Annotated in this window: 55 protein-coding genes and 4 tRNA genes (2 of these 59 cut by a window edge); 40 read left to right on the forward strand and 19 right to left on the reverse strand. The window is 49.6% G+C overall.

Going from position 1 to position 57,671, the window contains the following annotated elements:
• The 7 genes from P771_RS0102915 to P771_RS0102945 all read left to right on the forward strand — a co-directional run.
• Positions 1-270 carry the final stretch of an OmpA/MotB family protein gene (locus P771_RS0102915; RefSeq protein WP_028573952.1) on the forward strand. Its footprint begins 390 nt before the window's first position, so 270 of the gene's 660 nt are visible here — the last part of the coding sequence; its start codon lies off the left edge, out of view; the stop codon is at positions 268-270.
• Between the two features lie 22 nt (positions 271-292).
• Positions 293-1,096: a motility protein A gene (locus tag P771_RS0102920; protein ID WP_028573953.1), complete on the forward strand. Its 804-nt coding sequence runs from the start codon at positions 293-295 to the stop codon at positions 1,094-1,096.
• 87 nt (positions 1,097-1,183) lie between these two features.
• Positions 1,184-1,260 (forward strand) — tRNA-Arg (locus tag P771_RS0102925).
• A 40-nt stretch (positions 1,261-1,300) separates the two neighbouring features.
• Positions 1,301-2,131 carry a formyltetrahydrofolate deformylase gene (purU, locus tag P771_RS0102930; RefSeq protein WP_150112115.1) on the forward strand — a complete coding sequence of 277 codons (831 nt, stop codon included), beginning with the start codon at positions 1,301-1,303 and terminating at the stop codon, positions 2,129-2,131.
• Positions 2,132-2,310: 179 nt separating this feature from the next.
• Positions 2,311-3,180, forward strand: coding sequence for a methylenetetrahydrofolate reductase [NAD(P)H] (gene metF, locus P771_RS0102935; RefSeq protein WP_028573955.1), 870 nt, complete (start codon positions 2,311-2,313; stop codon positions 3,178-3,180).
• A gap of 38 nt (positions 3,181-3,218) precedes the next feature.
• Complete coding sequence (locus P771_RS0102940; protein WP_028573956.1) at positions 3,219-4,241, forward strand: aspartate-semialdehyde dehydrogenase; 1,023 nt, start codon at positions 3,219-3,221, stop codon at positions 4,239-4,241.
• Between the two features lie 109 nt (positions 4,242-4,350).
• On the forward strand, positions 4,351-5,292 hold the full coding sequence (locus P771_RS0102945; protein ID WP_028573957.1) for an aminotransferase class IV: 942 nt from the start codon (positions 4,351-4,353) through the stop codon (positions 5,290-5,292).
• Between the two features lie 75 nt (positions 5,293-5,367).
• Here P771_RS0102945 and P771_RS0102950 read toward each other — a convergent pair whose 3' ends face one another.
• Together P771_RS0102950 and P771_RS0102955 are read right to left on the reverse strand one after the other, a co-directional pair.
• On the reverse strand, positions 5,368-6,423 hold the full coding sequence (locus tag P771_RS0102950) for a glycosyltransferase family 4 protein (RefSeq protein ID WP_028573958.1): 1,056 nt from the start codon (positions 6,421-6,423) through the stop codon (positions 5,368-5,370).
• Positions 6,424-6,502: 79 nt separating this feature from the next.
• Positions 6,503-6,597: transfer RNA gene (locus P771_RS0102955), tRNA-Ser, on the reverse strand.
• 267 nt (positions 6,598-6,864) lie between these two features.
• On the opposite strand from P771_RS0102955, the gene alaC reads away from it, so the two are divergent.
• The 4 genes from alaC to P771_RS0102975 all read left to right on the forward strand — a co-directional run bounded on the left by alaC (position 6,865) and on the right by P771_RS0102975 (position 10,998).
• Positions 6,865-8,037: an alanine transaminase gene (gene alaC, locus P771_RS0102960; protein WP_028573959.1), complete on the forward strand. Its 1,173-nt coding sequence runs from the start codon at positions 6,865-6,867 to the stop codon at positions 8,035-8,037.
• Positions 8,037-9,329: a homoserine dehydrogenase gene (locus tag P771_RS0102965; protein ID WP_028573960.1), complete on the forward strand. Its 1,293-nt coding sequence runs from the start codon at positions 8,037-8,039 to the stop codon at positions 9,327-9,329. The genes alaC and P771_RS0102965 overlap by 1 nt, the downstream gene beginning before the upstream one ends.
• Positions 9,330-10,511, forward strand: a complete 1,182-nt coding sequence (locus P771_RS0102970) for a cofactor-independent phosphoglycerate mutase (protein ID WP_028573961.1) — start codon at positions 9,330-9,332, stop codon at positions 10,509-10,511.
• Positions 10,512-10,575: 64 nt separating this feature from the next.
• Positions 10,576-10,998: an acyl-CoA thioesterase gene (locus P771_RS0102975; RefSeq protein WP_028573962.1), complete on the forward strand. Its 423-nt coding sequence runs from the start codon at positions 10,576-10,578 to the stop codon at positions 10,996-10,998.
• 21 nt (positions 10,999-11,019) lie between these two features.
• Here P771_RS0102975 and cbiE read toward each other — a convergent pair whose 3' ends face one another.
• On the reverse strand, positions 11,020-11,664 hold the full coding sequence (cbiE, locus tag P771_RS0102980; RefSeq protein ID WP_028573963.1) for a precorrin-6y C5,15-methyltransferase (decarboxylating) subunit CbiE: 645 nt from the start codon (positions 11,662-11,664) through the stop codon (positions 11,020-11,022).
• 243 nt (positions 11,665-11,907) lie between these two features.
• Between cbiE and P771_RS0102985 the strand changes: the two genes are divergently transcribed.
• Positions 11,908-12,468, forward strand: a complete 561-nt coding sequence (locus tag P771_RS0102985) for a GAF domain-containing protein (RefSeq protein ID WP_028573964.1) — start codon at positions 11,908-11,910, stop codon at positions 12,466-12,468.
• Positions 12,469-12,494: 26 nt separating this feature from the next.
• Entirely contained in the window at positions 12,495-13,517 is a 1,023-nt protein-coding gene (gene gap, locus P771_RS0102990; protein ID WP_028573965.1) for a type I glyceraldehyde-3-phosphate dehydrogenase, read from the forward strand.
• Between the two features lie 219 nt (positions 13,518-13,736).
• Here gap and P771_RS0102995 read toward each other — a convergent pair.
• Positions 13,737-13,814 (reverse strand) — tRNA-Arg (locus P771_RS0102995).
• Between the two features lie 398 nt (positions 13,815-14,212).
• On the opposite strand from P771_RS0102995, the gene pilM reads away from it, so the two are divergent.
• From pilM to P771_RS0103065, 12 genes are all read left to right on the forward strand, one after another.
• Positions 14,213-16,069, forward strand: coding sequence for a pilus assembly protein PilM (gene pilM / locus P771_RS0103005; protein WP_150112116.1), 1,857 nt, complete (start codon positions 14,213-14,215; stop codon positions 16,067-16,069).
• Position 16,070: 1 nt separating this feature from the next.
• Positions 16,071-16,610 (forward strand): hypothetical protein, encoded by a 540-nt coding sequence (locus P771_RS0103010; protein ID WP_028573967.1) that lies wholly within the window; start codon positions 16,071-16,073, stop codon positions 16,608-16,610.
• 70 nt (positions 16,611-16,680) lie between these two features.
• The gene (locus tag P771_RS18125) at positions 16,681-17,142 is read left to right on the forward strand and encodes a hypothetical protein (protein WP_028573968.1); all 462 of its coding nucleotides are present in this window, start codon (positions 16,681-16,683) and stop codon (positions 17,140-17,142) included.
• Complete coding sequence (gene pilQ / locus P771_RS0103020; RefSeq protein WP_051617070.1) at positions 17,129-18,643, forward strand: type IV pilus secretin PilQ; 1,515 nt, start codon at positions 17,129-17,131, stop codon at positions 18,641-18,643. Before P771_RS18125 ends, pilQ begins: the two co-directional genes overlap by 14 nt.
• A 108-nt stretch (positions 18,644-18,751) precedes the next feature.
• Positions 18,752-20,323: an AAA family ATPase gene (locus P771_RS18130; RefSeq protein WP_051617071.1), complete on the forward strand. Its 1,572-nt coding sequence runs from the start codon at positions 18,752-18,754 to the stop codon at positions 20,321-20,323.
• An 81-nt stretch (positions 20,324-20,404) separates the two neighbouring features.
• Entirely contained in the window at positions 20,405-22,111 is a 1,707-nt protein-coding gene (locus P771_RS0103035) for a GspE/PulE family protein (protein WP_028573970.1), read from the forward strand.
• 25 nt (positions 22,112-22,136) lie between these two features.
• Positions 22,137-23,351, forward strand: a complete 1,215-nt coding sequence (locus tag P771_RS0103040; protein WP_028573971.1) for a type II secretion system F family protein — start codon at positions 22,137-22,139, stop codon at positions 23,349-23,351.
• A gap of 153 nt (positions 23,352-23,504) precedes the next feature.
• Entirely contained in the window at positions 23,505-23,903 is a 399-nt protein-coding gene (locus P771_RS19155; protein WP_051617072.1) for a prepilin-type N-terminal cleavage/methylation domain-containing protein, read from the forward strand.
• 246 nt (positions 23,904-24,149) lie between these two features.
• On the forward strand, positions 24,150-24,602 hold the full coding sequence (locus tag P771_RS19095; RefSeq protein WP_244147282.1) for a prepilin-type N-terminal cleavage/methylation domain-containing protein: 453 nt from the start codon (positions 24,150-24,152) through the stop codon (positions 24,600-24,602).
• A gap of 78 nt (positions 24,603-24,680) precedes the next feature.
• A complete protein-coding gene (locus tag P771_RS0103055; RefSeq protein ID WP_028573972.1) occupies positions 24,681-25,133 on the forward strand; it encodes a prepilin-type N-terminal cleavage/methylation domain-containing protein in 453 nt (150 codons plus the stop codon).
• Between the two features lie 15 nt (positions 25,134-25,148).
• A complete protein-coding gene (locus tag P771_RS0103060) occupies positions 25,149-25,607 on the forward strand; it encodes a hypothetical protein (protein ID WP_028573973.1) in 459 nt (152 codons plus the stop codon).
• Positions 25,597-26,949, forward strand: a complete 1,353-nt coding sequence (locus P771_RS0103065) for a prepilin-type N-terminal cleavage/methylation domain-containing protein (RefSeq protein ID WP_028573974.1) — start codon at positions 25,597-25,599, stop codon at positions 26,947-26,949. Before P771_RS0103060 ends, P771_RS0103065 begins: the two co-directional genes overlap by 11 nt.
• A gap of 36 nt (positions 26,950-26,985) precedes the next feature.
• On the opposite strand, the gene P771_RS0103070 is transcribed toward P771_RS0103065, so the two are convergent.
• Positions 26,986-28,296, reverse strand: a complete 1,311-nt coding sequence (locus P771_RS0103070) for a LuxR family transcriptional regulator (protein WP_028573975.1) — start codon at positions 28,294-28,296, stop codon at positions 26,986-26,988.
• Positions 28,297-28,467: 171 nt separating this feature from the next.
• Here P771_RS0103070 and P771_RS0103080 point away from each other — a divergent pair, with 171 nt between their 5' ends.
• Both P771_RS0103080 and P771_RS0103085 read left to right on the forward strand, forming a co-directional pair.
• The gene (locus P771_RS0103080) at positions 28,468-29,205 is read left to right on the forward strand and encodes a hypothetical protein (protein ID WP_150112117.1); all 738 of its coding nucleotides are present in this window, start codon (positions 28,468-28,470) and stop codon (positions 29,203-29,205) included.
• Positions 29,206-29,237: 32 nt separating this feature from the next.
• Positions 29,238-30,491, forward strand: coding sequence for a peptidoglycan-binding domain-containing protein (locus tag P771_RS0103085; RefSeq protein WP_028573977.1), 1,254 nt, complete (start codon positions 29,238-29,240; stop codon positions 30,489-30,491).
• 60 nt (positions 30,492-30,551) lie between these two features.
• Here P771_RS0103085 and P771_RS0103090 read toward each other — a convergent pair whose 3' ends face one another.
• A complete protein-coding gene (locus P771_RS0103090) occupies positions 30,552-32,183 on the reverse strand; it encodes a TolB family protein (protein WP_161635936.1) in 1,632 nt (543 codons plus the stop codon).
• A 77-nt stretch (positions 32,184-32,260) separates the two neighbouring features.
• Positions 32,261-32,348 (reverse strand) — tRNA-Leu (locus P771_RS0103095).
• Positions 32,349-32,453: 105 nt separating this feature from the next.
• Between P771_RS0103095 and P771_RS16285 the strand changes: the two genes are divergently transcribed.
• The 3 genes from P771_RS16285 to thiL are packed head-to-tail and all read left to right on the forward strand — an operon-like array spanning position 32,454 to position 36,865.
• Positions 32,454-33,752 carry an alkaline phosphatase family protein gene (locus tag P771_RS16285; protein WP_035243826.1) on the forward strand — a complete coding sequence of 433 codons (1,299 nt, stop codon included), beginning with the start codon at positions 32,454-32,456 and terminating at the stop codon, positions 33,750-33,752.
• Positions 33,753-33,780: 28 nt separating this feature from the next.
• Entirely contained in the window at positions 33,781-35,889 is a 2,109-nt protein-coding gene (locus P771_RS0103105; protein WP_035243828.1) for an ATP-dependent helicase, read from the forward strand.
• Between the two features lie 25 nt (positions 35,890-35,914).
• Positions 35,915-36,865, forward strand: a complete 951-nt coding sequence (gene thiL / locus P771_RS0103110) for a thiamine-phosphate kinase (protein ID WP_035243830.1) — start codon at positions 35,915-35,917, stop codon at positions 36,863-36,865.
• A 108-nt stretch (positions 36,866-36,973) separates the two neighbouring features.
• Here thiL and P771_RS0103120 read toward each other — a convergent pair whose 3' ends face one another.
• Positions 36,974-37,567 (reverse strand): heterodisulfide reductase-related iron-sulfur binding cluster, encoded by a 594-nt coding sequence (locus P771_RS0103120; protein WP_028573981.1) that lies wholly within the window; start codon positions 37,565-37,567, stop codon positions 36,974-36,976.
• Positions 37,568-37,597: 30 nt separating this feature from the next.
• Positions 37,598-38,305, reverse strand: a complete 708-nt coding sequence (locus P771_RS0103125; protein WP_028573982.1) for a 4Fe-4S dicluster domain-containing protein — start codon at positions 38,303-38,305, stop codon at positions 37,598-37,600.
• Positions 38,306-38,887: 582 nt separating this feature from the next.
• On the opposite strand from P771_RS0103125, the gene P771_RS0103140 reads away from it, so the two are divergent.
• From P771_RS0103140 to P771_RS0103190, 10 genes are all read left to right on the forward strand, one after another.
• Positions 38,888-40,255 carry a cobyrinic acid a,c-diamide synthase CobB gene (locus P771_RS0103140; protein ID WP_051617074.1) on the forward strand — a complete coding sequence of 456 codons (1,368 nt, stop codon included), beginning with the start codon at positions 38,888-38,890 and terminating at the stop codon, positions 40,253-40,255.
• Between the two features lie 78 nt (positions 40,256-40,333).
• Positions 40,334-41,296 carry a precorrin-8X methylmutase gene (locus P771_RS18145; RefSeq protein ID WP_161635937.1) on the forward strand — a complete coding sequence of 321 codons (963 nt, stop codon included), beginning with the start codon at positions 40,334-40,336 and terminating at the stop codon, positions 41,294-41,296.
• Between the two features lie 65 nt (positions 41,297-41,361).
• Positions 41,362-42,111, forward strand: coding sequence for a precorrin-2 C(20)-methyltransferase (gene cobI / locus P771_RS0103150; protein WP_028573986.1), 750 nt, complete (start codon positions 41,362-41,364; stop codon positions 42,109-42,111).
• A gap of 217 nt (positions 42,112-42,328) precedes the next feature.
• Complete coding sequence (gene cbiD, locus P771_RS16290; RefSeq protein ID WP_035243832.1) at positions 42,329-43,366, forward strand: cobalt-precorrin-5B (C(1))-methyltransferase CbiD; 1,038 nt, start codon at positions 42,329-42,331, stop codon at positions 43,364-43,366.
• The gene (locus tag P771_RS0103165) at positions 43,353-44,138 is read left to right on the forward strand and encodes a cobalamin biosynthesis protein (protein ID WP_051617126.1); all 786 of its coding nucleotides are present in this window, start codon (positions 43,353-43,355) and stop codon (positions 44,136-44,138) included. The genes cbiD and P771_RS0103165 overlap by 14 nt, the downstream gene beginning before the upstream one ends.
• Complete coding sequence (cobJ, locus tag P771_RS0103170) at positions 44,093-44,860, forward strand: precorrin-3B C(17)-methyltransferase (RefSeq protein ID WP_035243833.1); 768 nt, start codon at positions 44,093-44,095, stop codon at positions 44,858-44,860. Before P771_RS0103165 ends, cobJ begins: the two co-directional genes overlap by 46 nt.
• The gene (gene cobK / locus P771_RS0103175) at positions 44,847-45,677 is read left to right on the forward strand and encodes a precorrin-6A reductase (RefSeq protein WP_028573989.1); all 831 of its coding nucleotides are present in this window, start codon (positions 44,847-44,849) and stop codon (positions 45,675-45,677) included. Before cobJ ends, cobK begins: the two co-directional genes overlap by 14 nt.
• 26 nt (positions 45,678-45,703) lie before the next feature.
• Positions 45,704-46,498: a hydroxyethylthiazole kinase gene (gene thiM, locus P771_RS0103180; RefSeq protein ID WP_028573990.1), complete on the forward strand. Its 795-nt coding sequence runs from the start codon at positions 45,704-45,706 to the stop codon at positions 46,496-46,498.
• Positions 46,499-46,641: 143 nt separating this feature from the next.
• Positions 46,642-46,758: an RCKP-type rubredoxin-like domain-containing protein gene (locus tag P771_RS19180; RefSeq protein ID WP_028573991.1), complete on the forward strand. Its 117-nt coding sequence runs from the start codon at positions 46,642-46,644 to the stop codon at positions 46,756-46,758.
• Positions 46,759-46,850: 92 nt separating this feature from the next.
• Positions 46,851-47,630 carry a nitrilase-related carbon-nitrogen hydrolase gene (locus P771_RS0103190; protein WP_028573992.1) on the forward strand — a complete coding sequence of 260 codons (780 nt, stop codon included), beginning with the start codon at positions 46,851-46,853 and terminating at the stop codon, positions 47,628-47,630.
• On the opposite strand, the gene P771_RS0103195 is transcribed toward P771_RS0103190, so the two are convergent.
• The 10 genes from P771_RS0103195 to P771_RS0103240 form a co-directional block, all read right to left on the reverse strand.
• Complete coding sequence (locus P771_RS0103195) at positions 47,620-48,108, reverse strand: asparaginase domain-containing protein (RefSeq protein WP_028573993.1); 489 nt, start codon at positions 48,106-48,108, stop codon at positions 47,620-47,622. The two genes, P771_RS0103190 and P771_RS0103195, sit on opposite strands and share 11 nt — an antisense overlap.
• Positions 48,109-48,110: 2 nt before the next feature.
• Entirely contained in the window at positions 48,111-49,892 is a 1,782-nt protein-coding gene (locus tag P771_RS0103200) for an amino acid ABC transporter permease (protein ID WP_028573994.1), read from the reverse strand.
• Positions 49,893-49,962: 70 nt separating this feature from the next.
• On the reverse strand, positions 49,963-50,790 hold the full coding sequence (locus P771_RS0103205) for a transporter substrate-binding domain-containing protein (RefSeq protein WP_028573995.1): 828 nt from the start codon (positions 50,788-50,790) through the stop codon (positions 49,963-49,965).
• Between the two features lie 158 nt (positions 50,791-50,948).
• Positions 50,949-51,677, reverse strand: coding sequence for an amino acid ABC transporter ATP-binding protein (locus tag P771_RS0103210; protein ID WP_028573996.1), 729 nt, complete (start codon positions 51,675-51,677; stop codon positions 50,949-50,951).
• Positions 51,678-51,777: 100 nt separating this feature from the next.
• Positions 51,778-52,713, reverse strand: coding sequence for a TIGR03943 family putative permease subunit (locus P771_RS0103215; protein WP_028573997.1), 936 nt, complete (start codon positions 52,711-52,713; stop codon positions 51,778-51,780).
• A 73-nt stretch (positions 52,714-52,786) separates the two neighbouring features.
• Positions 52,787-53,683 carry a permease gene (locus P771_RS16295; protein ID WP_035243836.1) on the reverse strand — a complete coding sequence of 299 codons (897 nt, stop codon included), beginning with the start codon at positions 53,681-53,683 and terminating at the stop codon, positions 52,787-52,789.
• An 11-nt stretch (positions 53,684-53,694) separates the two neighbouring features.
• Positions 53,695-54,741, reverse strand: coding sequence for a protein-tyrosine phosphatase family protein (locus P771_RS0103225; protein WP_051617076.1), 1,047 nt, complete (start codon positions 54,739-54,741; stop codon positions 53,695-53,697).
• Positions 54,722-57,115 carry a PEP/pyruvate-binding domain-containing protein gene (locus tag P771_RS16300; RefSeq protein WP_084301627.1) on the reverse strand — a complete coding sequence of 798 codons (2,394 nt, stop codon included), beginning with the start codon at positions 57,113-57,115 and terminating at the stop codon, positions 54,722-54,724. Before P771_RS16300 ends, P771_RS0103225 begins: the two co-directional genes overlap by 20 nt.
• 3 nt (positions 57,116-57,118) lie before the next feature.
• Positions 57,119-57,490, reverse strand: coding sequence for a response regulator (locus P771_RS0103235; RefSeq protein ID WP_028573999.1), 372 nt, complete (start codon positions 57,488-57,490; stop codon positions 57,119-57,121).
• Positions 57,468-57,671, reverse strand: partial view of an ATP-binding protein gene (locus P771_RS0103240; protein WP_028574000.1) — the 3' portion only. It continues 1,881 nt past the right edge of the window; 204 of the gene's 2,085 nt are visible here — the last part of the coding sequence; its start codon lies off the right edge, out of view; the stop codon is at positions 57,468-57,470. Before P771_RS0103240 ends, P771_RS0103235 begins: the two co-directional genes overlap by 23 nt.

Genomic DNA, 57,671 nt, shown 5'->3' on the forward strand with positions numbered 1-57,671 from the left:
ATGGAAAAAATTTCTGAAATTCTGAGTCTGGCCCAGGGCGGGATCGTTATAGCCGGTTTTGCCGATGCCGGCGGATTAGAGAACAGTTCGTGGGCAATATCTTCCATGAGGGCTGCCAGGATTGGTCAGGTCCTGCAGGATATGGGTACAATCAGGCCGGAGAGAATGGTTATTCAGGCCCATGGAAGCAATAAACCACTGGTCCCGGGAGACTCGTATGTTGCAGCAGAACGCAACAGACGGGTGGAAATCAGGATTCTTAACAATTGAGCAGAGAACAGGGGACAACAATATGATCAATAAAACCATTACAGCAGGCTTGATCTGCTTTATGCTTTTTGTTTCGGCTTTTTTCCTGTCTGGTCAGTCAGGGATCTATTTCAATGCCACAGCATTTCTTGTGGTGGTGTCCGGGACCTTGGGAGCCGCCCTGATGAGTTATGGGCCATTGGCTATGAAAAGAGCGGTTTTGTTTGCATCCAGTTCGTACAGAGAAGAGCCGGGCCGGCAGAAAAGGCTGGTGGATACATTGATGAGCCTTGGGCACCTCCACCGCCGGCACGGAGTGGTCAGTCCGGCCAGTGTGCAGGAGATTTTCCCGGCAGCATCCAGGGGCCTGGAGATGATCAAGGACGGCTACAATGAAAAGGAAATCAGAGAGATCATGGCATCTGAAGCCAGGGCCAATTTTCAGGCCAGGCAGGATCTGGAAAGGGTATTCAGGAGCATGGCTGTGTACTCGCCGTCCTTTGGAGTGGCCGGCAGCGTTATTGGACTGGTCGGGCTGCTGATGGGCATGGACGAGACCAGCCTGATTCTCAAGAGTATTCCCATTACTCTGGTGTCCACACTTTACGGAATTGTTCTGGCTAATTTCCTTTTTTTGCCGGTGGCTGAGAAGATCAGGCAGGAAGCAGAGAAAGAGACCAGGGAAAGAGAGATGATCCTCTGCGCCATGGTGGGGATGACCAGAGGGGCCGATTTTCTCAGGCTGCAGAGAATGCTTAATGCCATGGTCAGTGACCCTGATTCCAGGGTCGAGGATCTGGGAGCGTTCAGAAGGATAAGCTCAATACTCAAAGGACAGGCTGCCTGACCAGGGAGAAATTTTCCCTTGACCGAGGCTGGGTGGTCAATTATGTAATTTTGTTCCAGTGTAATTGTGATCCATTATTAAACCTGTGCGCCTGTAGCTCAGATGGATAGAGCAGGAGCCTTCTAAGCTCTTGGCCGGGGGTTCGAATCCTCCCAGGCGCGCCACCACTTCAGACTCACTCCAGCAGCACACCAAATTACCCGCATGACTTATCATCTACTCATTGAGGCCGCTGACCGCATGGGCCTTGTTCATGCCATAAGCGGAGTTCTGTATGATTTTGGGCTCAATATCGAGCAGAATAACGAGTATGTGGACAAAGAGCATAAGCGTTTTTTCATGCGAACAGAATTTTCCGGGTCCATTGACCAGGATCTGGTTGTCAGAACGCTGAAGGACCGCCTGCCGGACATCAAAGTAAGCCTTTTCCCCAAGAGCCGGAAAAAAGTCGTACTCATGGTGACCAAAGAGGCTCACTGCCTCGGAGATCTTCTGATCCGGGCCAGATACCATGAACTGGATATGGATATTCAGGCAGTGGTCAGCAACAGGGACTGCCTGGGGGACCTTGTGGAAAGCTTTGGGATTTCTTTTCACCATGTTCCCCACCAGGGGCTGGACCGGACAGAGCATGAACAAAGGGTTAGGGAAGCTGTCAAAGTGTATGATCCAGAGTATCTGGTCCTGGCTAAATACATGCGGATCCTCAGTCCGGCTTTTGTGAGCAGGTTTCCCAACCGGATAATCAATATCCATCATTCCTTTCTTCCGGCCTTTATTGGAGCTTCTCCATACAAACAGGCCTATGACCGGGGGGTAAAAATTATCGGAGCAACGGCCCATTTTGTTAATGATGAGCTTGATGACGGCCCCATCATCACTCAGGGAGTTATTCCGGTAAATCACACCTACAGCGCCCAGGACATGGCCGGAGCAGGCCGGGACGTGGAAAAACAAGTCCTGGCCAGGGCACTCAAGCTGGTTTTTGATGACCGGGTCTTTATTTTTGGAAAAAAAACAATAATATTTGAGTAAACTCCTTCCTGAAACCCTATTGATCATCGTTCTGGCCGGCCCTTTTTCCGATTCTGCCAATTTCAGCATGCCCTTTCATCAAGGTCGACACTCATCATGAGTTTTGATATTCTTTAGGGTGTTGTCTATTATAACATTTGCAGTTGAGTATAATTTACAGAACCATAAAGGAGTGGGTTTTGAAAATAAGTCAGCTTATCTCCGGGAGGTCACCCTTTTTCTCTCTGGAGTTTTTCCCGCCTAAAGACAAGTCGGCCTGGCCTGCCTTTTTTGATCAGGTTGAAAAATTGAAAGAGGTGGACCCTGCTTTTGTTTCCGTTACTTATGGTGCAGGGGGGAGCACCCAGGCCAACACCCTGGAGATAGTGGATAAAATGAAGAATGAGCTGGGCCTTGAACCCATGGCTCACTTGACCTGTGTAGGGGCTTCCAGGGACAGGATCACCAATTTTATGAGCCAAATCAGACAGGCCGGGGTACAGAATGTCCTGGCCCTGCGGGGTGATCCGCCCAAAGGGGAAGACAGTTTTGTCCCGGACAGTGAAGAGTTTCAGCATGCCTCAGACCTGGTCAGCTTTATCAGCAGAGAGTTTCCTGATGTGTGCATGGGAGTGGCAGCCTATCCTGAAGGTCATGTGGAGGCGGTAAGCCTTGATGAAGATGTCTTTTTTCTTAAGAAAAAACTGGATCAGGGTGGTGAGTTCGCAGTTACCCAGCTTTTTTTTGATAACAAGGTCTATTTTGACTTCATAAAAAGAGTGAGGTCAGCAGGTGTTGACAAGCCTATTATACCGGGCATTCTACCTGTGACAGCCATTGGCATTATCAAAAAAAGCATCAGCCTCAGCGGAGCGTCACTTCCTGACGGGTTCATGGAGTCCCTGGAAAAGGCTGAAAAAAGAGGAGGCCCGGAAGAGGTAAAAAGGGTTGGAACCGAGCATGCAATCAACCAGGTCAGGGGGCTGATCAAGGGCGGAGCTCCGGGAGTTCATCTTTACACCCTGAACAAGGCTGAAACATGTCTTGAAATAATAAAAAGCCTTGGATAGATACACCCTGAAAACAAAAAGACACAGGAGATGGTAATATGTCGGACAATCCCGTAGTTGCGGTGGTGGGAGCCACAGGAGCAGTGGGCAGGGAAATGCTTAAGACCCTGGAACAGAGGAACTTTCCGGCCCGGCAGGTTATTGCCCTGGCTTCAGCCAGGTCTGCAGGGTCCAAAGTCCTGTTCAAGGATCAAGAGATAACCGTGGATGAGCTTGGCAAAGATTCATTTAAAGGAGTTGACCTGGCCATATTTTCAGCCGGAGGAGCTACTTCTGAAAAGTTTGCACCCATTGCAGTGGAGTCGGGTTGTGTGGTGGTGGATAATTCCAATGCCTGGCGTATGGATAAAAATGTTCCTCTGGTGGTTCCTGAGGTCAATCCTGAAGCCCTGGATGGTCACAGGGGAATAATTGCCAATCCCAATTGTTCCACCATCCAGATGGTGGTGGTGCTCAAGCCCCTGCATGATGCAGGTACAATCAAGAGGGTCATTGTATCCACCTATCAGGCTGTTTCCGGCTCCGGACAAAAGGCAGTGGATGAACTTGAGACCCAGGTCCGAAACCTGTTTTCCATGAAAGAAATCGAACCCAAGGTGTATCCTTACCAGATAGCCTTTAACTGTCTGCCCCACATCGATGTCTTCCTGGAGAATGATTATACCATGGAAGAAATGAAAATGGTCAATGAAACCAAGAAGATCATGGGGAGTGACCAAGTCAGGGTCACCGCCACCACCGTCCGGGTCCCGGTCTTTTACGGTCACTGCGAATCGGTTAATATCGAGACCGAGAAAAAAATAACCCCTCAGGAGGCCAGGGCGATTTTGAGCCAGGCTCCGGGGATAACTGTCCTGGATAATCCAGCGGAAAAGATTTACCCAATGCCCCTGTTTGCAGCTGGAGAGGATGACACATTTGTGGGGCGGATCCGGGAGGATGAGACCATTGCCAATGGGCTGAACCTCTGGATAGTGGCTGATAACATCCGTAAGGGAGCAGCCCTTAATACCGTGCAGATATCCGAGCTGCTGGTCCAGAAAAACCTGCTCAGGGTTTGAGGGCTGACTGGCCTTTTTTTACCAAGCCTAAGCAAGGCGTCCCACATGAAGGATGTCTTGCAGATAACTGCTGCCAGAAAGAAGTATCTGGGTAAGGAGAAATAATAAAATGACTGCTATTGCCTCTGGTCAGGAGTACCTGGACCGGCTTATGAGCCTGCCCAGACCGGGTGAAGACAAGATATTCGCCTTTTACGAGCACCGGATTGGAATGATCTGCAAAGATCCAAAGCTGCTGCTTATTCCCATGGATGATCATATGGTTCACCGCGGGGATGGAATCTTTGAAACAGTCAAGTTCATCAACCGCAGGATTTATCAGCTTGATGCGCACCTGGAGCGGATGGAAAAAAACTGTCGCACAGTAGCTATCGAGCCTCCGGTTCCTTTTTCCAGGATCAGGGAGCTGGTGCTGGATGTAGCAAGGGCTGCGGACAGAGATGAAGGGTATCTGAGTTTTTTTATCGGAAGAGGACCTGGAGGTTTTTCCATTGATTTCAGGGAGTCTCCCGAGGCCAGTCTGTATCTAGTTGCCAGAAGGTACAGTCCTCCTTCTGCTGAATTTGTGGAAAAAGGGGTCACTGCCCATAAATCGGACAGGCCGGCTAAACAGGGATATATGGCCAAGATAAAGTCGGTCAATTACCTGCCTAACGTACTCATGAAAAAAGAGGCCGTAGAAAAAGGCTACAACTACGCAATCTGTTTTGATGAAAACGGATGTCTGGCTGAAGGGTGTGTCGAGAATGTGGTCATAGTCAATCAGGAAGGAAAGATTCTTATTCCTGATCTGACCAACGCCCTGACCGGTACGACCCTGATGAGGGCCCTTGATCTGATTAAAAATGAGGTAAGTTTCATATTCCGAGCCATCCATGAAGAGGAGATATACCAGGCCAGAGAGGTCATTCTGCTCAGTACCACTCTGGATGCCCTGTCCATTGTCAGGTATAATGACAAACCCATCCATGATGTCCGGCCGGGCCCGGTGAGCAGAAGACTTAGGGAACTGCTGATAAAAGATATGCAAGAGAACGGGGTCAAGATCTAGGCAGGCTCAGTTTTATTGCGGGTCTGTCCGGCCTGTATGGGTCATCTGCAGGGATGCTGGAACTGAATCTGTTGATTATTCTTTGAGCATCCCCTGGTAAAGCCGGATATAGTCGGTGGCCATTTTTTCCAGGCTGTGCTCGGCCAGAACATATCCTTGTGCCCGGTTGACGAACATTCTGGCCGAATCCGGATCGTCCAGGAGGCGGTTAATGTTTTGGGCCAGGCACTCGTGGTCTCCTGGAGGGCAGGACAGTCCCCTGCCGGACACCAGATGCCCCAGTCCACCGGCTGTGGTGGATACCACCGGGACCTCGTACCTGAAGGCCTCCAGTACGCTGCTGCCCAATCCTTCTTCCTGAGAACTCATGACAAACGCATCCATGACAGGGAAAAAGCTTTCCACTTCAGGGCTAAAGCCCATGAGCAGATAGTCTTTTTCCAGTCCAAATTCCTTAATCCATGATCTGACCTCTTTTTCCATCTCACCCTGGCCAAAGTGCAGGAATACGAATCTGTCCGGTGCCAGTTCCCGCAGCCTGGACACGGCTTTGAGCATGGTCAGGGGGTCCTTGTGGGGGACCATGGCTGCGATGGTGGCCACTATTTTTTTCCCGGGGTGCCTGGTCCTTATCTGTTGTGCCCGGTCCGAGGCAGGCATGGTATCCCTTGATGTGTCAATGCAGCTGGGGATGACCGGGACTTCCCTGCCCGGCAGAAAGTTCTGGAGGATATCTTTAATGGCCGGAGAAATGGCTGCCAGCTGGTTGGTATGCTTGTACTTTAACCAGGAAACAATGCCCCTTGGTATGAAGTCCACCCTCCTGGTGTAGACGATCTTGCGGCGATGAAAAGGACTGGTAATGACTGCCAGGCTTTGGGCCCTGCCGGTTTGAGCGTGGATCAGGTCGTATTCTGACCCGCGTCGGGCCAGGGTTTTCAGGGCCTGAATCTGGCTGGAAACTCCGATTACCGGCAGATTCTTCTGACTTGCCTTTTGGAATAAAGGATAGCCATCAAGACATAACAGATGAGGGTCCAGGCCAGCCAGTTTCAGGCCCTTTATAGTCAGCAGGGTCTGTCTCTCACCACCTCGCCAGGTTTTTTCGGTGTTGACCTGAAGGATTTTCATCAAGCATCTGCCTCCTGATCCAATGAAAAATAAAAAGGCCGTTGACCCGGGAAGAGCCAACGGCCTGAAGCAGCAACTGTGGCGGAGAGGGAGGGATTTGAACCCTCGATAGAGGTTTTAGCCCCTATACTCGCTTAGCAGGCGAGCGCCTTCAGCCAACTCGGCCACCTCTCCGGAATGGATGCGGGTCAAAATAGGAAGGCATCCGTAAAGGATTAAAATTATCCAAAATAAAAATACCCGTCAACCTAATTATTTGACATTTGACCTTTAGAATCATTAATGTGGCGGGCAGGCAATATAGTTTGCAGTTTCAGATGATAAGTTCATGAAAAAGAGCCTTTATTGCCTTGAACAGATGCAAACAGGCGGACATTCTGGACGATCCTAGGTCTGGGATGTGAAAATAATTAGCTAACAACATTTTACAGGAGCTGATCCATGGCTGACTTTGCCCGAATAAACAGGCTGCCTCCCTATGTTTTCGCCATTGTAAATGAGCTCAAAATGCAGATGCGCCGCCAGGGAGAGGATATAATCGACCTGGGCATGGGTAATCCTGACCTGGCTACCCCCAGACATATTGTGGACAAGCTGACCGAGGCCGCTCAAAAAGCAGTTAACCACAGGTATTCAGCATCAAGGGGAATTCCTAATCTGCGCCGGGCCATCTGCGACTGGTACAAGAGACGCTACAACGTGGTCCTTGATCCTGAGACTGAAGCCATCGCCACCATGGGGGCCAAGGAAGGCCTGTCCCACCTGGCCCTGGCCATGCTCAGTCCGGGAGACGTGGTGTTTGCCCAGGATCCGACATATCCCATTCATCCCTATTCAGCCATTATTGCCGGAGCTGATGTGCGCAGGATACCCATCGGTCTGGACCGCGATTTTTTTGAGGATCTCCTGGCGGCCACCAAGCAAACCTGGCCCCAGCCCAAAGTTCTGATAATCTGTTATCCCCACAACCCCACAACCGCGACAGTTGAGCTGGATTTTTTTCAGAAAATCGTGGATTTTGCCAAGGAGCACAACATCTTTGTAGTTCACGACCTGGCTTATGCTGATCTTTGTTTTGACGGATATGTGGCCCCCAGCTTTCTCCAGATCCCTGGAGCCCGGGATGTCGGCGTTGAATTCTTTTCCCTTTCCAAGAGCTATTCCATGGCAGGCTGGCGCATGGGCTTCTGCTGTGGAAACAAGGACATGGTGCACGCCCTGACCAGGATCAAGAGCTACCTGGATTACGGTATTTTTCAGCCCATTCAGATAGCTTCCATTATTGCCCTTAATGGTCCCCAGGAATGCGTCCAGGAAATCGTTGATGTTTATGAAGATCGCAGGAATGCTCTGGTGGATGGATTGAACAGGGTGGGCTGGGACATTGAAAGGCCCAAGGCCACCATGTTTGTCTGGGCCAGGATACCTGAAGAGTTCAGAAAGATGGGATCAGTGGAGTTTTCCAAGCTTCTTCTTAAGGAGGGCAAGGTTGCTGTGTCTCCAGGGCTTGGCTTTGGACATTATGGAGACGACCACGTCCGTTTTGCCCTGGTTGAAAACAGACATCGCATCAATCAGGCCTTGAGGGGCATCAAAAAGGTCCTGGGGGGGTAATGGAAAAGAAAGTGATCAACCTGGCTCTGGCCGGATTCGGTACGGTTGGAACCGGGCTGGCCAGGATAATCCGGGAAAACCGGGACTGGATTGAGAGAAGAACAGGCAAGGACCTGGTGATAACCAGGGTTCTGGTCAGGGATCTGACCAAGGTCAGATCTTTCATCCCCGGACCCGAGACCAGGTTCACCGATGATCCCCGGGACATTCTGGCTGATCCGGAAATTGATATAGTTGTCGAACTTATGGGAGGGCTGGATACGGCCCAGGAGCTGATCAAAAAGAGCCTGGAAAGCGGAAAGCATGTGGTTACTGCCAACAAGGCTCTTTTGGCGGAAAAGGGAAGTGAACTCTTTGCCCTGGCCCATGACCTGAACCTTGGCCTCTATTATGAAGCCAGTGTGGCCGGAGGCATCCCCATAATCCAGACCCTCAAGGACAGCCTTGCCGGCAACAGAATTCCGTCCATTACCGGGATTCTCAATGGTACAGCCAACTTTATCTTGAGCGAAATGACGGCCAAGGACCAGGACTTTGGCACAGCCCTGAAGGCTGCTCAGGACAAGGGCTATGCTGAGGCTGATCCGACCCTGGATATTGAAGGTCTGGATGCGGCCCATAAACTGGCTATTCTCATCAGGCTGGCCCATGGAGTGGATTATCCCCTGCAGAAGCTGCCAGTGCAGGGAATATCCAGGGTCAAGGCGTTGGACATAGCCCTGGCCAGGGAGTTCGGATACGTCATCAAACTCATTGCCCAGGTCAAGGAGAAATCCGGTTATCTCCAGGCCGGGGTTTTTCCGGCCCTTCTACCCGATGATCATATCCTGGCCAAGGTGGACGGACCTTTTAATTCCGTTCTGCTCAAAGGCAATGCAGTAGGCCCCATCATGCTTTACGGACAGGGGGCCGGAGACCTGCCCACAGGAAGTGCGGTCCTGTCCGATATCATGGCCCTGGCCAAGGGCAATTCAGTTGTGGACAATACCGGGTTCAGAGAAAGGCTTCTTCCTGGAGCAGACCTGGTAGAGCCGGACCTGGCCGTATCCAGACATTATTTCCGCATGACTGCCCAGGATAAGCCTGGAGTGCTTTCAGCTGTTTCCGGTGTCATGGGCGAGCACAATATCAGCATTGCCCAGGCTGTGCAAAAGCCCGGCCCTCAGGGGGGAGACGTACCCATTGTGTTCGTGACCCACAGGGCTCAGCTCAAGGCAGTCTATTCAGCCTTGAAGGTTATTGACGAGTTTGACTTTATTACCGCTCCAACGGTTCATTACAGGATATTGTAAATGACCAAGGTATTGATGCTTGTGGCCGACGGCATGGGGGACTGGCCCTTGAAAGAGCTGGGCGGAAAGACCCCGCTGCAGGAGGCCTGGACCCCTAATATGGACCTGCTGGCCTCCAGATCCAGGGTAGGAGTGTGTCAAACCATCCCGGACAATATGCCGCCGGGATCGGATATCGCCAATATGGCCTTAATGGGTTACGATCCCAAAAAACATCATACTGGCAGGGGCCCGATTGAAGCTGTGGCCAAAGGCATTGAGACCGGACCGGAAGACCTGGTCTGGAGGTGTAACCTGGTGTCCCTGACCGGCCTGGAATCAGGGGCGAAAATGGTTGACTATTCAGCCGGACATATCCCCACTGACAAGGCCGGGCCCCTGATTTCAGGGCTGCAAAAAGAACTTGGAAGCAGTGAGTTCACTTTCCATACCGGTGTTCAGTACCGGCATCTCATTGTCCAGAAGCAGGGCAGCCGGACCAGAGGGTCCAGGGTGTTTATCCGGCCTCCCCACGATATTCTTGACCAGGTGATTGACCCTGATCTTGAGATGTTCCGGACATATCCGCCTCTATGGGAGCTGGTCAGGGCCTCGGCAGATATATTGAAAAGAGACGGCCGTGACGTCCGGGCCGATTCAATCTGGCCCTGGGGCCAGGGAAAGACTCTAAGTCTGCCGGTATTCAGATCCAGGTTCGGAATCAGCGGGGCGGTTATTTCAGCTGTAGACCTGATCAAAGGTCTGGGCAGGGCCGCAGGCCTGGCAGCTCCGGATGTGCCCGGAGCAACAGGCCTTGTTGATACCAACTATCAGGCCAAGGTGCAGGCAGCCAGGGATGTTCTGGAAAAAGAGGACTTTGTCTTTGTTCATCTGGAGGGTCCGGACGAGTGCGGACATATGGGCCATATTGCCGACAAGGTAGAGGCGATTGCCAGGTTTGACCGGCTGATTGTCGGCCCATTGCTTGAGTTCCTGAGGGGCCGGGATTACATCATGGTCATCTGCTGCGATCACCTGACTCCGATAAAGATCAGGACTCATGCCAGGGATCCGGTGCCTTTCCTTGTTTATGACAGCAAAAAAGAGCTTGAAGGACCGGAAGTGTTCAGCGAAGTCCAGGCAGCCCGGACCGGGCTGACCATAGAAAAGGGGCATGACCTGCTGGCTTTTGCCCTGGAGTAATCCGGCTTGGTGCATTTTTTCCGGGCAAGCCTTTCTCAACCTTTAACGGAAAATCCCCACAGGTATGAATCAACCAGCTACTGATTTCCCCGTTCCAGAAACCTGGCATCTGCACAGAGTATCTTATGGCGAGACTGATGCCATGGGTGTGGTGTATTACGCCAACTATCTTCACTGGTTTGAAATGGCCAGGAGTACCTATATTCGCGAACGGGGCATCAGTTACCTTGCCATCGAGGAGAAAGGAGTCTTTCTGCCGGTCACTAAGGCTGAATGTAAATATTCCAGGCCGGCCAGATTCGATGATTTACTGTACATCAGAGCAGCCATCAGCAGGTGGGGCAGAGCTTCATTTGATTTTACATATGAGGTTGTCAATCATGATAAGTCCGTGGTCCTGGCGATGGGCAATACAGGACATGCCTGTGTCAATGGACAGGGCAGACCCATCCGGGTCCCTGACTGGCTCAGAAGAATGTGCACATAGCAGGCACTGGATAGTTTTTGTTCAGCTCTCCTGGCCTGGTATACTTTGAGGTGAAAATATCACCAGGAGTGATTTTGAAGAAATTTCAGCTTCAGTGTCTTTTTTTTTCTTAATTGTTGAAATGCGTTCCCGGGGCAATCCCAGGTCCTGCATAAGAAATATCTCTCTTTGATCAGACAGTTTTTCAACAATCGGGCTCATCCAGGTCAATTCCCTGCCCAGAAGGATCACGCACGGATTATGGTTGAAAATCTGATCCAGAACTTCTTGCTCATCCCTTCCATGAACGCTCAAGACCTTTGCCCTGGTCCATTCCAGACCCACCCTGGCCAGAGCCAGCTGAACCGAGCTTATGCCCGGAACAACCCGGCACCTCTTTATTCCAAACCGCTGGATTATCAGCTTTGCCAGGCTGAAACAGCCTGGATCACCACTGACCAGGACTGCAACGTTTTTTTGGCGGACCAGGCTTTGTATCAGGTCCAGACTTTTAGAGATTTCTTTGTCAGTGGGCATGGATCTGGAGGCAACACCCTGGAAAAGATTCAGCAGCTGCTGGGGACCGATGACTATTTCAGCCTCATCCACGGCCACCTGGGCCTGGGCTGTGAGGTATTCCCTTGATCCAGGGCCGCAGCCCACTATATGAATTTTTTGGTCAGACAAATCGCGGCTCCTGTTCTTGACGCGGGACTGGATGTCCGGCAGGGGCTGGAGGTTAGTGGGTTTACAGTTTGTTGCCAATGCCCGGATCAAAGTATAACCTGTACCAAAGGCTTGACCAGGTTGCAATTAAGGATGCCTGGCGGGCAACGGTCCTTAGCCAGGACTTGGTCTGTGGTTAGGATATCCTTTCCCGGTTGTGGGTGCCGGAGATTTAAAGGTAAAATTTTAAGGAGGAAAAGGATTATGGCAAAAGAGAAAGATTACTATCATTCCCTTTATGAAGTGGCCAAGGTTATCAACTCCAGCCTTGATCCGGCCAATGTGCTTCAGGTCATCGCCCGTCAGGTGACCGAGGCCATGAACCTCAAGGCAGCTTCAATCAGATTGCTGGACAAGGAGGACAAAAGGCTGCTGCTGGGTTCATCCCATGGGCTGAGTAAGGGTTACCTGCGCAAAGGGGCGGTAGAAGTTGCCAAAAGCGGCTTGGACCAGGAGGCCCTGTCCGGTAAAAATGTGACCATCAACGATGTCTGCTCTGATTCCAGATTCCAGTATCCAGAAAAGGCCAGGGAAGAGGGCATTGCTTCAGTTGTGGTCGTGCCCCTGAAGGTTGAGGAAAAAGTCATCGGAGTTCTCAGGGGGTACTCAGATACCTGCCGGGAATTTTCCAGGGATGAGATTGAGTTTATGACCATTATCGCCAATCTAAGCGCCATTGCCATTGAAAATGCCAGGCTGCATCAAAAGCTTAAGCTTGATTGCGAGCTGCAGGAGGCATTTGAATACAGGCTGTTTGAAGATTAAACAAGGAGTTCAAACCGGAGGTTAGCATGAATAAAGCAAGGATAGGAATCAACGGTTTTGGCCGGGTCGGGCGCCAGGTGCTCAAGGCCATCCTTGAAACCCACAGTGAGCAGCTGGAAGTTGTGGCCATCAACGATCTTTTCGACACTGCCACCAATGCCCATCTGCTCAAATATGACACCAATTACAGACGGTTTCCCCATCAGGTTGAGGTAAAAAGTGACAAGATCATAGTGGAAGACTGGGAGATAGCCAGCTTTGCCGAACGTGATCCGTCTCAGATTCCGTGGCGGGATCTGGGGGTGGATATTGTTCTGGAGTCCACAGGAATTTTCCGGACCGGACCCAAGGCAGGGTTGCACATTCAGGCCGGAGCCAAGAAAGTGATCATTTCTGCGCCGGCTAAGCAGGAGGACATTACAGTTGTCCTTGGGGTCAATGAACAGGACTATGACCCATCCAGCCATCACATCATCTCCAATGCATCCTGCACCACAAACTGCCTGGCTCCGGCAGTCAAAGTGGTTCAGGATCATTTCGGGATAGATCACGGGACAATGACCACGGTCCATGCCTATACCAATGACCAGCGCATTCTGGATCTGCCTCACAAGGATCTGCGCCGGGCCAGGGCGGCGGCATGCAATATTATTCCCACCACCACTGGAGCGGCCAAAGCTGTGGCTCTGGTAATTCCGGAACTCAAAGGCAAAATAGATGGATTTTCCCTGAGGGTGCCCACGCCCACTGTATCAGTGGTTGACTGCACCCTTATCCTGGAAAAAAGTACTTCTACTCAGGACTACAGAAAGGCATTTGAAGAGGCCTCCCAAACCAATCTTAAAGGTATTCTGGCCTATACCCGGGAGCCAATGGTTTCCTCGGATTTCATTGCTGAGTCCAATTCCTGCGTAATTGACGAGGAGTTCACCATGATCATGGGTGGCTCGGGCAAAACAGCCAAAATGATGGCCTGGTATGACAATGAATGGGGTTATGCCTGCCGTCTGGCTGACATGGCCGCTTATGTGGCTAAAAAGGGTTTGTGAGAGTTAAGCCCGGCCCTGGGAGATTTCCGCAATAATCAGCCGAGATTTTTGTCATTAAAAAATGATGATGTAATCTCAGTCAGTTGCCAGTAAGTCGCTGCCAACCTTTCAGATACTGGCAAGGTCTTTTTTCTGCGTCAAGGAGTTGCTGCTAAGCCAGGCAATTTAAGTGAAAAACAAAAAGGGGTTACACTTTAAAGTGTAACCCCTTGATTTTTATGGTGCCCCCGCCAAGATTCGAACTTGGGCTAACCAGGATTAGGAATCCTGTGCTCTATCCGACTGAGCTACGGGGGCGGAAAGAGAAAGATTATTATTCCTTCCTGAGTCTGGTGTCAACTGGATTCTGGGCTCAGGTTCTGCTGGGTAATTTTGAGCAGAGCCAGGTTAAAATAGTCTAAGGCCTGTCGTGGCAATGATCAGATTGTTATTTATTGACAGGAGGTTAGGAAAAGCTTGCCCCAGGTGCTTGATTTGTTGCAATGCTAAAGGGATTGTACTAGATTTCCAGTTGACCACATTAGCCCTTTTTGGACCAGCATGGCGGTTTAGGATGTAGTGGAAGTATTTCCCTGTCATTGATGATGACGGACTTGGTTGACACCTGAGCAAGTTAGTAAAGTGGAAGATGGAACTGACCCCAGGCCTGGTCCTTGCGGGATATTTTTTACTTTGTTTTAGTTGCGGGAGTATATTTGGCCAGAGAGAATGAGCTGTCTTCAACCGAAAACCTTCTGAATCTTATCAGGAAAAAGAATCAGGATAACCAGTCAGGAAATCAAGCTCGGTTAAAAAAACAAGGGAGGAAGAGATTTTTATCCAGCCTCGACCTGTTCAGGAACCGCAATCTTTTTCCTGTAAAAAACAAGGACATACTGGGCGTTGATATTTCCGGGCATTTGATGAATCTGGCCAGAGTGCGCAGGACTTCAAGTGGCTGGAAACTGGTCAAGGCCAGGGTTTTTTCCATTCCATCGGGCTTAACCTTTGATAATCCGGACTTCCCCTCCTTTCTCAAGCGCTGTTTTTCCGAATTTGTGGGCCAAGATTCCCAAGTATCAATATGGACTATGACTTCTCCTGCCAAGGCTGAGATCTGGTCTGTCAAGGTTCCCTGGGTTAAAAAAGGGTTGGATAATGCTGTATTCTGGACTGCTGTAAAAGAGAAGGGATTCAATAAAGACGAATACCTTTTTGACTACCAGATAATGGCCGATGTTGCTGAAGGACATGTCAAGAAAAAACTGGCCTGTGCCTATATCGTGTCGCGTTCGGAACTCTTCAGGGTTAAAGAGGTCTTTTCCAAAAGTGGCTACCAACTGGACGGAATTACTACTTCTTCATTTGCATTTCGGAATATGTTTGCCGGAAAGTTGCTGGGTACTGCCCAAGAGCCGTTTGCCGTGATGCATATAGGTCATGATTCCACAAGGATTGACCTTTTTGAACAGGACCGGTTGCTTTTAAGCCGTCTGGTCAAGACCGGAATTGAAAGCCTGACCGAGTCATTAGACCTCGAAAAAGGACAAGATCAAAGCTGGCCGGGCCCGGAAGCTTCACTGGAAGTGGACCATTTAAAACAGCCTGGGAAGCAGGATACATCCACAAAGAAAGCGTATGAGTACCTGGCTTCAATGATTAAAGATCCGGGGACAGACGCCCTTGATAAGCGTTCTTTGATTGCTCCGGTGCTTAGAAGACTGGTCAGACAGGTGGAAAGGACCTTGAATCATTTTGTCAATGTTCAGGGACATAAGCCGGTCAAAAAAATACTAATTGCCGGACTGCCAGCTGGCCTGCCAGGTGTGACAGATTTTTTTTCCCAACAATTAGCTATAGATACTGAGCAAATTGATCCTTTTCGTTTTGTTTCGCCACTTTTTTCTTCAACGGCATCTCTGGACAGATTTGAACGCTCAAGCCTTTCACTTGCAACAGCTTTAGCCATTTCTGACAACAATATAACCCCTAACTTCCTTTTTACAGCGGACAACAGAAGGGACCAGGTTTTATCCGGCAGGATAAATATGCTGGCCGCTGTTCTGGGGATGGCTGCTGTGCTGGCTGCTGGAGCCTATCTTTGGGTCGGAACTCAACAGCTCAGTGCCAAGAAGGCTGAACTGTCGGTCTTGAGCAGCCAGGTGGAGGAACTTGACTTTCTGGTTAACAGGGATCTGGTGCAAAGTCTGTCAAGTGAATTGCAGGTTCAGAAAACTGAACTGAACGATCTGATCAATAACTACAAGGGCATTGCAGTGATGAGCGAACTTGTGTCCCTTATACCTGACAATATAAAACTCTTAAGCTTTCGTCTTGACCTGGACAAGGCTTTGGAGAATCAAACCCGTAAACTGGAAGGGATGGTCACGCTGAACGGATTGGTACAAGGTGAACCAGCCATGCTGGATGCCAGTCTTTCAGGTTTCTTATTTAAACTTAAAAGATCGCCTCTATTTGATGAGGTCAGAATCCATGCCAGCAATAATGAGTACTTATCCGGACACGGACAGGTTTTGAGGTTTGTGATCAATATCGGGGTTGGAGAGACATGATATGGCTTTTATCAGTGACTTAAAGCTTTTACGCCCTTCATTTTACTACTTAATTTTAGCCGGGTTTGTTTTGGCGGTTATTTATCTGACCGGCATTCAGCCCAAGGCCAAGGAAAAGGACATATTAAGGGCAGAGATTTTGAATATTAAAGCTATTCTAGAGGAGCACGGCGCTCTTTATCCTGTTTATCAACAGCTTCAAATGGAGCTGGAGGCCAGCCAGGACTATCTGCCAGTCTCCTTTGGCCCTTTGGAGGCATGGCATGTTGAAGATATTGATGGTGCTATTGCAGCGATAAAACAAGTGATTCATGACAGCGGGCTGGAGGAGGTCAGGCTTACTCCCATCCCCAAGTCTTTGGAAAGGGGAGGGGGGAAATTTGCCGCTCAAGTGGAGCTGTCAGGTCAGTTGGATGATCTCAGGAAGTTCATTCTTGAGTTGGTGGAGGTCCCTTTTTTTGGAGGTTATGAAACTCTGGAGATTCAAAAGCGGGCTGAAGGCATGCGTTATGTGATGAAACTCTGGATTACCATGTCATGACCTGCTGGCTCTGTTTTTAACCTTTAGCACTAGAATTATGTTATCACGGCAAAGCCTATTAGTCACTCTGATGATAATCGCCATCGGCTATGGCCTGTATGAGCTCTCGACCATGTATCTCTTTTCCGGTGATACCAAGAGAAGAATAGAGGCAGAGGTGGCTGAAGCCAGCCATTTTGCTCAGGGGGCGAACAATACAGTCGACCAGTTGAAAATCAGTGCCAAGGAGAAGTATATTCTGGAGGCAGCGCGTGTTGAATGGGAGAACAACCCATTTCAGAGGTGGACAGATCTTGAAGAACCGTTAATTCCGGAATCTCATCATCCAGGCCCCCTGGAGTTCAACGGTTATATTGAAGTCGGAGATCGGCGTATAGCTGTGATTAATGGAGTTGAATATCAAGTCGGAGACGAACTGGCTCAAGGAGGCTTTTGGGTCAGGTCAATTTCATCTAACCAGGTGACGATAAAGTCCCGCAACAGTAATCAGGCAGTAACAATTTTTTATGACCAAACCAATGCCGTTGAATGATAGAGTGTCCAGTCTTTTTTGGGGACGTCTTTTCAGAAGGGGTTACCTGTTTTGGGCTCTTCCTGTTTTTTTTATTTTGGGCTGCGCAGCTCCTCAAAAATCAGCAGAGGATTCTTTTTTTGATCAATGGAGGGAACTGGCCCAGGAATCAAGGGGTTTTTCTCCTCCGCCCAAAGAGACAAAAGTTGATGTAACAGATATTTTTACAACCCTGGATGATGTTTCTGAGGAAAGGGAACCGGCTCGGCCTCTGCCTGGAAATAATGTCACCATGAGAATGAGGGACGTGGACGTTCGGATAGTCTTGCGAGCCCTGGCAACAGCAGCAGACAAGAACATTATTATGAGTGACAGTGTCCAGGGAAATATGAGTCTGAATATTAATAACTCTCCATGGGATCAGACCTTCCTTGGGGTTTTGCGCACCCAGAGCCTCACTTATAACTGGGAAGGGAATATGCTCCGGGTGATGAGCATTGATGACATGCGAAGGGATATTGAAGTAGAGCATGTCAAAAATGAGCGGGCAGCAGCTTATGCCGAGGCAAGGCGCTTTGAGCGGCTGCAGACTTCAGTGGTTAGAGTGCGCTACTCCAATGCCGAGATGCTCAAGGCCAATCTGGAGAGATTTCTGACCACTGATCGTGATGGCAATATCCGGGGGTCGGTTGAGGTAGATGAACATAACAATGCTCTTATCATCCAGGCAGTAGCAGATGATACCAGAAGGATGATCAGGCTTCTGGAGAATCTTGATCAGCCAAGGCCTCAGGTGCTGTTGAAGGCGCATATCGTGGAAACGACCCAGGATACGGCCAGAGAGCTCGGGGTTCAATGGGGAGGAAGATACAGGTCAGGGGTAATAGCCAGAGGCAATGAACGGTTTTTTATTGGAGAGGACTCCAGCATCAGCTTTCCTGCTGAGTTCAATGATGGACCAGGGGCAACCCTGGATCTTTTGTATGGAGTTATGGGCGGAAATATTCTTGAGTTTCAGCTTTCTGCCCTGCAGTCTCAAGGGAAGCTGAACATTCTGTCTTCCCCTTCCATTACTACCCTGGACAACCAGATGGCTTTTACTGAAAATGGAGAAAGGATTCCTTTTGTTTCCAGGGACGGAGACGGAGATCCTGAGGTCAAATTTGAAGACGCTGTGCTCCGCCTTGAAATTACTCCGAACATCATTGATGAAGAGTACTTAAAGCTGGGAGTCCGGGTGAAAAAGGACGAAGTGGACACCAGTCGTGATGTCCTGGGTAATCCGTTCATAATCAAGAAGCAGACCGAAACTAACCTGGTTGTGGCAGACGGAGAGACTATTGTTATCTCGGGCCTGACAAGGGAGCGGAGTTCCATAGGCAATGAAGGCGTGCCCGGACTCAAGGATATTCCTGGACTTGGAGCATTGTTCAGGCGGGACTATCGCGGCCAGTTCATGGAAGAGGTTCTGATCTTTATTACGCCTCATATCCTGCCTTACAGGACTGTTGATGACAGGTAAGGTTGCCTTCCCCTGGCTGAAGATGGACCGGCAGCAAAAAACTTCTACCGGTGACCAAGTATTACATAAGCTTAATCAGCAACTTGAATTTTGATCCCCTGGTTGTAGATGGAATATTACCGACTTCTGGACTTTCAAACAGATCCCTTTTCCAATTCGCCGGATCCGAACTTTTTTTTCGAATCTGCCATTCACCTGGACTGTCTGCAGAAACTTGAGATCTCCATTCGTCTCAAACGTGGTCTTTGCGTGGTGCTGGGGGAAGTTGGTACCGGCAAGACCACCATATGCCGCATGCTTATCCGCAACCTTCAGGACGACCCGGATATTGAAACCCATCTGATTCTTGATCCTTCCTTTGCAAGCGAAGTTGAAATGCTTGGGCGCCTTAACTCCATGTTCAGATCATCCAGTTCTGGAGATCGTCTTCCTGCATGGGCTTCAGGGTATAAAGAATTGATCAAGAATTATCTTTTTCTCAAAACTGTTGAGCAGAAAAAGAATATTGTACTTATTGTGGACGAAGGTCAGAAGATTTCATCCGCCTGTATGGAAGTACTGAGGGAATTGCTCAACTATGAAACCAATGAGCATAAAATGCTGCAGATCATTATTTTTGCTCAGAATGAATTTCAAGCTGCTTTGAAGGAACATCCCAATTTTGCCGACAGAATAAGCACGACTTGTTTCCTTGGGCCACTAAGCCGTCAGGATGCAGCTGCGATGATCAGCTATCGTCTGGAAAAGGCTTTGGACTATCGTTCAATAGATCGTCCATCTCTGAATTTTACCCGTTCAGCCACAAAGACCATTTATTCCCTGACCAAAGGCTACCCCAGAAGAATTATCAACTTGTGTCATCGGTTGATGCTTTTGATGATCATTACCAACAAAAAAAGGGTGACCCCAGCTCTGGTCAAAAGGGCCTGGAGTAATCAGCCTGAGCCAGCCGGTTTTTTTCCCTGGACACGGGCCTTTCTGGTCCTGGCTGTTTTATTAGCCGGAGCCGGCTTTGTATTTTATTTTGGGCACATCCAAAAAGATGGCGGGTCCATAACCACCACCCGGACAGATGGGCATCCTTCTGATATCAATGCAGGTCAGACCGTCAGGGATCGACTTGGGGCTTTTCTCTCTGCGGACGAGGCAGGGTCAATTGCCGGTGGAATTCCCTGGACTCAGCCAGACCGGTCTGGAAGCAGTCCTGTCAGGATGACAGATTCCATTCCGGACCAGCTTGGATTTGTTACCGTAGGCAAGGATGAGAACTTGTGGAACATGCTTCAAAGGATATACGGACGCTCAAGCCAGGGCATGGTGCTCCAGGTTGGGGAGCTCAATCCGCATATTTCAGATATGAGCAGGATCTTTCAAGGCCAGAAAGTATATCTCCCGACTTTTGAGCCCAGGCCTCCAGCTGAGCACGAGCAAAACTGGATCGTTTTGGGCAGGTTTAATGAACTGGATAGAGCATATGAAGTGCTGATGAGGTTAAACCACAGGACCCTTCGTATCCTGTCGGTCTGGAGTAACCAGGACGGCCTGACCTACTATGTGGCCTGGGGCAGGAGTTTTTCTGACCCGGCAGATGCATCCCCCTTGATGGAGAGTATGGCTAAAGATAAAGACGCTGTAAGTGTCCAATTACTCAGTCTGGGAGACCAGGATCTGCTGTTATGATCCTTGTGAGCCAATGAGAACCGGACGCGGACTAATGAAAAAAATATCAGCCAGTCAAGATGAACAAACGGAAAACAACTGATGCGAAAAAGATATCGTCTTGGTGAAATGCTTGTCCAGGAAGGTATTCTTACTGAATCCCAGCTGCAGTCAGCGCTAAAGGACAGTAAGGGTTCTGGTGTCAAGCTGGGTCAATTCCTGGTGCAGCATGACTATTGCCGGGAAGAGGACATTGTTGATCTTCTGAGCAGACAGCTTCGGATACCAAGGTACTCTCCTGAAAAACATATCCTGGAAATGGCCATGGCTGATGTGATCCCCCCGGACATTGCCAGACAGCATGGAACGGTTCCGCTTTACCTGAAAGGGCGGGTCCTGGTTGTGGCCATGTCCGACCCCCTGGATATCGATGCCCTGGATAGCCTTGAGATTTACGCTGACCTTGAAGTTGAGCCGATAGTCTGCACCCAGTCCGAACTGTATCAACTTTTTACTACAATGTATGGAATGTATTCCGGAATTGATGATGTTCTTGAGAGCGTCGGTGAGATTACGCCAGTTGATGATGTTGATGTATTGACTTCAGATTCCAGAGAAATGGACGTAGATGCGCTGGAAGTTCAAGCCGATCAGGCCCCGGTCATCAGGCTGGTGAACTCCATAATTGCCCAGGCTGTTAATGATAAAGCCAGCGATATCCATATCAGTCCGGATAAGGACAAAGTTCAGATTCGATTCAGGGTTGACGGCAGGCTGAGGGAGGTCCCGGCACCCTCGAAAAAACTTTTTCCAGCCATGATTTCCAGAATCAAGATTCTGGCCCACATGGATATCTCCATGACCAGGGTGCCCCAGGATGGCCGTTTTACAGTTACTATGGACCAGCGGGAGATCAACATGCGCGTCTCATCTCTGCCCACCATTTACGGTGAAAATCTGGTCATGCGCCTGCTGGACATGAGTGCCGGCATGTACACCCTGGAACAGTTGGGAATGGGGAAATCCGACCTGGAAAAAGTTAAATCAATAATCACAAAGCCATACGGCATGATCCTGTCTACCGGGCCGACCGGGAGTGGCAAAAGCACCAGTCTGTATGCAATACTCAAGCAGATAAACCAGCCTGATGTAAATATAATCACCCTGGAAGACCCGGTTGAATACAGGGTTAAGGGAATCAGGCAGGTTCAGCTTAATCACAGAGCCGGGATGACCTTTGCATCGGGCTTGCGTTCAATTTTGCGTCAAGACCCGGATGTCCTTATGGTGGGGGAGATCAGGGACAGAGAGACCGCAAATATAGCTGTCCAGGCGGCCATGACCGGACATAAGGTCTTGTCTACAGTCCATACTAACGGTGCGGCCGGGGCAATAGTAAGACTTCTGGACATGGGGATTGAGCCTTTTCTCATATCTTCAGTTCTTCTGGTTTCCTTTGCCCAGCGTCTTGTCCGTAAGGTTTGTCCAAATTGTGCCGAGCCCTATGAACCAGCTGAAGCCGGACTTGCCAGTCTGGGCCTGGAATCCTCCCCTGGCTGTAAATTCCTGCACGGAAAGGGTTGTCACAATTGTGGGGGGTCAGGCTTCAAGGGCAGGACAGCGGTTTTTGAAATACTCATTATTGATGATGAGGTCCAGAATATGATCATGGGCCGGGCTTCGGCAGGGGAGATCACCAGACAGTGTGTGGAGGCTGGCAAACTTTCGACTTTGCGCGATGATGCAGCCCGCAAGGTTTGTCAGGGGATCACCACTGTGGAGGAAGCTCTGACGGTGGTAATGGCTTAGAGGCGGAGAAGACAGGGCAGCAGGCATGGATTATTCTTATCAGGCCATAAATCAGGCGGGCAAAAAGGTTGCCGGGGTCATACAGGCCCGGTCATCTGATGAGGCAATGGAGCGCGTGGCCAGGCAGAACCTGATCCCTGTCAAGGTCCGGCCTGCATCCAGGGCGGGCCTTGCAGCTTTGACCAAAGGACTGGGACAGACCCTGGTAAGAGTGAATATTGCTGAGCTGATTCTTTTTACCAAACAGTTCAGGACGCTTTTCAAGGCCGGACTGCCCATGAGCAGCTTGTGGGGCGTAATGGGGGAACAGACCGAGAATGTCAAACTTCGTCGCGCTGCTGAGCAGATTGCCACAGATATCGACTCAGGCCTGACCCTCTATGAGTCTTTCCGGAAGCATCCAAATGTCTTTTCTCCACTTTACTGCAGCATGGTTCATGCCGGAGAAACCAGCGGAAGGCTGCCAGAGGTCTTTGATCGCCTGGTGTATCTGTTGCAGCACGAGCATAAGGTCAGGTCGGATATCAAGTCTGCCCTTAGATATCCCTTGATAGTGGTCATGGCTTTGACAGGGGCGTTTTTTTTCCTGCTTGGTTTTGTCATGCCTCAGTTTGTTCAGGCCTTTGTGTCGGCCGGGATTGAACTCCCCCTGCCCACCAGGATTACCATCAGCCTGCATGAATGGCTGATTGTCTACTGGCCGGTTTCTTTATCTGCTTTTTTATTCTCTGCCCTTTGTCTGATCCTGTATGTCAGAACCCCAACCGGTCGGCTCCACAAGGACCGGCTTTTGCTGAAGCTGCCAGTACTGGGGCCAGTACTTATCAAAGGGGCAATGGCCAGGTTTGCCAGTATTTTTTCAATACTTCAGGCCAGTGGAATTTCCGTGATCAATACTTTGTCCATTTTATCCAGAACCATTGGCAATGAAGCCATTTCCCGGGAGTTTGACAGGCTTCAGGTCCAACTCAGGGAAGGCCGGGGCATAGCCGGTCCATTGAAATCCGCCAGATATTTCACGCCAATGGTGATTAACATGGTGGCCGTTGGAGAGGAAGGAGGCAACCTTGATGAAATGCTGCATGATATTTCAGTCCACTATGATGATGAAGTTGCCTATATGGTCAATCGCATGTCTGAGATTCTGGGCCCGGTGCTCATGGTGGCTTTGGCAGGGGTAGTTGGCTTTTTTGCCCTGGCCATTTTCATGCCCATGTGGGATCTGGTTCAAATGGTCTAATGGAGGTGCTTAAGCGTAATTTTTTACTATGGCATTACGCTTGCTGTTAATGCAGGGAGATGACTAGAATTGTCAGAAAATTGTTTTAGCGTATTCAGGCTGGGTTGGATTTTTTTGATAACAACGTGCCTGCAAAGGCCAAAAGGAGAATTCATGAAGATGACAAATGTTAAAGGCGGACAGGGTGGTTTTACTTTGATTGAACTGGTTGCAGTGATAGTTATTCTGGGTATTCTGGCTGCAGTGGCTGTACCCAGATTTATTAATCTGCAGGAAGATGCCAGAGATGCGGCAGGTCTGGGAGCATGTGGTGCAATAAGAGCTAATGTTTACCTGACTTTTGCTGAAGAGCTGGTAAGTGGAGAAGATTCATCTGCTGCTGCAGCTACAGCATGTGCAGAAGGTAGTGCAACAAATATTGCAGGCGGATGGCAATTTGATAACTATACTGCCTGTACAGATGCTTCAGACGGGACTGTAGATATCAGACACGAAGACTGGCCATCTGGGGCTGATGATTATGTATGTACATTTTACTGGCCTGTCCCTTAGTTTTATTTTGATATCATCTCATAGTTTTTCAAACGGGTGTTTTTGCATCTCGTTGTGAGTAAGGAAAAGAAAACTCAGACAACTATGAACTATATGGAGCTTCCTTCATTTGGATGGTACAAATGAAGGAAGCTTCTTTATATTTTTTTTATCGGATTTTGCAATTTTCAACTAATGGAGTTAAAGTTAGTCTTATTTCCTTATAATAGACTAATGCTGATTAACTTACACAGCTGTCAGATGGTTATGGATAAGTTCTTCAAACGTTCAGGTCTTAAAGAAAAAGACTGCTGTCCCGGCTTTACCATGATTGAGATTATTGCTGTCCTGGTCATCCTGGGGGTGATAGCTGCAGTGGCAGTAGCCAGGTATCAGGATTCCGGGGCTGATGAGATTGCAGCAGCCAGCACCTTAAAGGCCCATTTGCGCTATGCCCAATTAAGGGCCATGGGCGATATTGTTCCCTGGGGGATTGAGCTTGAAAGTGGTTCATACACCCTGCAAAGAGATGGAGATGAGGCGCCGGTAAATCTGCCTGGAGAGAGCAAACGTAAAAAAGATCTGGAAAAAATGACTTTAAGTCCTGTTGGCACAATAACTTTCAGCCCGGCCAGGGGCATTCCTGATCCCAACGGCCAGACCATAACCATTGGAAACCAGGTCATCACCATTACCCCTGAAACCGGGTTTATTCCCTAGCAAGAAGCTCATGGATGAAAAAATGCTTTCTGCTGAGGCCCTGTCAGGGACCAGTGCCAGCTATCCTGGAGTGATGGCATGAAGCAGTCTCAGGGATTTACATTGATTGAACTGATCACAGTCCTAGTGCTGGTGGGAATAGTGGGAGTATTTGGCGGCTTGTTCATGGTCAAAATGGTTCAGAGTTACAGGTGGGCCGAAGACAATGCCCATTTGAGCCAGAAGGCCCAGGTTGCTCTGACCAGGATTGCGGTGGAGATGGCTTATGCAAGCGGCGACAGTATTGTTTTTTCGGACTACACAATAAGCTATGATGCAAATTATCCCGGGGAAGGTTTTGTAAGTGGAAATGAGATTATAAGAGAAGCAGATAAACTGGTTTTCAATGGATTTGTTCTGACCGACAGGGTAGAGAGTTTTCAAATAGACGATGACAACTTGGGCCACGGTTATTTTACTATTATTCTGACTATGAAGGGTGCCAATAGTATAGATAAGTTTTTTGAAAAGACTATTGCCGTGTCTGAATAAGGCCACTAATAGTTCATGGAAATGAAAAAAAGACGAGACATTCAAGAGAATGCCTGTAGATATAGGCAGCAGGGCTCAATCCTTATCTACCTGATTGCAGTATTGGTTGTTGCCGGTGCCCTGGGTGCTGGAATTATTTCTTTGACCACAACATCCACGTTTACTGAGCTTACCTACAACTCTTCTGACCGGTCCAGATATCTGGCTATGTCTGGGATTAATTATGCTCAATGGGCCTGGGGACTGAAGGATGTTATGGACCCCCTTGATTTATCAGGCTGGGATTGGAAGGATCAAGAAGTGGCACCAGAAACTCGAACTATTATCTTAAACGAAAACCAGGAAAGTGAAAAGATCATCCTGACTTTTACAAGCGATGGATCAAGCGTGAAAGTTGAATCTGTTGGGACTGTACTTGCTGCTACCTCCAGGGAGTCCCATTATATCCTCGGAAAAGTTCTAAATGCTCAGTAAGATAACTCACACAAAATCAGGCTTCACCCTTCTTGAAATAATAGTCATAATTGCTGTTGGCGGCGTTTTGGTTGCTGTGATGGTCCCTTTCATGAGCACAGCACTGACTAAAAGCCATGAATCTCTTGAAAGGTTGAGCTATGCGACCAAGCTAAGTTCGGTCATGGCAAAAATTGTTGGAGAATATCGCAGAGACTTGCCTGAAGACGTCGAATCCCTGCAAAGTTTCAGAGATGTTGTCCCGGCTATCGTTGGAAGCAAGGCTAGTTTGGAGATCAACGAGCTTATTGCTTTTGCGAAAAGCAATGGTTCATATGAAGAGAGTGATTGCAGTCAGGATAATTCTGCTGATAATTGTGTACTGAAGATTACCCTGAGGAGCAATGTCAATCCCGGAGAGACTCTGACCGCGTTGTTTGCGTATTTTCGAAATGGTAACGGTAACGGTGATGATCCAGATTTCATAGAGTTCATAATTGATGAGAATGTTTTTTTATACGGGAATCAGCTGGAGTTTGCCGGAAGTAACATCGTCGGACACGGAGCAACCATAGTTATCCAGGGGGGCCTGGATACAGAAGATTTTAACCGGGGTGCCTCTATTGCTGTAACCAACATTTATATCGGCGGCAGTGTCAGCCTGGATGGCGGAAGCGCAAGTCTGGGGTCCAGCACTGAACCAGGAGTGATCTATATTGGTGGAGACCTTGAGTTGTGGGGAGGCAGAAGAGATATTTATGGTGACGTATATGTTAATGGTAATTTTCGGCTTAAAGACGCAAGAATTCACGGCAATGTCTATGTAGACGGTAATGTTGAGTTGGGCTGGACACCATGGCTTTCTACTGATTCAAGAATCTATTATTCTGGAAATCTGGCTCATCCCAGCAATTATGATCAATCAATTCTGGCGAAATTAGTGAGTGTTGATGAGATTGAAGGCGCCCCTGGGTATGATCATACATTGCAAATGCCGGAATATGATATTCCAGGTCCCAGGCCGGAACAATGGTATGCTGATCGCGGCTATGTTTCATCCGGTGCTTTGGTTGACGGTTTAAAAATATTTGCTGCTAACTATACGTCCACTGCATGGAGGCCAACCGCTGAAAATGTGGTAATTGTCAGCACAGGCGATATAACTATCACCGGCTTGGGAGGAAGCGGCCTTACAGGAGTGCTTTTTGCTCCCAATGGACGAGTTTTTTTTGGCGGAGCTTTTTTTGAAGGGACTGTTATTGCCAGGGACGGTTTTTTTGTCACCAGTGGCGGAACTACAGTAACATTCAGGAATATCGAGGATTTTTTTGAAAGTGGAGACGATATACCTTTAAGCAGATAAACTGGAAATCCTGGACAATGTTTTTAAGGACATTTCCTATTGCTGCTGAACAAGCCTCTTGAGCCCCTGCTTATTGCTCACTCCGGTCTTTTCATAGATTCGATGCATATATGTTTTTACCGAAGACTCGGATATGCCGAGTTTTAAAGCCGCTTCTCTGAATATCATATCTTCCACGATGACCAGCTGAATGACATCTTTTTCTCTTTCAGAAAGTTTATTCATAACCTGCTCATTAATCAGCTTTTCAAGCTTAAGAGCTGGTTGGGGGACGTCTTTTGATGGCAGGACTGTCTGGTTTTCATCAGTGTCAGCCAGGGCATCCTCTGGTTTGGCAATCTGATTAATGCTTTCCCGGGGATGATGGAATTTTTGAATAAAAAAGAAGATTACTACAACAGCAGCCAAAGCAATATTACCTATGACTACGGTGTAAAGAACGAACTCGCTTAAAAAGATGGAGATTAGGGTACCGGTTGTCAGGCCCAGACAGATGGTTCCGGCAATGGCTCCAAAGGAAAATACTGGATTTCTATGGGAGAGCATTACGGAAAACACAAATATATCCACAAAACCTTTGGATGCCTGCTTGAGGTACATGCTTGTATTGATGTGCCCAGGCTCCAGGCTGTGCAGAAATGAGAGGGAAAGCATGCTCAGGGCAATGCCAAAGGCCAGGGCTACAGATGGGTTTTTTCCAGCCAGCAGGCCCCCCAGAATAACCGTAATAATATAGAAGCTCACCTCCAGTCCTGTAAATATGGCAGCCTGGGCATATATCACGTCCAGGTAACCGTACATCTGTCCGCTGACTAGATAGAATACGAAAACCAGGGGAAAGTATTTGGTGATGTTTTTTCCTTTTTTTCTGGCCACTGGTTCGGACTTGAAGATCAAGGGCAGAAGCAGCAGGGCTATCACCGTATAGTGGGTGTTGCCTAATGCAAGCACAGCCATGACAAACAGAAAGATGTTACCCAGGATCAGGCCCAGAGCGGAGTTTACAAAAGGCTTGGGGGAATTTTTGATCATGACCCCGGCTTTAACCATGAGCCAGGCTGAACTGCTGCCAGCAATCAATGTCAGGGGAATCCAGTATTCATGAAAGTATGGAAATACCAGAGTGGCGCCCATGGTCAGGGCCAGGGCGGCTAGACTGGTTTTTTCCAGAAGCCGGCCAGGCAGAAAAAAGGCAATGGCCAGAAGAGTGCATGCGTGGGAGATCAGATAATAAAAAAAGAAGGCTGGATCTCTTTCTGCACCTGGCAGGGCTCCTTCCATGGGAAAGGTCAGAAGCCAGAGCAGAAAACAGCCAAGACAGAGGCCTGGAAGATAGGTTTTAATCATATTGAGCCTTTGAGCAACTAATTTCCATTATTATAAAAAAAACATCTCAGGTCTACATTAAAGTTGACAAAAGTTTACACGCCGGACGACTTTAACCTGGAGCAGACTTGTTTTATAAATCTTGTAAAGCTGGATTGTTGAATTGATGCAGTTTTAAGGAGGAAGGAAACGATGAAACGGTCTACTGTAAAGTGTTTTATTGGAGTAATTCTGGTAGTTGTCCTCATGATGCCTTTATCTGCCTTTGGCTATGGTGGTGGATCAAGTGGTGGCTCTGGAGGTGCCGGGGGTTCATCAGGAGGAGGTGGTGGAGGAGATGGTTTTTCCTCGCCTACTGACTATGAGGTTACTGGAATAGATCAAGCAATGGAAGGATTTGATCAGTTTGATTTTGACAAGATGCAGAAGGATCATGAAGATAAAGAACGAAGAAGGCAGCTTGAACGGGATCAATTCAGTCATGAATGGGGAAGGGATTATGCTGCCAGGGATCAGGCAATATCCGATGCGGTTTACGACGTTGCCAATATAGTTGACAAGGCTAATACTGCCTTGGGCTGGGGTGCTGGCTTTGCCTCGGGGGGCACCACTTCTATGGCTTCTGACGTAGCTCAGGGTGCGCTGAAAGGAGCAGCCGAAGCAATGGGTGACTATATGGCTGGCAACGATGCCAGGCTGGTCCAACGGGTTCTCCAGGGTGCTGGTAAGTCTGCCATACAGTCCAAGCTGCCTCATGCAGTTAATGTGATGACGGATATAGCTACTTCATTTGCCGGTGGTGGCTCGGGATCAAGTTCGGGAGGTAGAGTTCAGGGGGGGTATACAAGAACAGTTGATCAGCCCCATACCCCTGATTATGGCATGATGGATTATGCCCCTCGGCCTGTAATGACTCCGGAATACCGTTAATGGCCCTCACTATTGCTTTGCGGAGGTAGAAAGTGAAAGCATATAAAATCGGATTGCTCCTTCTATTCATTTTTTTTGTGTCTGGATGCAAGGTGCAGCAGCATATCCAGCAGCATCTGGATCAGTCCAGGTCTCAGTTTGAAGTGGCACCCTTTGAAGTTGTTTTGCCTGCACATAGTGTTCAATCAATTAATGAGCTGCCCGGCCATATTCGCCTGGTAACTGCAGCCATTGTTGAAAGGTTGCGCAAGGAACCTACGTTACTGAAGAATGTTAATTTTTCCCAGACAGGAAGGCATTTTGTGGCTGAGCCATATTTTGATTATGAGGCCTTTTCAGTTACATCGGTCACTATCCAGGATTTTCAGGCAACAGAAGTATCCAGAAATAACTACTTCTGTGTCTTAGAAGGCTATCTGACCTTTGATGATCCTTTCAGCAGACGGGCCGTGAACTATTTTAAAGCGGAATACAGGCTGAATACAGACGGTATTGAGATTGCAAGGTCAATAGTTCTTCCTACACCACCAGTATTTCCCGAAGTCCAGGCCTACATCATTTCCAGTCAAGAATTTGCCATAGCATTGAAGTCTGCCGATGATTTCTATGCCTTTTACACCGAAGTGGCGACCAGAGCACTGAGGATGACTCCGACCCAGGAAGAGGTTCGGCAAAGAGAAGAGTTGATGAAAATGACTTTTTTTCAGCGGATTCGAAATGCCCCCAGAAGGGAGCGTAATGATCTTATCATGACTGTTTTTGTCATGGATCGGCTTACCCCGGAAGCAGAACTGGATGTTGTGGTCTCAAGAACTTTGCATGAGAGAAATTCCATGGTTGTACCTAGCTATCTCAACTATGACGGCTGGCGGGTGGCCATGTTTGGCGGCAATTTTGCCTTGGACCGGGACGTATTTTACACCAAGGTTTATTATAAACCCAATTCTTCAATTCTGCCTGACAATAAAGACCAAGTGCTAATTGGGCTTTTTAAAACGGAAAAAAATTATCAAGGCCAACTTGACCAAACTCTGGAGGCACAGCAGACTCATGAAGGTCCTTTAGCCCAAGGCAGAGTGTTCCTTGATACCTCCAACAGAAGTGATGCCACAGTGATCCAGACCAGGCTTGCGGAGCTGGGGTTTTACAACATGGCCATAGATGGGCTCTGGGGGCCAGGCTCAAGGAGTGCTTTGCAGAATTTCCAGATGGCCAGTGGACTCGGCGCCAATGGGGTATGGGATATGGGTACCCAAATGAGGTTGTTTGCAGGAACTGGAAGATAATTTGTTTTAGCTGCCTGGAAAAGACGGCCGGGGGGGGTGACATTTTTCCCGGCCGTTTCTTTATCTGCCGTCTATGGCCATACTTTCACCCACAGCGTCCGGCCCATAAATGATTGACTGGGGAATCGTGGACTGTCTCGGAATGAATTCAGGTACCATGGCGGCCAGATCATTGCTGCTGAACCTGGACAAGCGAATGGCTGGGCTGGATTCTCCCTGGTCATTGATATGAGTTAGGTACAGCTCAGTAAATGCAGATCTGGCTTTGCTGGTGAAGACAAGCCATTTGGAGTTGGGTGACCAGGCATGCCATGAGTTCATGACCGGCTGATTTCCAGCCAGAGGTCTAGCATTTCCACCCTTGGCCGGCACGATCCAGAGCTCACTGTCCGGCTGCAGGACCAGTCCGGTAGGGCTTCTGGTAAAGACGATCCATTTTCCGTCCGGCGAATATCTGGGGAAGTAATTGCTGTATCCGTTGTTGCTGGCACCTGGCAGCGGCTTAGGCGTTCCCCCCTTACCCTGATTGAAGTCCACGGTATATATGTCAAATTGAACTGGATACCTTTCATTGAGTTCAAAAATGGTCTGGTCTGAGCTTTCATCTCTAATAGTCCTGTCCATAACTTTGGAAATAAGGTCAGGATCAGTGGAAGTGGCAGAAAAAGCTATGCTCTGTCCGTCCGGACTCCATGTGGGGCCGGTCTGGACCATATTAGGCAGATCCGCTCCGGGAAGAAGGCTGAAGTTCTGTTTTTTAGTGTTGAAAATGCCGATCTTGCCTGTTGCCGGGTAAAAGAGCTGGGAAAAGTAAATATCATCCATCATGATAAATACTGAAGTTTCACTTACTGTGCCAGCAATATGTCGGCCATCTGGGGAAAGCTGGGCAAAAAGTCCCATGCTGTAGGAGGCTGGCTGAACCGGCTCCAGCTCATTCCAGGAAAAAACAGTTCCTTCTTGAGCTATTATCTCATCATCCATGGCAGAGAAAATAAAACCACCCTTGTCACCGCCGTAATCAGTGTCAATGGTGATATACCTGCCGTCGGCTGAGTAGGCATGGCAATTAGCACAAACTGGAGGAGGATAGAGGATGTTCTGGGGCGGTTCGTAAGAGTCAAGTCTGCCGACAAGCAGTTCGGTTTTTTCAGGTTTTTTTTGGGCTTCCAAAAAGGGAAGGGGTTTCCTCATGAACATTACCTTGGCATCCACCGGATATTCAGAAAATTGAAAAATGATGGACCCTCTGGAAACGATCCGGTCCAGATCATTGTCACCAAGCCCAGAAATGTGCATCTTGAGCTGATCTGGACCGGCAAGTTCAATTATGTTTTCCCAGGTCTTTTGATCTGGCATCCACCAGGGATTGCCCACCAGCATCTGTAGTACTTCTTTACTGCCGTTCTCGATGGAGATATGCCAGGCCCTGCTTTCAGTCTGGTCGGTCCATAAGAAAACCGGGGAGGCCATGTCCGGGGGGAAAACAGTGTTGGAAAGGGGTTCGGTAATGGTTATGGGCTTCGGCGCAATGGAACTGTCCAAGGAAACAAACCAGGCAGGTAGCTTATCTGGATTCAGAGAATTAATCTTCTGTTCGTTGAGCAGGATGATGTCAGAATGGGGAGCTGGCTGGGAATTTGCCGGACAGGGAAAGAAAATTTGCCAAGCCAGAATATAAACCAAGAGCATCAGCATCTGATGATGCAAACAGAGTTTTAATTGATTTTTCATGGCAGACTCGGGGGTTAAGCTGTTGGTTGAACGCTTGGTGCCCGGGGCCGGAGTCGAACCGGCACGCAACAAAGTTGCAAGGGATTTTAAGTCCCTGGCGTCTACCAATTCCGCCACCCGGGCAGGCTGGAAGGATTGATTTTCCGAAAGATGTAAATTAGCCTTGTCTGTTCCAAGCGTCAAGAAATCATTTGTTCTGCACGGTTAACTCCCCATTATTCCACATTTATGCATCAGCACTTCCCAAAAACACTGGTTCTGGGCATTGACGGCCTGAGCCTGGCCCTGGCCAGACAAATGGCAGACAAAGGGATCTTCACCAACCTGGCCCCAATCATTGGCTCTGCCCACACCCATGCTGTATCCTCGGAACTACCTGATGTTTCGCCGGTGAACTGGGCTTCTTTTTTCACTGGCAGGGGTCCTGAAGAGCACGGGGTATATGGGTTTACCCAGGTAAATCCGGCAACCTACCAAATGCATCTGGTGGACTTGAATTCGGTTCAGGCCAGCACTGTCTGGGACTGGTTTGGAAATAGAGGCATGCTCAGCAAACTGATAAACCTGCCCTGCACTTATCCCGCTCCCAGTCTGAAGGGAATGATGATCTCCGGATTTGTGGCTTTAGACCTTGAGCAGGCAGTTTTTCCCAGGCCTTTATTACCGATGCTGGAGCGGATTGACTACAGGCTGGAGGCTGACACTGTAAGGGGCTTGACCAGACCGGACCTGCTTTTAAAAGACCTGAGGGAGACAGTCTGCTCCAGGGTCAGGGCCTTTGACTTATTCTGGCCGGATCTGGCCTGGAGTTTATTTGTTATTGTGTTCACCGAACTTGACCGGATGAGCCATTTTCTTCAGGACGCCATCCTGGATGAAAGGCATCGGCTGCACCGGAACTGTATGACGGTGTTAAAGGATATAGACAGGGCTGCCGGCCATGTGCTGGAGCGATTCAATGACCTTGCTGGTCCCAAAAGACTGTTGGTGGTGGCTGACCACGGTTTTACAGCTCTTGAATCAGAAGTTGATGTCAACACTTTCTTGCGCAATGAAGGTTATCTAAGCTTGGGCAGGAATCCGTTCAATGAACTGGATATGGGATGTATGGACCTGACCAGCAAAGCCTTTGCCCTGGACCCAGGCCGGATTTATATCCATTCCAGAAGCCGCTTCAGCAGGGGGTGCGTCAATAAAGTCGAATACGCCGGGATCAGAGAAAGGATCAGACAAAATTTGCTCCAGCTTGAGTATCAGGGCCGTAAGGTCATGGATTCTGTGTACTATGGAGAGGAGATTTACCCATCCGGCATTGGTCTTCCACCTGATCTCCTCTGTGTTCCCAGCAAAGGGTTCGACCTCAAGGCCAAGTTTGACCGCAGGGATGTTTTCGGCCATTACAGCCGGACAGGCACCCATTGTCCTGATGACGTGTTTTTTTATGATTCCGCAGGGACCAGGCCGGAGAAGATCAGGCATATACTCCCTGGGGCAGGGATCATGGGCGCAGCAGATCACAAGCAGTGATCAAGTCTCATAGGAGAATCAACAGATTATGATAGATTATGAAAAAAGCCTTAATTCAGGCCAGCTGGAAGCAGTAACCTGTACCCAGGGTCCGGTCCTGGTCATAGCCGGGGCCGGAAGCGGCAAAACCAGGACCATTGTCTACCGTTTGGCTTATCTGGTGGAGCAGGGGATTGTTCCGGAGCATATTCTTCTTCTTACCTTTACCCGCAAGGCCGCCAACCAGATGCTCTTCCGGGCGGGTCATCTCCTGGGACAGGAGCTGGGCAGCGTCAGCGGTGGAACTTTCCACGGTTTCAGCTATCTCATGCTTCGCAAGTTCGCCAATGTCCTGGGCTTTAACAATGGTTTTCAGATTATGGATTCAGGGGATTGCGAGGAGATAATCAAAGGTATCAGAAATGAACTCAAACTGGGAAAAGGGGACCGTTCCTTTCCCAGGAACAGGACGATACTTTCGCTGATGAGCAAGGCCAGGAACAAGGAGGTATCTCTGGAAAATCTGGTTGAAAGAGACGCTTTTCATCTCCGGACTTACCTGGAGGACTTTGAGCGCATCGAACAGGCCTATGTCATTGAAAAACAGCGCCTGGGCCTGGTGGACTACGATGACCTGCTTTTTTTCCTGGAGAGACTGCTCTCCGGACACAGGGAAGTCCTTGAGTTCGCCAGAGCTGTGTACAAATATGTCATGGTGGACGAGTACCAGGATACCAATCTGGTCCAGGCCAGACTGGCCAGGCTCATTGCTTCGGAAGAGGGAAATATCATGGTGGTGGGTGATGATGCCCAGTCCATTTACGGATTCAGGGGTGCAGATGTGGGCAATATCCTGGACTTCCCCAATCTTTATCCCCGAACCCGGGTCATCAGGCTGGAGCAGAACTATCGCTCAACCCAGCCGATCCTGCATCTGACCAATGATATCCTTTCGCACATGGATCAGAAGTTTGACAAAAAGCTATTTTCTGATCGAACCCAGGGTTTGAAACCCGAGCTGATCCGTCCGGTGAGCGACATGAGCCAGGCCAGGACCATGCTGGTCAAGATAGAAGAGCTGAGCAGAAAATATCCTCTTCATGAAATTGCAGTTCTGTTCAGGGCTGGATATCATTCCTATCCTTTGGAGGTGGAGTTGAACAAGGCTTCAATTCCTTACCAGAAATTTGGGGGCATCAAGTTTTCTGAGGCCTCCCACATCAAGGATGTTCTGTCTTTGGTCAGGATGGTGGGCTCAATTCCGGATCTTCTGTCCTGGAAACGGGGACTGGGACTGCTCCCCGGGGTTGGTCCCAAAACAGCCGAGCGTTTGTTCAGGGCCTATGAGTCAGGCAGTCATGAGGACCTGCTCAAGTTTGCTTCTAAAAACAAAGACTTTGCTCAGCTAAGGGATCTGCTGGCCAGCCTGGCCGGACAGGAACACGAACCGTCCCGGATTGTGGCTTCCATAATCGAATTTTACAGGCCCATTCTGGAAAAAAAACATGCCGAGGACTTGCCCAAGAGACTGAGCGGACTTGACCAGCTGGAACAGATTGTGGCTGGATACAGCGACCTGGAAGTATTCCTGGCAGACATGGTCCTGGAAAATTCCGATCCCCTGGGAACTGCAGCCAGAGAAGGCGCCCTGGTATTGTCCACCATTCATTCAGCCAAGGGCCTGGAATGGCCGGCAGTAATGGTCATCGACCTTGTGGAGGACCGGTTTCCATCCAGGCAGGCCATGCAGGATCCCCGGGACATGGATGAGGAAAGAAGGCTGCTCTATGTTGCCTGTACCAGGTCCAGGGATTATCTCGGACTTTTTGTGCCAGCCAGTGTTTATCACCGGGGAAGCGGCTTTAACCAGCCTGTTCTGGAAAGTCCCTTTATCCGGGAACTTTCCCAGGACAGCTTCCAGGAACTCAAGGAGAATCATCTGGGCAGCCTCAAACCCAGGGAAGAAGTGAAAGCAAAGCAGTGGCCCGGACGAATGGTTGAGCAAACCGCCAATGTACCGGCCAGTGCCTACTGCAAGCACAAAATATTTGGCCGGGGCAAGATTGTCATGGCCATGCCCCCTAATAAGTATAAGGTCAATTTCCCCGGATTCGGCCTCAAGGTGATCAGTGGAGACTACCTGGAGATAGAGGATTAGCTCGGCTATCCAGCAGAGATTTAAAATGATAAGATCTGAAGACCAGTTTCTGGCCCTGATCGACCAGGCATTCCCCAATTCCCATCCCCATATGGTGGTGGGCAGGGGGGATGATTGCGCAGTTTTGAGTTGTCCGGACAGGATCTGCCTGACCAGTGATCTTTTTCTGGAGAATATTCATTTCCGACTTGATTATTTCCAGCCTGCAGACATCGGACACAAAGCCCTGGCTGTAAATTTGAGCGATCTGGCTGCCCATGGGGCCATGCCTCTGGGGTTTAATTTGAACCTTGTCTGGCCAGCGTATCTGGATGAAGATTTCTGCAGGTCCATGCTGGCGGGAATGGCTGATCTGGCTCAAGAGCATCAGCTGGCCCTGACTGGAGGGGATTTAAGTTTTGGACCGTACCTGGGTCTGGGCATAACCATTTGGGGAAAAAGCCCTGATAACTTTATGCTGAGAAAGAGATGTTTTCCTGGCGATCTTTTGTTTGTAGTTGGTGAAATTGGTCTGGCCAGGTGCGGGTTGCATATACTGGAAGAGCAAGACCCTGATTCGGCCAGATTCCCAAAGTCGGTTCAGAGCCATCTGCGGCCCAGGCCTTTGAACAGGGAGGGCATAATCCTGGCTGAATCAGGGCTGGCCTGTGGAATGATGGACGTATCAGACGGTCTGGCTGCTGATCTGCCCAGATTTTTGGCTGAGGGGAATGGAGTAGCTCTGGATATGGATATCAGGTTTCATTCTGAGGTCCTTGAATACTGTCAAGAGTATGATCATGATCCTTTGATTTTTTCCCTGCAGGGCGGGGAGGACTATGCTTTGCTGGCTGGATGCAGGGAACAGGACTGGCCTTTGGTCAAGTTAAAGCTGGAAAGAGCCTGGAAGCTGGGCAGAATTGTTCCAGGGCCTGGCCTTTACTCTGATGGTCACAGGCTTTCCATTAAAGGTTTTGACCATTTTAAAAAGGACTGACTGACTTTTAAAAGTCGGTCCAGGGTTATTGCTGTCAATAAAAAAGGCTTGCCTCCAGTTTATAGGAAGCAAGCCTTTTTTCTATTTTATTTTCCAGCCTAAAATCAGCTAGTACTCATCATCGTCAAGATCAATCCCGTCCCTTTCAAACTGGGCGTCGCGCAGGGCATGGGCTTCCTTGACCTCCTGTTCGCTCCAGGGTTCGATAATCAAGGCCTGGGCAACCATTTCCCAGAGGTACAGGGTTTCTTTGCAGTTACCCATGTCAAATTTGGGAGTCAGACCCTTCATGATCTGGTCGCGACAGTTATGGCAGGGAGCAACAACGATTTCAGCGCCTGTAGCCTTTATCTGATCAGCCTTGACTTTACCGTAAGTCAGCCTTTCGTCTGAATATGGGCTAGCCCAGGCACCACCGCCGGCACCGCAGCAATGATTGTTCAAGGCATTGGGATGCATGTCAATGATGTTTTTCTTATCAAAGATTTGCTCGACAATGTACCGATACTCTTCGGTGTATTCCTTGTCAAAGGCAGCCTTGGACTTGCGGAAGTAGTTGCACGGATGATGCAGGGTAACAGTGTGGTTGGCGAATTTTTCCTTGTTTATCTTGATCCGGCCGGTCTTGATGTAATCAACCAAAACTTCATAGATGCTGACAATGTTGAATTCTTCGTATGCTTCAGGAAACCAGGTTCTCAACCCTAACTGGGTTGCAAAGTAGGCATGGCCTCACTCAGGGTAGAGGATGGTTTTGGCCTTCAACCTCCTGGCATTTTCCAGGACGCGTTCCACCTGGATTTTCATGTTTTCATCGTCACCAGTAAAAAGGCCCCAGTTGACCCCTTCCCAGTTTACTGAGGACACGGTCCAGTCTTCTTTGGCAGCATAAAAGATCTTCCACCAGAAAGCCATGTCTTCTGGCTCGCCGAAAGGTTCCTTGGAGTTGATGGTCACAATGATGTTGGCGTTTTCCTTGTCCACAGGCACATAAAAGCCTGGACAGGGCTGCTCTTCATCTTCTTCCATGAGTTCTACACCCAGCTCTGCCAGCAAAAAGAGGAAATCAAACTTGGGAATACCCAGGTTGTTGCCCCTTTCATAGTTCATTATGGTTCCCTTGTGCAGAGGCCCGGGCACCTTGTCACGCTCCCTCAGGCTGCGCAGTCCGCGAAAGGTCTTCTGGAGCTGGACTCCCTGTGGACAAGCGTACTGGCATCGGCCACACAGAGTACACACCCAGGGGAACTTGGAGTCAACAACCTCCTGTTCCAAGCCCATGGCTATAGAACGAATGGCTTTCCTGGCATCCCAACCAGGGACGACACCGCTTATGGGACAGCCACTGGAGCAGGTAGTGCAGGTGTAGCACACATCCGCCATTTCAGGCGTCAGGTCCAGCTTCCCCTCTTTTCGTTCGCCTAATTTGAGAGCTTCCATTTAACTTTCCTCCAAAGGAATGAGGTTTGCGATAACAAATTAAAAACTCTAAAAGACTATTACCTATTGATATTGGCTATAATTTTTCCTTTTGAATATTTCATATTAAAATAATGTGGTTAAAAAAAAATAGCAATAGTTAATTTTATTTTTTGGACAAGAAGATTTCAGCAGATTAAGCATCTGGAGCCGGCCTGGTCGGGATAAAAGGGATTATTATGGACTAATCCTATCCAAAAAAAGAAGGCCCTGCTGGCCAAAATAAAAAAACCGGCCGTTCTCAGCGCAGACAAGGCTTTGCCTGAGGATGCTATTAAGAATTCCGCTATTTTTTTGCAAGAAATATTAATTTTAATAATTGCATACTTGCAGAAAAATGGCAACCGGAATTTTGATAATTATTGTGCCCCGGGCTTGCAAAAAAAAAGATTTGCAGGCTAAAGACAGAAGTTTTAAGTTTTTTAGTGTGTTGACCGGGAGCAGGAAAGTTGCTTTGAACATGTCCGGATTATTGAAGGTGCCCTGGATTTTAAGCTGAAACAGCATGATGAAGATTTTGGCAGAAAAAAAGGAGTGCCCTGCTTGAAATTGATTGTTGGTGCTGTGGCCAGTGGTACGGGTAAGACCAGCGTCTGTCTGGCCCTGGCTGCCGGGTTGATCAAAAAAGGAATTCAGGTAAACGGGTTCAAGGTGGGGCCGGATTATATTGACCCCATGTACATGGAACTTGTTACTGGGAAGACCTGCTATAACCTTGATCCATGGATGAGCAGCCAGGAGCATGTCCAGGAGCTGGTATCTGGACTACCGGGGCTGTCCTTGATCGAAGGGGTTATGGGTTATTATGATGGCCCGGATATTTCCAGTTCTACTGGCTCTACAGCCCATCTGACCGGGATCCTGGGAAGCCCGGCTGTCCTGGTGGTTGATGCCAGGGCCATGGCCAGGAGTTTCGGCGCTCTGGTCCGGGGTTTTGTGGACTTTGAGGATTTAGGAAAGAATATCAAGGCGATCATTGCCAATGGTTGCGGCTCCCAGAGACATGCTGACCTTCTGGCTAAGGCACTTAACGGGTCAGGTCTGCCCCCTCTGGTTGGGGCAATACCTAAGAAGGCCTTGCCGGAACTTGCTTCCAGGCATCTGGGTCTGCAGACCCCTGACAGCCGGGAAGTAGATCCTGATATTGAGGATTTGTTTGCCCGGGCAGCTGAGCAGTACCTTGACCTGGATGGTATTATCAGCCTGGCCGGCCAGACATCAGACCCTGGATTGATTCCGGGCTTCCGGTTTCAGGAGCAGTCAGGCCAAAAAAAGATCAGGGTCGCTGTTGCCAGAGACAGGGCTTTTAATTTTTACTACCAGGCCAACCTTGATGTTCTGGTCCGGGCCGGAGCTGATCTGATACAATTCTCTCCGACAAAAGACAGACATCTCCCTCAGGACATTCAAATGATTTATTTTGGAGGGGGTTATCCTGAGCTTTATGCCTATGAACTGAGCCAGAACAAGTCCCTGCGTAAAGATATCCTCAGTTATGCCGGTTCAGGCGGCCATATTTATGCTGAGTGCGGCGGGCTTGTCTATCTGTGCCGGGATTTGAAAATACTGAACGGCCAGGTTTTTCCCATGGCTGGAGTACTCCCGTTCAGGGCTTCAATGCTGGGCAGACGCAAAAGTCTGGGATATGTTCGGGTCAGCTTTGAGAATGACTGCCTCCTGGGAGATAAAGGTGCTGAGATCAGGGGACATGAATACCACTACTCCGAGATAGAGCCCATTAAACCTGGGCAGAAGTGGAAAAACGTCTATCAGGTTGAAAACTCCAGGCAGGAACCCAAAGACACTCTGGGTATAAGTTTGGGAAATGTTCTGGCCAGTTATGTTCATGTCTACTTCGGGCACAGGCCGGACGTGGCTCAAAGAATTGTGGAGTGGATCAGGGGCGAGTGACTGACAAAAGAAGACCCTTTAAATGGTGGAAACCAGTTCATTGATCTGAATCAAGAAACATACATGGATTATGGCGAAATGAATAAAAAGGCAGTAATAATCCTGGCCCATGGCAGCAGAAACCATCAGGCCAGGGAAAGCTTTTTGAACATGGTGGAGGTTGTTGGAAAGAGGGCCAAAGGCTGCAGTATAACTCCAGCTTTTTTTTCCCTGGGAGGTCCGAGCCTGGAAAGCGTGGTCCAGGAACTGGTCTCAACTAAATATTCGGAGATTACTATCTTTCCGTATTTTCTTTTTGACGGCAACCATGTTCTCAAGGATATTCCGGCCCTGGTCAACGGTCTTCAAGCAGCACATCCAGATGTGGTTTTTCGGCTGCTGGACTCCCTGGAACATGAGCCCTTGATGCCTGAGATGATTTTTGAAAGGATATGGGAGTGTTGTGGACAGGAAAAGTATCTGCCTGGAATGGAGATTGAAAGAGCCAGCCTGGACTTTATCCAGGACATGCTGGACAATATCTTTATCGGAGCAGAGCAAAAGATTGCTGCCAGAGTGGTCCATTCTTCAGCTGACTTTTCCCTGGGCCACAGCCTCAGGTTTCACCCCCAGGCAGTTAAGGCCGGGCTTGAATGCCTGGGCAGGAAAAAAAAGATCATCTGCGACGTGAACATGGTCCGGTCTGCTTTGACCAGCTGCCAGGATGTACTGTGCGCCATTGATCAGCCCGGGGCCGGACAAAAGGCCCTGACCATGAATGTCACCAGGTCGGCTGCTGGTATGGAAATGCTGGCCCCCCACCTGGACGGGGCCATGGTGGTCATCGGCAATGCTCCCACAGCCCTGTGGAAGGTACTTGATCTGGCTGAAAGGAAAAATATTATTCCCGGCCTGGTGGTGGGAGTTCCGGTAGGTTTTGTGGGTGCGGCCCAGTCCAAGGAGGCCTTGATAAAGAGCGGACTGGTCTATATTTCCAATCTTGGTCCCAAAGGAGGAAGCCCGGTAGCAGGGGCTATAGTCAATGCCATGTTGAAACTGTAGGCAGAAGTCAGATGCAGTTTTGGATTGACATGGATGTGCTCATGGTCCCATGAATTAAATAAGCAATGAAAAGTAATTCATTTCAAGTAAAAAAAGGACATTTCTACGCTGTGGGTGTGGGCCCGGGAAGTTCGGATCTGCTCACTCTCCGGGCTGTGGAGGTTATCAGGGGTTCTCAGGTGATCATCTGCCCCAGATCAGCTGCCTCCAGGAACAGTCTGGCCTTGGAGATCATCAGTGGTTTCATTCTGGATCAGGAAGTCATTGAACACGTTTATCCCATGAGCCGCAACCAGGAGGAAGTGATGGACTCCTGGAATCAGGCAGCAATGCTTATTTCCAGCCTGTGCAGACAGGGTAAATCTGTCAGCCAGGTCACATTGGGGGACCCCCATGTCTACAGTACCTGTGGCTATGTATTGCCCAGGCTTGAAGAGAATCTTGGGCTGGACAGGATCCATGTCATCCCTGGTGTGACCGCTTTCCAGGCTTCAGCCGCAAATTTTGCCCAGTCCCTGGTCATCCAGGAGGACCGGCTTACTCTGATGCCCGCAACAGACATGGAGGAAGTTGAAAAGGCCCTTGACTGCTGTGAGACCCTGGTCCTTTATAAGATCGGGAAAAATCTGACAGCTCTATGTAAGCTTCTGCAAACAAAGGGGCTGGAAAATAAAGCCAGGATGGTACTGAATGCAGAAATGCCTGGTAAAGAAAAGGTTTACCCGGATATGGACAGGACTCTGGAAAGAGAACCGGGGTACCTGGCCTGCGTAATTGTCCATGTCGGCCATAGAAGCTGGAAAAACACTGATTGAGTTTACATTATGGATGACTGAAGAAGTGCTTATGTTCATCTTAAAGGGCCGTATGAGTTGAGATAGACTTGGAGCGTTAGTTGATTGGTGCACTTTTTTAATAACTGGAGTTCTGATGGTCAGGGCAGCTGAAGCCCAAGCTGGGCTAGCTGCAGCTGAAGGACCGAGAGGTATTCTTGAGTTCAGGTTCAGGTAAGCCTGGGGAAGCTAGACACAGTTGAACGAAAGTAAAAGGCTGCGGACTGGAATAAGCACGGGAACATGTGCTGCAGCAGCAGCCAAGGCTGCTGCCATACTGCTTATGGGGGCAGAGCTGGGTACTCAGGTTGAAGTCCGGCTGCCGTCGGGAAAGGGTGTTGCAGTCAGAGTTGTTCAGGCAGGTCTTGAAAACGGCCAGGCCACTGCCCTGGTCCGCAAGGATGCAGGTGATGATCCGGATGAAACTCACGGACTGCTTATTGGAGCCAGGGTAGAGCCTGCTCAGGGGGGCATCTCCATAACTGGAGGAAAGGGAGTGGGCAGGGTAACAAAGCCCGGTCTGGCCATTGCTCCTGGAAATCCGGCCATTAATCCTGTTCCCCTGAAAATGATCAAAACAAACCTGGCCCTGATCACTGACCTTGGCCTTGCAGTAGAGATATTCGTGCCTGATGGTGAAAAGATTGCAGCCAAGACCTTTAATGAACGGCTGGGAATTATAGGCGGCATTTCTATCCTGGGAACATCGGGAATTGTCCGGCCCTTCTCTCTGGAAGCCATCAAGGAGACTATTTCCCTGCATATCAACATGGTTCTGGAGTCCGGGTACACCAGACCGGTTCTGGTGCCGGGGCGGATTGGCTGCAGGACTGCCCTGGACTCTGGGTTCAGCAGGGAAGAGATTGTCGAGGTCAGCAATGAATGGAAGTTCGCCTTTGAAAAATGCCATGAAGCCGGGATCATGGGTCTGGTCATTGTGGGCCATCCAGGAAAGCTATTGAAATTTATCAACAAAGATTTTCAGACCCACAGTAAAAAGTCGGGATCTGCAGTTCCTGTCCTGGTTAAGGCCATCCAGGAGTGTCTGGGATTTGATCCTCCAGAGCTAAATACTGTAGAGCATGGAATATGTCTGTTAAGTGTTGAACAGAGGAATGAGCTGGGCAGGCATCTGGCGGAAAAAGTCCGGCAGTCTGTTCTGCCCCGGCTTGCACCAGACTGTCAGGTCCAGGTGATACTTAACGATCTGCAAGGAGAAGTCATTGGCAGGGCATGACAATAAACCGGCCCTGGTCACCCTGTCGGTCAGGGGGCTTAATCTGGCCAGAAAACTGTCCAGAGTCTTGGGCGGGGATATTTATGTCCATAGTGAGGCACCCCCGGGCAAAGGGGTCATGGTTTTTGACCGGATCATGGATCTGGCTGGGAAGTTGTTTGCCGGGTACAAAAGAATAATCTTTATCCTGCCTGTGGGCGTGGCAGTCAGGGCCATAGCCGGGCATACCGGCCACAAGACAATAGACCCGGCTGTGGTGGTCGTGGATGTGGGGGGCAGGTGGGCCATCAGCCTGTTGTCCGGACATGAGGGCGGGGCCAATAAGCTGGCCCTGGAAGCAGCCAATATCCTCGGCTGCGAACCGGTCATCACTACTTCCACTGAGGCGGAAAAAGATATTGTGGTGGGCGTGGGCTGCCGGAAAGGAGTGCAGGCCGGGGATGTCATGCATGCTCTTCACCACTGCCTGGATAAGACCGGCGTTAATGTGAGCCGGGTCCGTCTTCTGGTCAGTGTGGACATTAAAAAGAATGAACCAGGCCTGGTCCTGGCAGCGGAGAAATTGGACATTCCCCTGTATTTTCTTGCCTCAGCAATGATCAGAAACATCCCCCTGAACACGGCTGAATCAAAGTTTGTCATGGATAAGGTGGGCCTGCCGGGTGTGGCTGAGCCCTGTGCCCTGTTATCTGCCCGAAACCCTGAGCTTATATTGGGAAAAACCGTATGCAACAGTGTGACCATAGCCATTGCCAGGGAAAACTGTTTGTAGTGGGCATAGGGCCCGGCAATGCCCTGGATCGGACCATCAGAGCAGAAAAAACCATCAGGGGTTCTGAGGTGGTGGCGGGCTATGACCGGTATCTGGGGTTTATTGCAGATCTTTTGCAGGACAAGGAGGTCATTTCTTCTGGCATGACCCGGGAAAGGGAAAGGTGTGCAAAGGCCATTCAAGCTGCCCTGCAGGGCAGGCAGGTCAGCCTGGTTTCATCAGGCGATGCCGGGATTTACGGAATGGCTGGTCTGGCCCTGGAAATGATCAGGGAGCTGGATGTGGACCTGGAGATTGAGATTATTCCAGGGGTGAGCGCAGCCCAGGCCGGGGCTGCAGCCCTGGGTGCACCGCTCATGCTTGATTTTGCCTGTGTCAGCCTGTCCGATCTGCTGGTCAGCTGGCAGGAGATAGAAAGAAGAATCAAGGCTCTGGCAGAGGCAGACATGGTCACGGTTCTGTATAATCCCCAAAGCAAAAAAAGGGTCCGTCAGATCCAGCGGACCAGAGAGATATTTCTGGACCACAGACCCGGCAGCACCCTGGTGGGCCTGGTCCGCAACGCTTCCCTGCAGGATCAGGTTCTGACCCTGACCGACCTTGAGCATATGCTGGATAAGGACATGGACATGCGCACCGTGGTCATTATCGGCAACTCAAGGACCAGCAAGGCTGGTCCCTGGCTGGTCACCACCAGGGGTTATTTTGATGACAAAAAATAGGGTGCTTTTGCTGGGAGGGATTTCCGAAGCCCTGGAGCTGGCAGCGGGATTATCTGAAAAGGGATTTGAGGTGCTGGTAAGCCGGGCTACCAGGATTGTCCAGATCGAGCCGGTTCTGTCTGGAGTGAGTTACCGGCACGGCAGGCTTGACAAAGATGGTCTGGTCCAGCTTGCTGGTAAGGAAAATATCGTTGCCATGATTGACTGCACCCATCCGTATGCATCAGAGATATCCTGGAACGGGTTCAGGGCGGCCCAGGATCTTGGCCTGCCCTTTTTTGTCTATGACCGACCAGGTCTTGATCCAGCATATCCGGGAATTTTAAGGGCCCGGGACCACTTTCATGCTGCGGATCTGGCCTTTAATGGAAAGGGGGTTGTTTTTCTGAGCATTGGCTCCAAGAATATCCAGATCTATTCAAAACGGGCAGGGCAAAGGATATCCTCTCTGGCGGCCAGGGTCCTGCCCGGTCAGGAGATTCTGCATGGCTGCCTGGACGCCGGTCTTTGCTTCAGCATGATCATCCAGGCCAGGGGGTCATTCAGTGTAGAGGAAAATCTGACTCACCTGAAAATGGTCAAAGCTGAATGCCTGGTGACCAAAGACAGTGGTTTTGCAGGTGGAGTCCCGGCTAAATTTGAAGCTGCCAGCCAGCTCGGAATAAGGGTGATAGTGGTTGAACGTCCTTCCAGGCCGGGCAGGCTCAGATTCAAATCTATAGACAAACTGCTTGCCTGTTTAAGCAGTACTTTTTTCAAGGATCTGGCAGGATTTGCAGACCCACCAGAATCATGTCCGGGACATGGATGTGTTTAACAGCCAAGAAGGAATAAAGGTTTACTATGATCAGGATGGATGAAACATGGAAGAGGCTTGAGCAGATAAGGATCAAAAAACCACTGGTTTTGAATATTACCAATGTGGTGGTGACCAATATTACGGCCAATGTGTTGCTGGCCCTGGGAGCTTCACCAGCCATGTCAGTTTCTGAGGATGAAATTGAAGAGCTTGTTTCCCTGGCCGGAGCTCTGGTCCTTAACCTGGGAACTCCCAGCAGAAGTCAGGTCAGGACCATGGATCTGGCTGGGAAAAAGGCCAGGGAGCTGGGAGTGCCGGTGGTGCTGGATCCTGTGGGAGCAGGAGCCAGCAAGACCAGAACCGAAACCCCCCTTGAATTTCTGGAAAAGGGCTTTGTGGATGTCCTCAGGGGTAATGCCTCGGAAATAATGGCTCTGGCTGGATCAACTGAAAAACCCAGGGGAGTGGACAGCCTGCACAAATCAGATCAGGCCGTGGAAGCGGCTTTTGGGCTTTCCCAGAAGTATGGATGCGTGGTCTGTGTGAGCGGTGAAAAGGATGTGGTGGTTTCTGGGCAGAATATCTGCAGAGTGCTGAACGGACAGGCCTTGATGACCCTGATCACGGGCATGGGCTGTTCCAGCACCTGTCTGGTGGCCGCTTTTGCAGCTGTGGAAAAGGATCTGCTCAAGGCTACGGCCATGGGCATGGCCGTGATGGGCCTTTGCGGTGAGCTGGCGGCAAAAGAAGCCCAGGGTCCGGGAACACTGGAAACCATATTTCTGGATAAGCTTTACAGCCTGGAGGAGAAAGTTCTCCAGGGGATAAGGGTGGAGTAGTGGCAGGATGCGGTGCCCTGGCCTGCAGGTCCACCTTCAGGTCTTGATTTAGCCAGTCCTTAAGCCAGATCTGGACGATCACTTTTAAATCACGGATAGTGTTGATAGGAGTTCGGGACATAATAACCTTAAGGAGGATGATTATGGCAGAATTCAAATGTGAAAAGTGCGGCGCCACCAAGGAAGGAAGATGCAAACCCAAGAAATGCCCCAAGTGCGGCGAACAGGGCTGCATGCACAAGGTTGAAGAAAAGAAGTAGGCAGCCCGATACCTAGAGGGGTCGGCTGAAAGCCGGCCATTCTAGGTTTTTCAGCAATTCATTTCGAATTTGTAGTAATTGAGAGAGTAATCATGGAAACACTTTCCGTAGGTGTGTGCCAAACCCCTGTATTCAATAAACTGGAAGAGATAAGTCCATGGCTGGATAAGATATCCAATGATTCCCCCGGAACCCTCTGGATCTTTCCAGAGCTGTTCCTGGGCGGATTCGACTATGAGAACAAGGAGGCCTGGGCTGAAAAAAGTCTTGAGCTTCAGGAAGTCATGACCAGGTTTGCTGCTGATACCGGGAACATCCTGGGTGGAAGCCTCTGGGACAGGCAGGATGAGAAGTATTACAACACTTTTTATCTGTTTACTCCGGATCGTGGCGCTCTCAAGGTCTACAGCAAACTGCATCTTTTTTTGCCAGGCAAAGAGAATCAGTATTTCACAGCTGGTTCTGCTTGTCCTGATCCATTTGTACATCACGGCATAAAAATAGGATTCGCCATCTGTCACGACCTGCGCTATCCAGAACTGTTCCTGCACCAGCAGGGTAATGAACCGGATATTTTTATAGTCAACGCCCAGTGGCCTCTGGCCAGGATTGAGCACTGGCTGACTCTTTTAAGGGCCAGAGCCATTGAAAACCAGTGTTACGTGCTGGCCTGTAACGGCATGGGCAATTCGGCCCTGGGCAGGCTGGCCGGACATTCCTGTCTGATCACCTCCTGGGGCAGAACCAGGTTCATCATCAATGAAGAGCCGGGTATGAAAAAGGCAGAGCTGGAAGAAGAGGTGATTGTAAAGGACAGGGAGATGTTTGACAGCAGACGCTCACCGTTTTTTGAGCTGAGGCTCAAGATCTGATCTTTTCAAATTCACCAGATTCTTTGTTTTTGCGGACATTATCCCAGGCAAATATCCGGGCGTTCATGGCGATGTAAATACCGGGTTTCAGGATCTGAACCGCTGCCAGGGCAAATCCCAGGTTGAAAACTGCATCTGAGTCCCTGAAGGTAAAGGGAATCATGGCCCCGACCAGGACAACGGTCTTATCCTTGATGACCGGACCCAGAACCCGGGCAGTTTCAGCCATTGTATCAGTGCCGTGGGTGATGACGATTTGTTTTTCAGGGCAGCCAAGGCACTTTTCCAGAATTATCTTCCGGTCCTGCTCCTCCATAAACAGGCTGTCCTTGAGCATGATTATTTCCAGGCCAGTTTCCAGGGTGCAATTGCCCTGTCCCAGGATTTCATTGACGTGGGTCTTGGAAAGGATCAGCTCCCCATCGGTCTGCCTGTACTCCTTATCCAGAGTGCCTCCGGTTATGAATATTTTGAGCATGGCTACATCCTCAGCCTGACTTTGTCCGGGGAGAGTTTTCTTTCCAGGCGGGCCGCCAGAATGCTCATGGCATAACAGCAGACGAAATAGAGCACTGCAATGGAAGTATAGATCTCAAAGGGATAGATCATGAGCCGGTTATTCAGGATCTGGGCCACATAGGTGAGTTCCATGACCCCGATGACAAAGGCCAGGGACGTGTCCTTGAAGATGGCTATGAACTGGCCCACAATGGCTGGGATCATTTGTTTCAGGGCCTGGGGCAGGATGATCTTGCGCATGGTCTGAAAGTAGGTCAGCCCGGTACTGTAGGCGGCTTCAAACTGTCCCCTGGGAATGTTCTGGATACCTCCGCGGACAATTTCCGCTATATATGCCCCGGTGAAGATGGTCAGGGCTATGGTGGCACTCCAGAACACACTGATAAAAGTATTGAAGAATACCGGAATAAAGAAGTAGACCCAAAAAATGACTATGATCAGTGGGTTGCCCCGGATGAATTCAATATACATCATGCACGGGATGCGCAGGATATTGTTCCTGGACATCCGGCCGAGCCCCACGATGAGTCCAATGAAAAAGCTGATGGAGATGGCGATTACCGACATGATGATGGAGAAGCTGAGGCCTCCAAGGCCCATGAACATGTCATCGGCCCGGCCATCGGGGAAACGCCAGATGAGCAGGGTTCTCAGGTTGTCCCAGATGACCTGCCAGTTGAATGAATAGAGTCCTTTGGCTCCCAGGTACAGTCCGTAGATGAACAGAGCCAGGAAAAAGGCTTTGACCAGAAAGACCAGTCCTGTCCAGACTGACTGGGAGGCCTGCTTGTACAGGGTCTGGGCTCTGGTCAGCTTCAGACTCTCATCCCGGTCCGGGGTGAGCCTGAAAATCAGTCGTTCAGCGGTTAGAAATAACTTGACCACGGGCCAGGAAACAAAATTGTATCCGTAGGATATGATGTCGGCCTTTTTTTGAGTGGTCCGTCTGAGCCTGACATTGATGGTATTGAGTATCCCGGAAATGGACAGGGAAAGGCTCAGATAAATCACGGTGGCGGCTGTGGTGGCCTCAAATCCCCTGAAAGTCAATGATTCGATCTGCTGGGACTGCCAGGTCAGGTCCGCCACCCCAACGACCATGGCCAGGGACGAGTTTTTCATGTTGTTCAGGAATTCGCTGCCCAAGGGAGGAATGATGGCCCGGAAAGCCAGGGGCAGGATGATCTTGCGCATGATTTGAAAGTAACTGAGTCCGCTGGAATAAGAGGCTTCCAAAAGCCCCTTGTCAATGGACTGGATTCCGGCCCTGATGACTTCGGCCATGAATGCCCCGGTATAAATGGCCAGACCGATGGTGGCACACCAGAATTCATAGTTTAGTCCGAACAGCCATTGTCTTGCTCCCATGGGCAGGGCCTGGGGCATGGCAAAGTACCAGAAAAAGAGCTGAACCAGAAGGGGAGTGTTGCGGAAAAATTCCACGTAGGCCGTAGAGACCCAGTAAAACGGCTTAAAGGTGGACAAACGGCCCAAGCCGAAAAAGGTGCCCAGGGCCAGGGCGACCACAGAGCTGATCAGGGTGATCTGCAGGGTGACCTTCAGGCCGTATAACAGATAAAATCCGAAATTTTCCCCATAGGTGGGGTTGACTGTATAAAGTACGCTCCAGTTGAAGTTGTAGCCGAATTCAAAGAAAAAACCCCAATATATGAACGCAGCCCCAAAAATGGCCAGGAGTATGGAGTTTTGAACCCAGTTTTTGGACATCCAGGGTCTATGCATCTGGTAAACTATCCACAAAAAGGCCCGGAAATCATCTTTCCGGGCCTTTAGTTGATTAAATCAGGCAGTTTTAGGGCCAGACTTCAATCTGACGGGTCATGGGGAAATAATAAGGGGTGTCAGGACCATACCATTTATTGTAGATTTCCATGTAGGTTCCGTCCAGCCACATGTCCTGCAGAGCAAAGTTGATGGCATCACGCCAGGCAGAGTCATTCTCTGGAACACCGATACCGTAAGGTTCGTCACTGATGAAGTCGCCAACCAGTTCCCATTTACCGGGTTCCTGAGCTGCATAGCCCAGAAGGATGGTGCTGTCAGTGGACCATCCGGCGACCCGGCCCAGCTTCAAAGCCTGGAAGGCTTCTGATTCTCTCTGAAAAGAGATCACGTTCTGTTCGTAGTTGGGATCGCCCATCTCCCGGAGCAGATTTTTGATGTTGATCTCGGAAGTAGTGCCCTGCATGGTGGCAATCCTTTTACCCACAAAGTCCTGGTGGTCAGTGTACTGGCCGACCGGGGCAAGGATTTTCTGACCGTCAAAAAAATAGGTAATGGAGAAGTCGATGACCCGGTCTCTTTCCCTGGTATGGGTCATATTGGCCACAGACATGTCAATGCGGCCCTGCTGAACAAAGGTGATCCTGGTCCGGTTGGTAACAGCCACCCGTTCAATGTCCACACCCAGACGTTTGGCCACTTCTTCAGCGATATCCACGTCAAATCCGACCCACTCATTCTTTTCGTTGTAAAAAGCACCAGGAATAGAGTCAGTCATGATTCCTACCCGGACAACCCCGGATTCCATGACCCGGTCATAGGTGGGACCAGCCATTGTCATCTGGGCCGAGAACATGACCATGGCCAGGGCCAGGGCGAAGACTTTCCACATACGCATTTTGCTACCTCCTGAAAATAGTTATGAAATGATCAAGCCAAGGAACATCCAAAAGCAAAGTTAAGCCGGCTTTATTAAAGACTGAAGCCGGGGAAGGGCAAGAATCCAAGCCTGGTGCAGAATTCAAGGAACATGGGTCGTTTACACTGCACAATGAATCAGTGGGACAGTATTTTGCTCAAAAAACCCTTGGCCCGATCTGTCTGGGGCTGGGTGAAAAAGAGGCTGGGAGTATTCTGTTCAACCAGCCTGCCTTCGTCCATGAAGATTACCCTGTCGGCCACTTCTCTGGCAAAGCCCATTTCATGAGTAACTACCACCATGGTCATCCCTTCCAGAGCCAGGGCTTTCATTACATCAAGAACTTCATTGATCATTTCCGGGTCAAGGGCAGAAGTGGGTTCGTCAAAAAGCATGATCTTTGGACTCATGGCCAGCCCCCTGGCAATGGCCACCCGCTGCTGCTGGCCACCTGAAAGCTGGGAGGGATAATGGTGGGCCTTGTCCGGGATATTGACCTTATCCAGCAGGGCCATGCCCTTTTTCTGGGCCTCCTTGTCACTCATCCTGCGCACCAGAGAGGGGGCCAGGGTGATGTTCTGGAGTACGGTCATGTGGGGATACAGGTTGAACTGCTGGAAGACAAAGCCGATTTCAGCCCTGAGCCTGGTCAGGTTGACGTTGGGGGCATAAAGGTTCAGCCCGTCCACAATGATTTCGCCTTTCTGGATGGGCTCCAGTCTGTTGATGCAGCGGATCAGGGTGCTTTTGCCGGAACCGGAAGGGCCGCAGACTACTACTACCTCACCCTTTTCAATATGCAGGTCAATGTCATCGAGCACATGGAGGTTGTCGAACCATTTGTGGACATGTTTGAACTGGATCAAAATATACTCCGGAAAATGGACTCTGGAAAAGGAAAACCTTAGAATGGACGAATGTAGCTAACAAAGACATGGGCTGGAGGTCAAGAAAAAAACAGAGGAATCAGGGCATGTATTGCCTGTAAAGATAAGGGTAAACATAGGGAGTGTCTGGCGGGGGGACTTCTTTAATCTCCAGAGCCCTGATCATGAGCATGTTCTGGCCAAAAACCAGGTCCTGATCAATCAGGCCTGTGACTGTGACCCAGGAATCCTGCTCAAAACTGTCAATCCCGTTACCCCGGACCAGGATTCCATAGAAAGTGGCATCTGCCAGACAGCAGGTGATGGCGGTTCTGGTTACAGCCAGCTCGTTTTCATTCATGGAAAGATCCCGGTACACAAAGCCAGTCAGCTGAATCTCCCTGTCTTGAAAATAGTGCTGGTAGGCTGAGATGACCAGCATGATATCCAGAAAACCCCTGTCCTGGACAATGATCCTGTTTTGAGTCAGCAGTTCACCGGCCAACCGGGAGTAGTACTCCTGATCGTACCAGAGCCCAAGCTCTTCCTTGAGGATCTGCTGTTCCTCGGGAAGTCCCTCGGCCCTGGAAGCCTGAATTTCAAACTCGTATTCCTCCCACCACTGATGGTCAATCTCCCCGTTCCGGGCATATGGATCAGGCTGGGGGTCAGGGGTCTTTCTTGCCGGGACCTGGTGGAAGATGATCCCTTTTTTTGCAGCCAGGGTGCTGTCCAGCAGTTTTGGAGGAAGCAGAAAGCCCAGCACCAGGGGAAAGCTGAACAAAGCGTACATAATCTTTTGCCCAGATTTGGATTCGTGACCTTCAATGCATCCACAGCCCATGGCGTGTTCATGGTTCGGTCGCTGTTCAGCCAGAATGGTCAGGGATTTGAAAGCGGCCAGAAAGAGGAGGCTGAAGGTAGAAAAATAAAAAAACGAAAGCATCTGGGGGGCCAGATAAAAAAGGATGTCTCCAGTATAAATGAGTCTGACCTGGAGGATGGCCAGAAAAAGAAGAATCAGGGCTTTTAGCATGTCTAATGATTGTCAGTAGGTTTTTATGGATCCAGGTCCCCGACAGTTGCCAGGGGGCCAATTGCTGGAAGTTTTAAAAGATCATCTGCATTATCACAACGGAAACATAAACCGTCAGAACGACTGAGGCAATAAATACAGCCACGAAACGGACCGGAAAATAACCCAGGAGCATGGCCGTATTTTTTATGTCCAGCATAGGGCCGAAGACCAGAAAGGCTACGATGGACATGGTGGGGAATGTTGCTGCAAACGAGGCGGCCACAAAGGCGTCGGCAGTTGAGCACAACGACAGGACATAGGCCATGAACATCATGATCAGGGGAGAAACATAGGCAGACTCAGCCAGATTAAATACCGCCTGCTGACTTAAGAAAACCTGAAAGAGAGAGGCAATGCCAGCGCCCAGGATAAAGTATTTTCCCACAGTAAAGAATTCATCAACAGTATGGTCAAATATTTTTTTCCATGATCCCCAACTGAAAAGCCTGTTTTTAGGTTCGGTCTCAAAAGACATGGTAAGTTCCCTGGGTATAAACCTCTCTTTTCTGGATTCCAGGAAAAAGTAGACCAGCAGACCCACTATCAGGGCCACAAAGGCGGCCAGACCAAACCTGAGAGCCACCACCTGCAGGTCGGATCTGAAGGCGTAAAAAGTGGAGGCCAAAACAATTGGATTCAGAATGGGTGCAGCCACCAGGAATACGGCTCCTGCGCATAAAGGCATTCCTTTACGGACCAGCCCCCGGATGACTGGAATGATGGCGCATTCGCATACAGGAAAGACTGCGCTGAGGATCAGAGCCGGAGGAATGGACAAAAGCGGGTTTGCCGGGAGGTATTTCTTAAAGAATTCTTTGGGAATAAATATCAGGACCAGGGAAGAGAAAAAAGCCCCCATCAGGATGAATGGGGCTGATTCAAAAATGATGCTCAGGAAGACCATCCCGGCAGTATGCAATGCTTCCAAAACTCCCCCGGTTACTTATCCTTGCCGTCATCCATGAGGGCGTAGAAAAATTTCTGAACGTACTTGCCGGATATGACCTCATTCAAATCGAAAACCATTTCCTGCTTCAGAAAACTCCCGCTGAAAGCCAGAAACAGGTTTTCAGAAATGGTCCTGACGTCGCTGAGCAGCTTTTTTCTTTCTTTCCTGCCAAGGCCTTTGTAATCGTAAAGTCTGCAGGCCAGGGGGCGCTGGTCATAAAAAAAACATTTCCTGTTCATGTTCAGCGGACAAAGGGTCTTGTCTTCCTGGACAATGGTGCCTTTACCCGAGGCTTCTCTTGTCCCGAGAACGTCCACGGCCAGGCTGATGAGTTGATGCCTTTTTTCCCTGGAAAGCATTGTATTCATTTTATGGGAGAGATAGACAGCCTCCACAAAGCTGACCTCCACTTTTTCCCGGCAGCAAAGCATGTGTTCCCGGCCACATAATCTGCCGGTTGCGGAGATTTCGCGTTCTATCCTGTTCAGCAGTACCTCCAGATCGTTGAAAAAAGGATTCAGATCAACGATGTTCCTGTGTTCCAGGCTTGGCTCCCGGGTCTTTAGAGGGCACTGGCTGCGTCCGTATTTTCTGAGTAATTGCCACTGGCAGTAACTGGCAGGTTTTGAGCGGAATTTTTTCAGCTTTTTCTGGACCAGTTTGGCACTCAGTCCTTTGCGCAGGAGATAGGCTGAAACTATGGTTCCGGTTCGGCCTATGCCATGTCTGCAATGAACCAGGACTTTTTTACCCAGGTATATGGATTCATCGATCCATTCCAGGGCGTCGTCCATGGTTTCCATTTCTGGAATTTCCTCATCTTCTATGGGCAGATAGTAAACATCAAATCCTGCTTTTTGTTCAATCAAAGGCAAGTCCGGAAATTCTGCGCACAAATTGATTATGGAGTCTATTCCGGCTTTTTTCAGGCGGTCCAGATGGTCATAGGACATGGGTGCGTGACCAACGGCCAGACTGGGTGTGACCCAGCTGAGAAAGTCATCTTGAGGTGATTTTTTAATTGCCCAGAACTTCATTAATCTCCTCCAGGAATTCCCTGGCCATTTTTTCAATCTTTTCCTGGTTCATGCTCATGTCCTTGAGTCTGGTCCTGCCGAGGATGAATCCGACAACCTTCAGTCTTTTTTCGGTTTCCTCATAGCTTTCCCGGTTGAACTCAGCCTTGAGCAGGTCTCCGCGTACTTCGATGCTGAATCCGAATTTTTCCAGGACCAGCCTGATGGTCTCCAGGCGCATCACCTTCTGGGATTCCTCTGCCCCGCCACCTTTAAAGCTGAACTGGATATAGTTCTGCTCCTTTTCCTGCCCGAGCAGGGAATCAACCACCACAAAATGGTAGCCGAACCGGATCAGGGAGTGCATGTAGTCTCTGGCCAGCAAGCCGTAGCTGCTTAAAAGGGAAGACTTGGTGGGATCAAACACACCAGCGCTGACTTTGTCAAACTCCTCCCAGTCAAAGTGTTTTATGTTTTCATCCCATTTGATCTTTTCGTGGCTGAGTCCCTGGAACATGGCCAGAAAAGGTTTGCAGGTCACATCACTCATGGAGACTGAGGTCTGGGAATCCCCTTGTTCGGTCAATCCTTGCTCCAGGTTCAGGACCCTGAAGACCAGAGGGATTTCCAGCTCCAGGACCTTGGACTGATAAAGCCCCCTGCCTTTGCGGTCAGCCAGAGCAAACATCTCCCTGACTCCCATTTCATGGGTGAACCGGATAAGATCATGCATGGAGCGGCAGTTCTGGGGAGTAAAGTCTTCTGATTCAGCATCCTTGAGGTTCAGGGTGGAGACGTTGTCCAGGACCTTTTTCATCCTTTGGGTGAGCCAGGTCTTTTTTTTGGCCGAAAAGAGCATTCTTGGCTCAGCCTTGCCATCATGCACAATGCCCCTGTTTCCATCCAGGGTGACCAGCTGACCGTTTTTGAAAATGTCCAGGGATTTGGCAATATTTATGATGACCGGGACCGATCCTTCCCTGGCAATGGTGGCAAAATGGCTGGCAGCACTTCCTTCCCTGGCAATTACTCCCCCAAGGATGTTCAGAGCGGCTGTGAGTTCAGGATAAAGTCCGCCGGCAACCACAATACTGCCTTCAGGAATCCTGGAGATATCTTCCTTTGAATCCAGAATAAAGATCTTTCCGCTGACCAGTCCCGGACTGGCCCATTCCCCTTTGGCCAGCACAGGAAGGTCCAGACTGGGAGAATCATTGTCAGGCTTGATGGCGTGGAGTGGTCGGGTCTGCAGTAGGAGCAGAGTGTCATCCTTGGCCACCACCCACTCTATGTCCTGAGGTTTATTGAAGAGTTTCTCCAGATTCAGGGCATGCTTGTAAAGGTCTTTCAGATAAAAGGGCAGGTCCCTGGAAAAATCAAAATCCTGGTTTTTTCTGATGAAATATTCCCTGGCCTTGATTTCACCACTGACCAGCTTGTCTCCCAGACCGGAGACAATATAGATCCCCATTTCATCACTGTCTTTGACTCCAGAGGAGTACACTACTCCGCTTTCCCTGGCATCCACCATTTCCAGGACCAGGACAGCCATTGGCAAAAGTTCGTCGGGAAGGCCGGCGTGAACCCGGTAGGTTATGGCCCTGGGTGAGTATTTACTGGCCAGGACCTGCTTGTAAGCGTCGGCAAATGCCTCGGGCTCAACCTTGAGCAGGCTTTTGTACTGCCCGGCAAAACTCAGGTCACTGTCTTCACCAAAGGCACTGGAGCGGACTGCCAGACGGGATTCCCTGAACCTTTCCAGCTGGTCATCCAGTTCTTTCCAAACATGGTCGGGAATGACAGCTTCCATGACCAGCCCCTGGATGTCCCGGCATCTTTTTTCAAAGTCTTCTATGGAGTCGAGACAGACCCTGCTCAGGACCTCGTTGATTTTGGGCCGGAGCACATTGGCTGAGACAATGGAGTTAAAGGCACTGGTGGTAACGCAAAAGCCTCTGGGCGTAGGAAAGCCCTGGTTTTTGATGATACCCAGATTCAGGGCTTTTCCTCCGACAAGCTCTTCCTTGAGGTCCTGATCCAGGCCGATAACATATGGCGATTCAATTTCCGGAGAATTTATGCTCAGGGCAAGGTCCAGATAAAAGGAAACCTTGCGGTGGTAGTCCTTTAAGGTCCGGTAGCGGAGGGGATTCAGGGCGATGATGCTTTTAATCAGCTTGCCAACACCCTGATCAAGTTCATGACAAAGCCTGACCACCCTGGCATAGTCACAGGGCAGACTCCTGTAATGGATCTCCTCTATCTCGGCCATCTTTTCCAGACAGTAGCGGTCCAGGGCCAGGAGATCCCTGAAATACTGGTATTTCATGCGCAACAGGGTCCCTGGAGCAAATACCTGTCTTGACCAGTAACTTAAGAGCTGGGTAACCCACATTTTTTAACCGGATTGCTTTTCGTTCAGGACCTTTTCAACCTTTTCCTCCAGTTCATGTTTGTCAATGGGCTTGACCAGGTATTCATCAGCTCCCAACTGGAGGCACCTCTGGGCTGTTTCAATGGTGGGGAATCCAGTCAGCATGATCACTTTGGTTTGGGGGGAGATCTTTTTGCTCTCCTCAAGGACTTCAACCCCGCTCAGTTTTTTTAGTTTTATGTCCAAAATGGCCAGTTCCACCGGCTCCTGACCAATGAATGACAGATAATCCTGTTCTTCGGTAAAGGGATGGACTGTATGTCCTTTTCTTTTCAGAATTCTTTTTACAAGGATTCCAGCATCATATACGTCGTCAAGTACGGCAATGTTCGCCATTTTTATCCTCCGTGTCTGTTTCTTGATCATGGTCCAGGGGCAGTTCAATGATGAAGACTGTGCCAGGACCAAAGTGTTCGGATCTGGGAAAGTCGTCCGGGAGGTATTCAACCGGGGGAGGGCTGAGGGCGGATATCTTTCCTCCGTGATCCTTGATTATTCCAAAGGAGACTGAAAGTCC

The organism is Desulfonatronovibrio hydrogenovorans DSM 9292, assembly GCF_000686525.1.
In the GTDB taxonomy this organism is placed as follows: Bacteria; Desulfobacterota; Desulfovibrionia; order Desulfovibrionales; family Desulfonatronovibrionaceae; genus Desulfonatronovibrio; species Desulfonatronovibrio hydrogenovorans.

Bases quoted from the DNA above. Each gene is read 5' to 3' on its own strand.
- P771_RS16285 (WP_035243826.1), top strand. From the start codon at position 32,454: ATGCATCAGCACTTCCCAAAAACACTGGTTCTGGGCATTGACGGCCTG.
- P771_RS18130 (WP_051617071.1), top strand. From the start codon at position 18,752: ATGGAATATTACCGACTTCTGGACTTTCAAACAGATCCCTTTTCCAAT.
- P771_RS0103200 (WP_028573994.1), bottom strand. From the start codon at position 49,892: ATGCATAGACCCTGGATGTCCAAAAACTGGGTTCAAAACTCCATACTC.
- cobK (WP_028573989.1), top strand. From the start codon at position 44,847: ATGACAAAAAATAGGGTGCTTTTGCTGGGAGGGATTTCCGAAGCCCTG.
- P771_RS0103105 (WP_035243828.1), top strand. From the start codon at position 33,781: ATGATAGATTATGAAAAAAGCCTTAATTCAGGCCAGCTGGAAGCAGTA.
- P771_RS0103035 (WP_028573970.1), top strand. From the start codon at position 20,405: ATGCGAAAAAGATATCGTCTTGGTGAAATGCTTGTCCAGGAAGGTATT.
- P771_RS0102985 (WP_028573964.1), top strand. From the start codon at position 11,908: ATGGCAAAAGAGAAAGATTACTATCATTCCCTTTATGAAGTGGCCAAG.
- gap (WP_028573965.1), top strand. From the start codon at position 12,495: ATGAATAAAGCAAGGATAGGAATCAACGGTTTTGGCCGGGTCGGGCGC.
- P771_RS0102975 (WP_028573962.1), top strand. From the start codon at position 10,576: ATGAATCAACCAGCTACTGATTTCCCCGTTCCAGAAACCTGGCATCTG.
- alaC (WP_028573959.1), top strand. From the start codon at position 6,865: ATGGCTGACTTTGCCCGAATAAACAGGCTGCCTCCCTATGTTTTCGCC.
- P771_RS0103215 (WP_028573997.1), bottom strand. From the start codon at position 52,713: ATGCTAAAAGCCCTGATTCTTCTTTTTCTGGCCATCCTCCAGGTCAGA.
- P771_RS0102945 (WP_028573957.1), top strand. From the start codon at position 4,351: ATGACTGCTATTGCCTCTGGTCAGGAGTACCTGGACCGGCTTATGAGC.
- P771_RS0103080 (WP_150112117.1), top strand. From the start codon at position 28,468: ATGAAACGGTCTACTGTAAAGTGTTTTATTGGAGTAATTCTGGTAGTT.
- P771_RS0103235 (WP_028573999.1), bottom strand. From the start codon at position 57,490: ATGGCGAACATTGCCGTACTTGACGACGTATATGATGCTGGAATCCTT.
- P771_RS19095 (WP_244147282.1), top strand. From the start codon at position 24,150: ATGGATAAGTTCTTCAAACGTTCAGGTCTTAAAGAAAAAGACTGCTGT.
- P771_RS0103010 (WP_028573967.1), top strand. From the start codon at position 16,071: ATGGCTTTTATCAGTGACTTAAAGCTTTTACGCCCTTCATTTTACTAC.
- thiM (WP_028573990.1), top strand. From the start codon at position 45,704: ATGATCAGGATGGATGAAACATGGAAGAGGCTTGAGCAGATAAGGATC.
- P771_RS0103225 (WP_051617076.1), bottom strand. From the start codon at position 54,741: ATGAAGTTCTGGGCAATTAAAAAATCACCTCAAGATGACTTTCTCAGC.
- P771_RS0103190 (WP_028573992.1), top strand. From the start codon at position 46,851: ATGGAAACACTTTCCGTAGGTGTGTGCCAAACCCCTGTATTCAATAAA.
- P771_RS0103195 (WP_028573993.1), bottom strand. From the start codon at position 48,108: ATGCTCAAAATATTCATAACCGGAGGCACTCTGGATAAGGAGTACAGG.
- P771_RS0103060 (WP_028573973.1), top strand. From the start codon at position 25,149: ATGGAAATGAAAAAAAGACGAGACATTCAAGAGAATGCCTGTAGATAT.
- thiL (WP_035243830.1), top strand. From the start codon at position 35,915: ATGATAAGATCTGAAGACCAGTTTCTGGCCCTGATCGACCAGGCATTC.
- P771_RS0103065 (WP_028573974.1), top strand. From the start codon at position 25,597: ATGCTCAGTAAGATAACTCACACAAAATCAGGCTTCACCCTTCTTGAA.
- P771_RS16300 (WP_084301627.1), bottom strand. From the start codon at position 57,115: ATGTGGGTTACCCAGCTCTTAAGTTACTGGTCAAGACAGGTATTTGCT.
- P771_RS0102970 (WP_028573961.1), top strand. From the start codon at position 9,330: ATGACCAAGGTATTGATGCTTGTGGCCGACGGCATGGGGGACTGGCCC.
- P771_RS0103070 (WP_028573975.1), bottom strand. From the start codon at position 28,296: ATGATTAAAACCTATCTTCCAGGCCTCTGTCTTGGCTGTTTTCTGCTC.
- cobI (WP_028573986.1), top strand. From the start codon at position 41,362: ATGAAAAGTAATTCATTTCAAGTAAAAAAAGGACATTTCTACGCTGTG.
- P771_RS0102965 (WP_028573960.1), top strand. From the start codon at position 8,037: ATGGAAAAGAAAGTGATCAACCTGGCTCTGGCCGGATTCGGTACGGTT.
- P771_RS0102920 (WP_028573953.1), top strand. From the start codon at position 293: ATGATCAATAAAACCATTACAGCAGGCTTGATCTGCTTTATGCTTTTT.
- P771_RS19180 (WP_028573991.1), top strand. From the start codon at position 46,642: ATGGCAGAATTCAAATGTGAAAAGTGCGGCGCCACCAAGGAAGGAAGA.
- P771_RS0103205 (WP_028573995.1), bottom strand. From the start codon at position 50,790: ATGCGTATGTGGAAAGTCTTCGCCCTGGCCCTGGCCATGGTCATGTTC.
- purU (WP_150112115.1), top strand. From the start codon at position 1,301: ATGACTTATCATCTACTCATTGAGGCCGCTGACCGCATGGGCCTTGTT.
- P771_RS0103055 (WP_028573972.1), top strand. From the start codon at position 24,681: ATGAAGCAGTCTCAGGGATTTACATTGATTGAACTGATCACAGTCCTA.
- cobJ (WP_035243833.1), top strand. From the start codon at position 44,093: ATGCAACAGTGTGACCATAGCCATTGCCAGGGAAAACTGTTTGTAGTG.
- P771_RS0103040 (WP_028573971.1), top strand. From the start codon at position 22,137: ATGGATTATTCTTATCAGGCCATAAATCAGGCGGGCAAAAAGGTTGCC.
- P771_RS0102940 (WP_028573956.1), top strand. From the start codon at position 3,219: ATGTCGGACAATCCCGTAGTTGCGGTGGTGGGAGCCACAGGAGCAGTG.
- P771_RS18125 (WP_028573968.1), top strand. From the start codon at position 16,681: ATGATAATCGCCATCGGCTATGGCCTGTATGAGCTCTCGACCATGTAT.
- P771_RS0102950 (WP_028573958.1), bottom strand. From the start codon at position 6,423: ATGAAAATCCTTCAGGTCAACACCGAAAAAACCTGGCGAGGTGGTGAG.
- P771_RS19155 (WP_051617072.1), top strand. From the start codon at position 23,505: ATGAAGATGACAAATGTTAAAGGCGGACAGGGTGGTTTTACTTTGATT.
- P771_RS18145 (WP_161635937.1), top strand. From the start codon at position 40,334: ATGAATAAAAAGGCAGTAATAATCCTGGCCCATGGCAGCAGAAACCAT.
- P771_RS0103125 (WP_028573982.1), bottom strand. From the start codon at position 38,305: ATGGAAGCTCTCAAATTAGGCGAACGAAAAGAGGGGAAGCTGGACCTG.
- P771_RS0103090 (WP_161635936.1), bottom strand. From the start codon at position 32,183: ATGCTCTTGGTTTATATTCTGGCTTGGCAAATTTTCTTTCCCTGTCCG.
- pilQ (WP_051617070.1), top strand. From the start codon at position 17,129: ATGCCGTTGAATGATAGAGTGTCCAGTCTTTTTTGGGGACGTCTTTTC.